Genomic DNA, 49,634 nt, shown 5'->3' with positions numbered 1-49,634 from the left:
ACAAAAAAAGCCAGCTTAACGCTGGCTTAAAATTCGTGGTGGTGGGGGGAGGATTTGAACCTCCGAAGGCGTACGCCGACAGATTTACAGTCTGTTCCCTTTGGCCACTCGGGAACCCCACCTGTACTGGAGCTGGCGATGGGACTTGAACCCGCAACCTGCTGATTACAAATCAGCTGCTCTACCAATTGAGCTACGCCAGCAACGAGAAGAGTGTTTATATATCCCCCAAAGTTTTAGCAAGCAAAAAATGCAGAAAATATAAATTTTTTATGTTCGCGGGCTGATAGCATGAGAAAAAGTAGCTGAAGAGATTTTTTTATTGACTCATGCGTTAGAAAAAACGCCTGCTTGATATGATGGGGCTGATGAATGTTCTGAGTGAAGTGAGTCGGGAATTTCGCCTGTTCATATAGCGTAAAACAGACGTTGCGGTGGTGGATGAATATTTGACTTTGTAGTTCCTGATGAGCAGGCACAAAAAAAGCCAGCTTAACGCTGGCTTAAAATTCGTGGTGGTGGGGGGAGGATTTGAACCTCCGAAGGCGTACGCCGACAGATTTACAGTCTGTTCCCTTTGGCCACTCGGGAACCCCACCTGTACTGGAGCTGGCGATGGGACTTGAACCCGCAACCTGCTGATTACAAATCAGCTGCTCTACCAATTGAGCTACGCCAGCAACGAGAAGAGTGTTTATATATCCCCTAAGGTTTTGGCAAGTAAAAAATGAAAAAAACATAAATTTTTTATGTTGATGGCTGATTCTGTGGGGAGAATGGCATTTTGTTTCTGAAAATGAAGTGTCTCTAGGTTGAAAAAGTGAGTTTTCATGTTTTGGGGTGCGAAAGGCAGAAAGGAATATCACTGAAAAAAGGAAGGGCAGCAGAGTTTTTTCCAGAGGTAGGATAGACAGTACAAAAAAAGCCAGCTTAACGCTGGCTTAAAATTCGTGGTGGTGGGGGGAGGATTTGAACCTCCGAAGGCATATGCCGACAGATTTACAGTCTGTTCCCTTTGGCCACTCGGGAACCCCACCTGTTTGTATTGTTGCTGTGGGAAGCAATCCCTGACAGCGGAGATGGGTTCTACGGACATGTACCGCCTTTGGCAAGAAAAAAATATTTTTAGTTTTAGGTGAATACAAGTGCGTACACCAGCAGAGTGGATTGGGCGTGTGTAGTTTCGTTCATGAAGCGTTGGGTCACAGCAATTTGATGAGATCTACAGCGAAGCTGACAAAGGACATGAAAAGAATAGCTGAGTAAAAACGGGCACTGATGGACCAGATAGGAGCACCTTCATAGTTATTAGCGCTGCGCCACAGTGCTACACACATTAAGCCGGTATACAGCAGAGCAATAAGCAACCATAGTATACGGCTCGGATCAGTAGTAGTTTCAGATTGAATCGCAAATTTTGTGACACAAATACTTACTACAGTGCCAATGATCATCCCGAAAAACCAAAAGGTAATATATAGTGGCAGTTCGCCACGCCAAAGTTTTCCAAGTATCCCCATATGACCCTCTGTTGTTGTGTGAATTCAGCTAAGTATAAATTGCTCATGGGGAAGTGCATTTATTTTATTCACAAGAATGTAACGCCATAGCCATGCAGTTAGGAAGTATGAGTGAGTGGGGAGGGTGATTGGACGAAAGTAGGCCTCAGATCAAACAGCCCCATGCAAAGCCCGTGTTTTAACGCGGTCATATAAGGTTCTGGGCGAGCCTGCCTCCGTGCCAAAACTTTCATTCTTTGCTGCGTAAGCTGCAGCACAGGCATTTCAAGGTACACTTCACCGTTGAACTGTAAGTCCACATGTACATCGTCCAGCATAAGAGGGGGAAAGAGGTTGTTAAGCCAGTTGATTGCCATTCGTTTTTCACGCTCGGGAGGAGTTATAATGGAAAATTCTGCCTGAGAAATTTGGTTCCCATCTGTGATAACTGTGGCGTTTGTTTCCATGAGTAGTGAAGTTGCAGCAGTACTCTCATGCGTAATTTGCAGAGATGGCAGATCGCGTGAGCAAAGTCTTTTTACAGATTCAGCAGCATCGGTTTCTTCTTCGTGCCGTTGGATAATGTGTAGCGAATGCGGAGTACCAAGAAGCGGCATCTGTTTTAGAATGCTTAACGCAGAAAGGGCTGGAGAGCTGTTTATTAGCAGAATTCCGCTAGCCCCTGTGAATATGTATGCCAGAGCCAAAGAGCGGATATAGAGTCCATCTACATCCATTCTAGCAGTCTCAGAGGGAAGGAAACCGGCACCGTCTTGTGTAATTTCATAATACATAGGTTTTCTCCGCGAAGTGAGTGCTTGCAGGAAGAAGACACTGTCAACACATTGCAAAGCTTGTGTATACCAGCGTTACCAAGTTTTTTAGCAACTATTCTTACTAAAACGCTACGACAAAGCTCGACTCTCAGCAATTGATTATTCGAAAAGTGTCGAGTGAGTTGTATTTTTTTACAAGTTAACATAATCACATAGGGCGAGCAAAATCGCAGGCAACACATCTGGTACTATTGGCTTTTGATCGTTATTTCCAAAACGCATAAGAGAGCGTTAGACTCTGAGGTCATTAAAGTAAAAAGCTCCCGCTTTCACAATGAAAGCGGGAGCTTTTGTCAGTTTTAGAAATAGTTGTAACGACTGTTACTACATGAGGTTTTTACCTGCCATAAATGCGGCGTAGTTACCTGCCCACATTTTAGCTGGTGTTACATTTTTAAGTGCGCTTAACCAGCACTCCTCTGGCAGTGTGTTGAATGGTGCCAGTGTGCTGAGTACACCAAGCATTACAACGTTTGCACTTCGGCCGGTAGTGTCACCAAGTTCAATTGCCTGCTTAAGGATGTCGAGCTTAATAACGTTGTAACCTTCAAGCAGTTCGCTGATGGTTTCATCGCTCGGGTACTGTTCAGGATCAAAGCCTTGCGGAATTATTGCGGTATCAGCAAAAAGGATTGTTCCGCCTTCTTTAAGCATGCCAAGGAAGCCTGGACGCAGAAGTTCGCTTTTTTCCATAACGATCAAAGCATCTGCTGTACCTGGAATGATTTGCGGGCTGCGAACGTTACCACATGCAAAGGTGGAGATAACTGGGCCGCCCATTTGAGCCATGCCGTGTGTTTCGCCTTTAACAATGTTTTTATCGCCATAGCCTGCAGCAAATGCGAGCTGCGCAAGAACCTTACCGAAGAAGAGGTTCCCCTGACCACCAACACCGCGGATAGCAAGTGACAAGCGTTCAGGTCTGTCCTGTTCAGACAGTTGTGGAATGGTAATATCCTGTGGAGGTTCAGGAAGTGTGACGGAAGATTTTTCTGTGGTCACATCGCTTGGGTCAACAATAGAAATTGCGCCTTTTGGACACATCTGCATACAAGCCGGACTTTGTGAAACACAGCCGGAACAGATGTTATTCCAGACAGGCTGGCCGTTTTCGTCAAGGCTTACACCGGAACAGATGTTACATGCGCCACAGCTGATACATTTTTCGTAGTCAACAGCAAGCTTTTGTCCGAAGTCTGATTTTGGAACTTTACGGATACATGTACCCTGCACAACCAAAGTGGTGAATTTACCTTCTTCAGCATCAGCAAGTGCTTTACGCAGGCTGGTGCGAATATCTTTGTAGTTGTAGGCGTCTACTTCAACTACATCTGTTCCCTGTGCGCGAAGTGCGTCTGTCATTACAAAGCGGTTTTTATCACCCGCAAGGTTGACTGGGGAACTTGGGCTAGGCTGTCCTCCGGTCATTGCTGTCCATTCGTTGTCGAGAACAACTTTTACGCCCGCAACGTGCCTGAATACAGTATTGCGTGTGGCGTCCATACCACTGTGGCATTCAGTTCCGTCACCAATAAGGCTAATGCATTTATTTGCAGATTCCGGTTTGGAAAGAACGTAACCTGCGCGTTTTGCTTCGCTGGCTCCCATGGCAAGACCGGTATCAAGAGCGTTCATAAAGTAGAGCAGAGTGTTACAGCCGATATCTCCGAAAATGGCTTCGAGCTGGCCGCTCTTTTTCATACGCGATGCAACCTGAGCAAACAGACGGTACGGGCAGCCTGCACAGATCATTGGAGGACGTGGAACCGGTTGTGCTGCTACTGCTTTGGAGGAGATATCTTCACCAAGAAATGCTGCAATGCTTGCTGGTGTCCATTCTGTCACTTTGCTGAAGTCAGGCTTGCCGATCACTTTCAGGCCAGCAGCTGCACATTCATCCTGAAGGTAGCGGTAGCCGTCATCCAGAACATAAACGTCACCTTCAATGGAAGCACAGAAGTCTTTAATTTTCTGCATAGGAAGCGGGTTGGTGAATCCAAGAGAAAGTACGTCAATATCATTGTCGTAGAGATCCTTGTATTCTTCCATGTATAACGCGTTCACACCATATGTGATAACACCGCGTTTCCCGTTACCTTTGAGGTGACGATTAAGCGGGCTTTCTTCAATGTATTTGGTGAGGGCAGGCATGCGCTCGTCCATTACACGGTCGTAGTTGATACGTGCAAGGTTTGGGAGCGCGTTAAGCTGCTTCATCGGTGCTACTTCAGCAATGTCGCGTGTTGCGGTTTCGCCAAGAGTGATAAGGCCTTCGCTGTGACACAGAACACCGCTAGGCTGGATAATGACCGCAGTATTGAACTTGCGAGCCAGATCAGCAGCAATGCGGGAAGATTCGTACAGTTCCTGATGATTACGAGGCTCAAATACCGGAACGAATGAGCTTTTATATAAAAGATGCGGATCAATTACGTGCTGTGTAGAGCTTGGAGTAAAGTCGGTGGCTACATAAAGAACAAGCCCGCCGCGTGGTACAGAGAATGTTGCAAGGCTGGTAAAAACGTCTCCTGCCTGAAACAGGCCGGGAATTTTCATGGTAACAACACAGTCACGACCAGCAAGAGTATGACCGTGACCAACCGCAAGCGCAACAGATTCGCTAACGGACCAGCCTACATTGATCATATCCTGAACTTGCGACAACCCTTTGTCGATTACTTCAGAGCTTGGCGTTCCCGGGTAGCCGTCTACAGCATGGATGCCGTTGCGCACACAACCGGCTGCAAAGGCAATATTGCCTTGCAGAACTGTTTTATGTCCATGTTCCTCAGTACATAACTTCTTCATAGCATTCATGGTTTACTCGCTCGTAATTGAAATAAAATATTGTGCTGCGCGGCAGTTTTTCTTTGTAAAGCAGCAAGAAAATATACGCACGGCAGCAATGAAATTATCTGAGTGTTTTTATTAAACACAAGGGGCGTAAACTTACGTTTGATTAGTCATTACACAGGTATGTTTTTTATACAAGATTGCAGAGTATTAAAAGGTTGCTAGACGCAGTAAGTCAGCATGTAATGCTATGTTGCGGCAGCACTCTGTTATGGCTTGCTAAAAATGTGGAAGTTATTTGTATCGAAAATAACAAATTTGTCCAGTGCTGGTGACAGGGCAATTTTATGTTGCCCAACCCCATGTGGCGTCTCCTTGGGTGTGCAAAAAAAAGTAACATACTGAGATTGAAGAATTTAGTTCTGCTACGGTAATACCTCTTGTGTTCAGCTTTTTTTGCATACAGTAGTCTGATGATATTTTGTAGTCATTGGCATACAAAAAACGGTTTGGCGAGTAAGTTGGTGCTATCGGCTGTACCTGCTGCGTACAGCTTTTTGCATTACAGGGGTGAGACATGACTCAATGGCTTAAAAATATACATAAAATGTTTCAGAAAAGTGGTGCTGAAGTTCGCTCAGAGCCAGAACATTCTGATTTATTATATGCGGATGCGTCACTTGATGTCCTCAAGTCTCTGGCAGTCCGCCGCAACTCGTCATATAAGGATGATACCCGCGATATTTTCGCACGGATTTCTTTTAAATATGCAGGTGAGCCTGATACCGATCCGCTAAAAGTTCTTACGCTTGTACTCGGGCATGACGTACCTGAGGTTATGTACCTCATTAAAGCCAATATGATCGGGTACCTTGACGAATGGCGAAAGCATGACTGGAGCACATTGAAAGACCAGTACGGTGATAGCATGGGCGAGCAGGATCAGTTCGGAGTCAGCCGTGAAGAATTACGAAGTCATGCCGTTAATGCTGTGCAAAAACTGGTCAGCCAGTACCTGATTGATGCAGGCGCAATTACTTCCTGCACATGGGAACAGGCAGGTATGGCAGCATACCATGCTCCAATTTCAATTAGACTAAGCAGTTACAGACATGGTGATCTTTTTATGGGAGATGCCAGAACAGAACATATGAGTAAGGTTTTGTTTGAAGCCTGCTGGCATCGACTATTCGGTGGCGTCTGTTGTGTTCAGGCAGATACAGCAGTGTATACAAAGCACTGGTCATACGATGCGGCAAAGTCACTTGAAAGACAGTCAGCCAGAGAAGCGGCAGAAACTCAATTGGCGTTATTACGACTGCATACGCAGACCCCATCCGCGATGACGTATATTCGTGAGAAACTGGTGGCAGATGGTACGCTCAGCTACATGTTGCAACAGGCAGATTCCTTTGTAAGTGCAAATGGCTTGCTTGTGTCTGAGCAAAAGAAACGCATGGAGCTCCTGACAGCTTCGGATGAAGAGACTTACGCAATGGCAAAACAGAAAGCACTGCAGCCGGTAGTGGCGCACATTGTAGAAGAGATGGACTTGCTTGCATCTGAAATAGACTGGTTGAATTCTCAGTTGTCTGGCGTTGCGCAAAATTCACGAAAGGCTGAGGCATTGCATGGCAGAAGAGATCATTTAATGACGCAGCACTTGCTTAAAGCAGGTCTGTTAGCAGTTTGTTATGATAAAGCATTTTTTTCAGGTTCAGCCATGACTGTTTCACAACCTGACGAGGGATTGTTCAGTAAGATAGTTGAAAAAACGCATTCAACTGTTTTTGATTGCAACATTACTGCGATTGCGTCGGGTATAACAGAAAGTGCCCGACAGGTTGCTGTGGTTGAACATTATATCATGTGGAAGAACCTTGTTGCTGAAGAACCTGCACCATTACGGGCACTCGTACAATCTCTACCGTATGCGCAGCGGTTGATCTATGAGGCTTCCTACCTGCAACAGATTGCGCAGTCTGCAGTGCCATCTGTTGCCGAAGATATATTAGAGGAAGCGTTAGCCGTGCCAGCCGGGGCTGGTATACCGGAAGAACTGCGGGCTAACGCAAAGAATGCTTGTTCGTTGGTTGCAGATGGTTCTGTATTGATGCTTGCTTTGAAGGGAATAGCAGAATGCATTACCTATGAAGAATTTTTGGAATCAGTAAGACTTCTTCAATATGCGGTCACTGACGCGATTGCAGGATTCACTCTTCCCTATGAGCTGTATCAATTACTGGCAAAAGTTGGAGATCTGGAACATGCAGTTAGACAAAAGGATATTTTGTCCTTTGAAGACGCGCAAAAGCAACTGGAAACACAGCTTGTCGGAGCTGACCTTACCCTTTCTGGAGAAACAAGGTTGGCTTTTGAAGAGGAACTAAAGCTTTTCTATAGGCCGTTGCGCTCCACAAGTGATTTTCGCTTGCTGACAGAAAAGATATTAATGCCGGAGACTGCTCTGGTTGCCATGTATCTGCAGTGGATTGGTGACGATGTTCAGTCACAGGGAGTAAATATTGAAGAAGGACAGAGGCAAGGTCTCGCCAAGCTGATGGTATCTCTTTTCACTATGCCGGAATTATCAGAGCAGTGGCTTATTCAGTCTGGAAGAAAAATTGGGATTTCTACAGATGAAGAAGCAATCTCGTTGCTGGAGCATATGGAAATGTTTTTTGCAGAGATTGCTGAGCAGGCAGTGCAGATGCTTGAAGAGAAGATGGAGTCACTACAGTTAGAACATGCACAAAAAGTTGAACTTTCTCTTGTGGATATGTTACAAAAGTATCTTCCTGTAACAGGTGACGGTAAGCAGGAAAGTATTGCTGATTGGCCGAAGTAATGGAGAGTCGGGGGAGTTAACGTAATCCATAGAGGGTTCTATGCGATATTTAGTTTGTGCATTTCTGGCAGGTTTCATTGTCTTTTGTACCTTGCAAAGCAGTAAGGCAGAAGTCAAAAAGTATAAATGCGTTGCTGTGAAAAGTGAAAATGTGCAGGAACCTGATTTGCGGCGAATGCGTGCGACCGTAGTTGTTTCTGAAGCACATTTATTGTCGAAAAAAGACTTGGTTGATACGGCTAAGGCTGCGGCATTAGAATTGTTTGAGAAAAGCAAAATGCAGGTAATTGTCGTTAAGCTTTATCCATCAAAAGAGTACGCGGAGTATTTCCCGCAGATGCTTGATATGACGTATGCACCGGAGGCAATTGGCTGGGACGGGAAACCTGCTGCAACCTGGGTTGCATATATTGCTGAAAAAATGCCGTCTGAAGAAGAAATGTTTCGAATCCGTACTTGGATAGTTGAGCAGGCAAAAAACAAGCAGACAATTCTTGATCGAAAGCAGGCATTGGCAAAAAAAATGAAAATCCCTGTAGACGATGTGTATTTTCCAATTTTCAATCTAGTTCCATGCCTTATGGAAAATGAGAGTTAGGGCCGTCATTTCACGTAAAGATGATGCGAGGGTGCAACGGATTGTGTTGCACCCTCGCATCTTTTTATAGGGTTGTTGACTGGTTGCATATGCCGATAAAGAGTGAATTCTTACGTTATTGAATAGTTTCGGGTAGTTTACTTTTGTGTGCTTCGGGCTGAAAACACTTGAAAAACGGTGTGATTCTTGCAATTTTACAGGCAGGAGAATGTTATGACACACACAGATACCACTACTGAAACTGAAGGGCTGCAGCAGATTTCTCAATTGCAGCAACGTGCTGTTGAGTTTGCTGAATCCGGTATGATGGAGGAGGCACTGGAAGCTGCAATGATTTGCATTGGCTTACAGGAAGAAGTTGCGCCCGATAACATGCTTCTGAGAGCAAAGCTTATCCAGAATGCGAGCCGCATTTTATTATACGCTGGTGACCTGGAGCAGGCAGAGGCCATTGCCAACGAAGGTATTGGCATTTTACAGACTGCAGAAGGTACAACCGCTGATGACATGGCGCATGCCTTTTTAAATCTGTCTTCAATTCTTTATGCAAAGAAAGATCTGGAGAACGCATCGCTGGTACTTATGGAAGCCATATCTATATGGACAACTGAAAAAGGACATAACAGTCCGGAAGTTGCAGATTGTCTTGGTAACTTGGGTCGTTTGCGTGAAGAGCAGGGAAAACCTGAAGAAGCAATCGAGCTGCATCAGCAGGCAATTGATATCAAAAAGCAAGTGTTCGGCGATCACGAGCAGACAGCATTTTCTGTTATGAATAAAGGGCTTGCTTTGATGCTTACAGGCCAATTCGCAGAGGCGAAAGAAGCTCTGGAAGAAGCGCTGGCTTGTTGCAAGCGCATTGGACAGGAAGATTCTGAAATGGCAAAAGCTTGTGAGCAGAATCTCAGTATCTGCATTGATAAAATGTAATTGTCCGTTTTTTTTGTAAAGCAGACAGCCCGTTCGCCATATGGTGAGCGGGCTTTTTTTTATCTAAGGAGTTAATAAAAAAATAAAAAAAGTGTATGGCTCAATATACAAACAGTTTTTGATAACCAGCAACATTGTAGAGTTGTGCATATGAAAGGGTACTCTGGAAAGTGGCTTGTTCTTATAGGTGCATGTTTGCTTTTAAGCATAACAGTAACCGGTTGTTTCAAAGTAGGAGCAGATTATGAAAAGCCAAATCTTACAGAATTTACAGGTACAGAATGGAAAGTATGTGCTCCTTTGCTTCAGAATGATAATGTTGCTGTCCGCTGGTGGACACAGTTTGATGATGCTGAATTGAACAGGTTGGTGCAGGCACTGCTCAGACAAAATATTTCTCTCAAAATTGCGCGGGAGCGTATTGTTGAAAGTAGAGCTCAGCGAGGGGTTACACGTGCTGACCTGCTTCCAAGAGCATATCTTGGCGGCTATGGCTTACGGACACGGGCAGCTGATGACGCAAAAGGGTTACTTGGAGTTCCGGGGGGAAACCAGACGAACTTGTTTGCTGCCGCAGCACTGGCTGGATGGGAGCTTGATCTTTGGGGGCGTGTGCAGCGTCTGGTGGAAGCAGCAGATAATACCATTGAGGCAAATCGTGCAGCATATGGAGATACAGCGGTATCTCTAGTCGCAGAGCTTGCATTAAGCTATGTGGATGCATGTGCCCTTGAATCGCGCATCCGGTTAACAGAACGTAAAATGGCTTTGCAAGAACAGCGGGTTGCTCTTACTGAATCACGGTTCCATGCAGGAACCGGAACGCTTCAGGAGTTGCTGTTGGCACAAGCTGCCGTACGTGAAAGCAGAGCGCAGCAGCATACATTTTTTCAGGCAAAAAATTTTGCAGAAAACAGCATTGCTACATTGCTTGGAGTTCCACCGAGTAAGTTTGCTTTCAACCAAGGGTGTCAGCTTCAGGTACCTATGGTTGCGGGGCTGACTGTGCCGGCAAGCTTACTTTCGCGTAGACCTGATATCCGAAAAGCAGAGCAGGAGTATGCAGCATCGGTTGCTCTTATCGGTGCAGCCAAGGCAGAGCGGTTTCCAAAGATTGCATTAGGCGGTGTGCTGAGTTTTCAGACTTCTGATGTGGAAAAGTTATTTCATGCAGATACCCTTGTGTATGCCTTTGGCGGTGGGGTGTTACTTCCTGTTTTCACCGGAGGGCGTATTGACGCCCAGATTGCTGTGCAGGAGTCGATATCTGAGCAGCGAAAATATCAATTACAGCAAACAGTTGTAGAAGCTGTTGCCGAAGTGGAAAACAGTGCGGTGGGCGTGGCTCAACGCAATAAACAAGTTCAGGAGCTATCTTGCGCGTTGCAGCAAGTGGTTAAAACGGTGGAGTTGACTGAACAATTGTTTAGAGGCGGACTAGTCGGAAAGGACTCCGTTATACAAAGTGATCTAGAACAACTTGATATCAATGACGCTCTCGTTGTTGCCCGCCAGCAGGAACTTGGTGAAGTCATTCATTTATACAGAGCACTTGGTGGCGGTTGGGATATAGCTGACAGTTCGGTAGCGCAGTTGTCTGGTAAAGCACAAACGACGACAGCAAAGGAGCGGGTAAATGAGTAAACGAAAATTATTGCTGATTATTCTTATTGTCTGTGTTGCTCTCATATTTTGGTGGTATTTTGCTCCATCTCGTTTGTCAGTAGATGCGGATGACGTTGTTTTATATGGCCAGATTGATCTTCGAACTGTTCAGCTCACGTTTAGTGAGCAGGAATATATTGAAGAGATGTTTGTGGATGAAGGAGATGTTGTGCAAAGCGGGCAGGTGCTTGCTGTATTGAAAAAAGATCGTCTTACCGCACAATTGAATGAAGCTGTGGCACGAGTAAATGCGCAACAGGAAGTTGTGCAGCGGCTTACCACCGGTTTACGTCCTCAGGAAGTTCTTCAGGCTCGGGCACGCGTTCGGGCAGCACAAGTGCGTCTGGAGAATGCCACTAAGCTGGCGCGTAGGGTACAGACAACTACCCCCTCCGGTGCGAGTACAAAGCAAAACCTTGATGATGCGTTGGCAGATGTAGCGCTTGCTAAGGCAGAGCTTGATGTTGAGCAAAATTCATTAAGTTTGGCAGAAGAAGGCTACCGCAAGGAAGATATCGCAGAGGCAAAGGCTACGTTGGATAGCCTGAAAGCCTCTGTGGAGTTATTGCAGGTACGGGTTGGTGAGCTTGAGCTTACGGCACCTGTGGATGGCATAATTCAAAATAGAATTGCAGAGCTTGGTGAGCTGGCATCGCCAGCGCGGGCTGCGTTTACACTGGCAATGACCGAGCCTAAATGGGTGCGAGCCTATTTGCCAGAACCTGAACTGGGCAGAGTCGGTGAAGGCATGACTGCCTCAGTTTACTCAGATTCATTTGCGGAACCCTTTGAAGGTTGGGTCGGGTTTATTTCTCCGCAAGCCGAGTTTACCCCCAAACGTGTTGAAACTACAGATTTACGGACGCAGCTTGTCTACGAAGTCCGTGTATGGGTAGATGATCCGGAAAATTTATTGAAACTGGGAATGCCGGTTACGGTGTCTGTTGATACTAAAGTAAACAAGACAATTAACTCAGATCTTGATGTTTCCGAAGGGACAACAGGGCAGTTGGAAGGAACTCCTGAAAAGGGCGGCAGGAGCCAATAGAGTATGGTGGACTCTGTCGGGCAAGCAGAACCGTCACAGCTATTGCTGAGAGCAGACGAATTACGGGTTGTATTTAAGCCTAAAAGCAAAAATCCTGTTGTGGCTTTGTCTGGCCTGACGTTTGGTGTCTCTGCTGGAAAAGTAACAGGGCTCGTCGGGTTGGACGGAGCTGGAAAAACAACCTGCTTACGCCTTGCTGCAGGGCTTCTTATCCCTCAGGCGGGTAGCTTGCATGTCTTTGGGGACGACATTGTGCGTGATGCTGACCAAATACGTCCGCGGATCGGGTATATGCCTCAACAGTTCGGGTTATATGAAGATTTAACTGTTCAGGAAAATCTGGATTTATATGCAGATTTGCATGGTGTTCCTATGCGGGAACGTTCCTCCCAATTTGCACGGCTGCTGGACATGACGGATCTGGGTAAGTTTACAGACAGACGTTCTGGGCAACTTTCTGGTGGTATGAAGCAAAAGCTCGGCCTTGCTTGCTGTCTGGTTAAGGTTCCAGAGCTTCTTATTCTGGATGAACCAACTGTTGGTGTTGATCCCGTGTCTCGACGTGATATCTGGCGGATAGTGTATCAGCTGGTGGACGAAACAGGATTAGGTGTTTTGTTGTCCACTGCTTATCTGGATGAAGCTGAGCGTTGCGATGATATTATTGTCATGCATAAAGGAAGCAAACTGGCAGAAGGGGCGCCAAAAAGCTTTTATCCGCAGGTTGATGGCAGGGTCTTTTCAATTGCTCCGCAGGGCACACAAACAGCCCGAATGTTGCATGGTGATTTGCTCAAGCGTGATGATGTAATTGATGCCTCAATTCTGTCCGGTATGGTGCGCGTCGTCCTGACTGCTGATAGCCCTTTGTTGCAGCAGAGCAATAGCGAAAACGAGGGCAGTGGGATTCGCCTGACTCCTGTGGCACCTCGTTTCGAGGATGTTTTTGTCGACATGTTGCTTCAGGGGGATGATGGAATAGAAAGGGTTACGCTAAATTCATCCTCAGACCAGAGTGCAGTAGAATATCAGCCCAGCAATGAGGCATCTGTTATTACCGTATCTGGCCTTGTTAAGAAATTTGGAACGTTTACAGCTGTACACGATATTTCTTTTTCTGTGCAACGCGGAGAGATATTTGGTTTGCTTGGTGCAAATGGCGCAGGAAAGACCACTACGTTTCGAATGCTTTGCGGGCTTCTCAATGCCTCGGGCGGGGACATCTTTGTTGCGGGTAATAATATGCGCAAAACCCCTTCAAAGGCGCGTTCCAGAATAGGATACATGGCACAGAAATTTTCTTTGTATCAGCAGTTATCCGTTTTGCAGAATTTGCGATTCTACGGAAACGCATATGGATTACGAAAAGACAGGCTAGAGGAGCGACTGAACTGGGCGTTACGAGAATTTGAAATGGAAGACAGAAAGGCCGTTGTAACACAAAGCCTTCCAGCTGGTTACAAACAGCGTTTGGCTATGGCTGCTGCCATGTTGCATGAGCCGGAGATTCTTTTTCTTGATGAACCCACCTCTGGTGCTGACCCACTTGCCAGACGAGAATTCTGGGCACGGATAAGTAAGTTTGCCCGTGAAGGCGTTACTATCATTGTGACGACTCACTTTATGGAAGAAGCGGAGTATTGCGATCATATGCTGATTATGGCGCAGGGACAGGAGCTTGCAGCAGGGACTCCAGCACAAATACGGGCGCAGGCGGTAAGTGCAGAACTCCCTGACCCGACAATTGAGGATGCATTCATTACGCTGGCAGGCAAACAGTAAGACAAGGACGAGGAATGGCAGGGTTTTCTTATATGCGGCTCCGCGGCTTTCTCCGCAAGGAGGTGCTGCAGATTATGCGTGACCCAAGCAGTTTACTGCTAGGGCTTGTCATGCCGGTAATTCTGCTACTCCTTTTTGGCTATGGGGTTTCGCTTGAGCCGAGAAATGTTCCTGTTGCACTTGTTGTTAATGATACAGGTCCTGCTGCAAGGGAACTGCAGGGACGTTTTGCATTGTCGCGTTATTTTTTACCTGTCACACTTAAAACAATACCTGAAGCTGTTGCTCAAATGCAGGCAGGAAAAGTGGATGGTATCCTGCATGTCCGTTCTGATTTCTCTACCTTGTTAGAAACGGGACGGGAGGCACCTATTCAGCTTATTCTTAACGGAATAGATTCCAATAGAGCACGAATTGTAGAAGGATATATTCAGAATACCATAGGTCTGTGGGCGGAACGGGCTGCACTTGTATCGGGAAAGCCTTATTCACCAGTGATGGTGGTCGAGCCGCGTATCTGGTTTAATGCGGCTGCGAATAGCACATATTCTCTTGTTCCCGGGTTGCTTACGCTTATCATGACGTTGATTGGCACGTTGCTTACTGCCCTTGTTATCGCGCGGGAATGGGAAAGGGGGACAATGGAGGCTTTGCTCAGTACCCCCGTCAGAAGCAATGAGATTTTACTCGGAAAACTCCTCCCGTACTATGTCTTGGGGATGATCGGCATGTTTTTCTCCATAGTACTTGGTGTGTTTCTGTTTCAAGTTCCGCTTCGTGGGTCGTTATTTGTACTTATTTGTTTAGGCAGCCTTTTTCTAATGGCTTCATTGGGACTAGGATTATTCATATCTGCTGCGGCCCGTGTTCAGTTTGTAGCGGCAATGGCTTCGGTACTTGCCGGATTTCTCCCTGCCTTTTTCCTTTCCGGTCTCATGTTTGATTTAAAAAGTACTCCCATGGCGATTCAGGTGGTGAGCAAGATCATTCCCGCAAAGTACTTTGTCACCATTAGCCAGACTCTTTTTCTTGCAGGCACAGTCTGGTCGGTACTGCTTCCAGCGTCTCTGGTATTACTGCTCATGAGCATTGTGTTGCTTGGCGTTGCCCGAAAGAAACTTGGGCGGAGGCTTCCTCAATGAGTTCAGTGCTTTTTCGAGTTATTACACTTATCAAAAAAGAATTCTTGATGATATTGCTTGATCCTAAAAGCAGGATTGTTCTTATTATCCCGCCTATTATTCAATTTTTCGTATTTAGTTATTCCGCCACATTTGATTTGCAGAATGTAGAATTTGCTTTGCTTGATGAGTCCAGAACAGAGTTGTCCCGATCTCTTGTTAGTCATTTTAGCGGGTCAAAGCATTTTGAATTAGTACGTGTTCTTGATTCAAGCGTGCAGGCGGCAGAATTGATTAATACAGAGCAGGTACGGTTGGTGATACATATTCCCAGAGATTTTGCAGATAAGATTGCAGAAAGGGAACCTGCAACGGTGCAGGTTGTAGCTGATGGACGTAATTCCAACGTGGCGTCCATTGCACTGGGATATGTTGAGGAAATTGTCCAGCAGTTTGGGGAATCATTGCACAGGGGGAATCTTGTTGAATCAAGTCAGGTCGCACTGATTCAGCGTTCATGGTTTAATAGAAATATGGAAACACGATGGTTTATTGTTTCGGCTTTAGGAGGGATTATCAGCATGGTCATTGTGATGATTTTATCCTCCCTTTCTGTTGCACGGGAACGTGAATTCGGAACATTTGACCAGTTGCTTGTGTCGCCATTTCAACCTGCTGAGATTTTAATTGGCAAAGCGCTTCCTTGCGTTTTCTTTGGTTTTTTAGATGCAGTGCTACTTTCCATCGCCGCTGTGTACTGGTTCGGCGTGCCTTTTCGTGGAACAGTTGCAGCGCTGGTACTCGTGTTGCTGGCGTTTATGATAGCAATTGTAGGAGTGGGACTGTTTGTTTCGGCTATTTCGGTAACAATGCAGCAGGGACTTCTTGGAGCATTTGTTTTTATTATGCCTGCGGTGTTGTTGGGAGGTTTTACAACGCCCATCAGCAATATGCCTATGTGGTTACAGCGTGCAACTGTAATCAATCCCTTAAAGTATGTTGTGCAAGGATTGCGGGATGTCTTTCTGACTGGCACAGATTCATTTGCTATGTGGCACCATGTTTGGCCACTACTGCTTATTTCTGTTGTGACAATGCCGGCTGCTGCCGTTATGTTTCGTTACCGGACACAGTAGTTTGATGGCAAAAAATAAAGCCAGATAACAAAGTGCGCTATCTGGCTCCAAAATTTTTTGTTTATTTTGCAGGCGCTTGGGATGAGGTGCCAAGCCAAATGGCTGTGAGAGCGAGGATGCTGCCTGCAAGCTCCATCATTCCGGCAGGTCGCGCGAAAAAGAGAATATCCCAAATGAATGACAGGGCAGGCATAATTAGAATGGTAAGGCCAGCTTGTGATGTTGGAATCCCCGGTAATCCACGGGAAATAAGTAGCCAGCCAGTAGCTTGGCTGACAAGCCCGTATAGGAAAAGCCACATTCCATCAGTTGCCGTCGGGATCGCAATGGAGGTGGAGTTCCAGATAAAAAACAGCCCCATGCTTGCAGCAGATGCAAGAGATACAAGCGCAACAACCGCAATTGGTGAAACTGATGGACTTTGCATTTGGATGTAGCGCACCATAAGAGTATATAATGCAAGCCAAAGTGCGGCAGAAAGCCCAAGTCCTATTCCTGAAAATTCACTTGTAAGGAAGCTGTCTACTGTAATGCCGATAAGCATGCAGAGTCCTGCCAATGCCAGCGGAACTGCAAAAACAAATCGCAGCGACAGGCGTTCCTTAAAGAAAATCCATCCTGCGATTGCGAGGAAGAACACCTGAAAGTTAATCAGGATGGTGCCAACACCAGGGCCTAAAATATTAATGGAACGATGCCAGGCTGTTAAGTCAAGTGTGAGAAACAGTCCGCCGGCGCAGAGAAGTACACTATGCTTTTTTAATAAGCTCATTAGTGCGCTACGGTGGTGCAGCACAGCAATAATAAGCAGACAAGTGCCACCAATGAATGTCCGGTAAAATGCCGATACATCAGGACTTGTTGATGCCAGTTTTGCAAAGACTGCCGAAAAACTAATACAGATAGCCCCTGCCACAACGTTAAGCAGGGAAGAAGTGCGAGAGTTCGCCATATGTATCTCAATATTATGTAAAAAATAAGGCTACGGGCATGCTGTGTGCTTGGGATGAATAATGCGTTAATAGTTAACGCAATATGCAAAAAGGAGTAATTCTTTTGTAATGCTACGCAGCATGCTGTAAGGAAAAATTACAGTCACTATTAACTATCAAAAAATGTTTGTTAGTTAAAAATGCGCAGTAGCAGGAATGTGTATTGAATACAATCAAAAGAACGTGGCAGGCAGAAATAGAAAAGAAACTGTGCGGATAAAAAGGAGTTTTTGGAATAAAGCAAGCGCGTTGGTTTAATAACTAACCATTACAGAGTTTTCCTTGACCTTTTCCTAAAATTGGGAGTAGAACTCCCATCTCAAACGCGCCTGTAGCTCAGCTGGATAGAGCAGCCGCCTCCTAAGCGGCAGGCCACAGGTTCGACTCCTGTCAGGCGCACCATAGATTTCAAAGGGTTACGAATTCGAAAGAATTTGTAACCCTTTTTTTGTCAACGTATTGTCAACATGGGGGACGGATGTTGACAATCATTATAAAAAACTAAAAGGTTTGGTGAAATAAAGCAACGTTAGGAGAAATAAATGGATTTTCCGATTGGCCTCCATGCAGAAGTTCTCGAAGTGGTAGTCCCGTCTGATTACCTCTCACTGATAATTAATGGTTTTTTTGCTGTAGGTGGTGTTTTTGTAGGTACTTGGTTGGCAGAGAAAACACGTCGAAAAATTGAAGTTAAAAATGAAATTAATTTCCTGATGCGTGAGTTGAGGTATGCATCAGCAGTTATTGCAGTGCAAGAAAACAGTGTGTTGCGATGGACATGGCAACTTTGTAATATAGTTGATAGCCAACTTCATGCAGCGGGTTATCTTCCTTATGATGAGATTTTGAAAGGAAAGGCATTGCGTCCGATTGTAATTGAGTATTACGACACTCATAGTATATACCAGTTAGCAACAGTTTCACCCTCCTTACCAATAAAATTTTTTTCGTGCATAGATAGTATTCATTCTATTAATGAAGCACCTAAGGGTGGTGAAATGCTTAGATCTCTTTTTGTTAATCATAAGAATGATTTGTTGTGTGCTCAATCTTGTTTGCTAGAGTTAGGTGCACTTCGAAAGGAGCTCGCAGCAAAAGGTAATAAGGAGATAACGCGAAGACTTAGTGGGTTGTCGTGGGTAAAAAGGCAAGATGACTACTGCATGGCTAAGTATAGAAAGTCAGAGTTCTATGACGAAGTGTTGTCCAGTATTGAACGCTGTGTTGCTGCAATCGACATTGCAATAGAAAAAACTCCCTAACAGGGAGCTTCTTCGTTACATATCAACCGTCCGAACCTCACACGATTCGAAATATTTCTTCAGTGTACTTGGCCTATAGAAGACTCCGCGGGGGAATTTTACATAGCGGGGGCCTTGCTTGCGGCAGCGCCAAGCGTTGAGGGTGGCTGCGGGGATTCCTGTAAGGTCGCTTACCTCTTGGGTGGTTAAAAGCATCTTGTCTGTTTCGATCACTCTGATCGGGTAATGCTGTGCGCCACGTGGTGCTGGTTCGATCATCTCTTCTTTCATATTAGCTCCAAATATAGCAGGCTGTAGAGCCTAGTGTTAGCGATACAATAAACATTTTCCAATCGCGGGTGGTGGCTTCGTAAAAAGCACCGAGAAGGGTGATTATGCTGCAAGCTGCTCCGATAACAGGGCAGAAGGATAGTGCCGCGATGAGGAGTAATGACTTGTCCTGTGCGGTGATGGTGTTCATCACTAGTAACGATCTGGATACGAGTAGTTATCTTCGTCAAAGTCACCACGGACAAGCTTGATACGGCAGGCATAAAGCTGGAACACAAGCTTTTCAAAGTCATGGACTTGAGCGTCATGCCCGCTGAATTTCTTCTTGTATTTTTCTTCATCCCCAAATCTCACGGAGTGCACTTTGTCTTGATGCACACGAAGTACTATCTCATCACGCCAAGAGTCTTCATGTGGTTTAAATGTAATATTGTAGAATTCCCCGTCGTCTGCCCAGCTATAGTGTGAATCCTCAAGTTTAATCTGTGGGTATCCCCAATCTTCCTCTTGAGCTTCTTCGCTGTATTGTTCAACAAAAGCCTCGGCGAGTTCGTGCAAGGTGATTTCTTTAGCAGGAACCTCAAGCAGGTCATCAACCAAGTTGTCTGCCATGCGCTTGGATTCTTCTGTGAACAGTCCCCCCAATTTTTCTTTAAGAATGTTGGAAACAACGTGGTTGTATTCAACAATATTGAGAGTGGCTTCAATATTTTCGGGTAATGCTTTTTCAATGGCACTTTTTATTGCTTTTCGAGCCTTACCACTATAGCGAAATTCTTCTTCAACAACCTTCGCAATGCAGCTTTCAATATTATTTTCGAAAAGCTCTTTAATTTTGCCGGACTTTTCGTATTCAACGAAAACTTCGTTCATCACTTCTTGTAATTTTTCCATGGTTAAATCCTTGTGTTCGCTGTTGCGTTAGCAGGTTGGTAAGTCGCGCGCAGGTGTAAATAGAAGACAATCGCGGACAGAGTTATCTGGATAGAGCAGTTTGCACTCTGGGCTGCGATAGCCTTCTTTTGTGCAGCGGTCGCAAAAGTCACAAAGTGGCGTTACTGCATCGCCAGTAATTTCGCTGTAATCTGGATTGCGTTCGCATCTATCCTCATGCTCTGCGCAATCGTCTTCGTAATCGAATTCTCTGAAGCAGTGTTCGCACTCCCAGACCGTTGTTGTTTGCTCAATTGGCATGGTCTTCTTTCCTCTCAGCCAGCTTTGTTCTCTTAACAATCTTTGAAACCGGAATTTCTTTTCCGGAAAAGCCGTAGCCGTTGGCTTTGACTACGTGCTTGCCGTCTATAATTTCGCTTTCTTCGCAGGTGATGGCGCGAATCTGCTTGGTTGGCTGCTGGATGATTATCCATGTGTTTTTGGGGATAACCTCCGTAGGCAGTGGGCGTTGGCGTATCTGCATCAGAACCCCAGCACTGGATCAGGTTGCCGGAACATGTCGCGGGCAAAGCGATCTGGTGGAATGGCTCCGGTTTCCCACGGGTCAGACTCCAGCGCATACTTTGTTGGGTGGCAGCCAAGCTCTTTTCTGTGCTGAACCAAACAAGCGTGGCTGCAAATTCTGTTGCTGACACCAAGCGTAAATTCTTTTTCACACACAATGCAGGTACGCTTTGCTGTCTTTTTATCTGCGCTGTTGTTGCGTGCATGGACGGCTGCTGCAGCACATGAGCGGGAGCAATATGTTTGCTCTGACCGCTTAACGAACACTTTGTCGCACCACGGGCAGTTGACGGTGTTGGCTATGCGCTTTGCTTCCTTTTTTGCTGCGTACGCACATTTTTTTGAGCAGAATTTACCATTACCGGATTCTAGACGGGATACATGCTGGTAGAACTCAGTCCCGCAGCGTTCGCATGGCACCATTTTGCCTTTGCGTGGTGGCTTGCGAGGTTTGGCCTTTTTCTTTTTGCTGATAGCCGCAGCACAGCATTTTTTGCAGAGTTTGTTCCCTTTTTTTGACCGGACAAAGTGCTCTGTTTTGCAGGAAGGGCAGATGACTACAGGCATAACCGCTCCTAGTTGCTTTGCGGCAAGCAGGTGTTGCACCAGACATGCCCGTTGCGGGTGGTGTAGCTGTCGCCTTGGCAGATCGGCCGACCGCATGTGTCGCAGCAGTCTGTTACCGGTTTGCCGTTCACCTTTGCCACTTTGAGATGGCGTGGGGCGTATGCAAGGTTTTTGCTGAACTGCGCTGGCAGTTCGTCCACTTTGCAAATTCCGCTCGATGTTGTGAGCGTGAGACTAAACATAGCTTCTCTCCCATTGGCAGGGCGGGGCCGAAGGATAAACCCCGCACCTGCCCGCATCCTTTGCTGGTTGGAAATTACATTGCACCAGTAAGAAACTCGCCAAGGCTTAGCACTGCTGAAAGAAACAGAAGCAGTACGCCCGCCATGCAAAGACGGTTGATAAAGCCGATACTCGGCAGTTGCTTTTCTCTGTAGCTGGTCATGGTCGTTCACCTTGCTAGCGAGTTTGTATTTTCGCGCCCCGTAGGGCGGCTCCGTACATGGAACCGCCGAGCTCACCCTCCAAACAATGGAGACTATGAATCGGCTGCACAGCGCAGCCCTGCGGTTCGCGAAACTAAATCCTTTCCAGAAAGCCGACTTTGCGAACTCTCCAGATTGGCACCCAAGAGATTGCGGACTAACAACGGTGATAATCTCGCGTTGTGTTTGGCTTTTTCTTGCGGCGTGAAGAAAGTGTGACATGAGGCAGATTTTTTCGTCAAGAAAAAAATGACACAAGGCAGATTCTTGATAAAAAAATATATATAGGGCAGGGGAATAAAGTAGATATAAATAATAGTAAGGGGAAGTTATGCAGTTTTTAGGAAAGTTGTGGCGAGGGGAATATCCGCTATGGATAAGCTTTTGGTGCTTTGGCTGCGCTGTTGGCTATATCCTTTTTGCAGTGTTCATTTTTTCTTTGTCAGCCAGTATTAAGAGGATGGGGGCAGAAAGTTTAGGAGCCGCAGAATTAGTTTTTCTTTGCAGTTTTATTGTATTTCCCGCTTACATGGTTGTTGCCTTGAGGGGGATATGGAAAAGTGCAGAACAGTATGAAGGAGTTCCTTTTTGGAAGGGAGCAGCAAAATTAGCGGTGATTATGGCGTGCATTAAATTCGTACGATTTACGTATGAAGGGTTGGCTAGCTTGGGGCTTGTTTAGGCAGGTCGACAATGAGGCTAGTTAATGACGAGTACGGAAGTCTGCTGTGGAAGTGGAAATGTTTTTGGCGTGAGATCGCCAAAGAAAAACTGACATGCGACGGCTCTTGATAAAAAAAAATATATAGGGCAGGTGGGTGATGCGAATATAAATAATAGTAAGGAGCAGTTATGCGGTTTTTAGGAAAGCTGTGGCGAGGGGAATATCCACTTCATATTACTTTTTGGTGTGTTGGGTTAGGCGGTTTTTTTCTTACGGTGATCGTAATACCAATTCTTTTGCGGAATATCTCAGCAGAGCCTTCACCTTTGACTTTTGTTACAGGTGCGTTTTTTATTTATTTTTGGGCGATTATCTGGGGCGTTGCAACTTGGAAGAGTGCGACTAAATACACAGGAAGTACATTTTGGAAATATTGTGCCAAGGGTACTCTTTTGTTTTTTGTTCTAGGTTTTTTCGTAAAACTTTTTTCTAATATTTAAGGAAAGTAACATGGGGTGGTTAAAACAACTTTGGCGAGGCCAATATCCGTTGTGGAAGGCCTTTTGGGTGTTCAATGTGCTATTTATTCTGCTATTTATTATCGCCTTAGATAGAACTATTTGTGCCGACTCCTTGGACACTCACACCAAAGCAGGTATGTTACTGCTGCTTCAGTTTGTTCGTATACCATATTCTATCGTGGCTGTTGTAGGGCTGAAAAGAAGTACTGATAATTATATGGGGCATGCTTTTTGGAAAAATTTGTCCTATTTGATCCTGATATTTATTGGAATATACATGTTTTCTAGCTTTTTATTAGCGTTTCAGTGATTAGGTGAGTTGTGTTTGTAGAGTTTTGATGGTGAGCTGTGGATTGGTAGCTGTGGGAGTTTCTGCTTCTGCTGCAGGACATTAAAAACCCCGCCAGAGGCGGGGTAATGTTTATTAATCTTCCTGTGATGGAAATTGAATATTGTCAAAGTTAAGAGAAGGAATATCGATAGGGGGGAAGCCTGATTTCAAGAGTAATGATGTTGCGGTTTCTCTCAAGTACGGTAGCATCATTTCGGGGGCGTCTTTTTGCCCAATCTCTTCTATTCGTTTTTGATCATCTTTTTCTATAAAAAATAGTCCCGCATATTCAATTCGGAAAGAAAAAGGGGCTGCCTCGTCATCTGTTGTCTTAAGACCCAAAATTACGGTTAAATATTTTTTGTCATCAGAGATGTGGTATTCACGACGAACGGCAATAGAAATATCGCCTGATTGCTTATCTGAAAGAGCATTACCATAAAATTCAACATGTACTAAATTTATATTGTGTACTTTCATAAGCTATCTTTTTGACTGCATGTTAAGTGACTTTCTTGGTATTGGTACGTAGTGGCTTTCTTCTGCATTTCTAGCTTTGTGATGCCTCTCTATTTGCTGAGCAATCTCCGCACGGAGCTTACCTTCTTTATAGCCAAGTTCTTTTCCCATTGATTTAGAACTGCTAAGTGCTACTCTAAGTAGTTGTATAAAATTGTTTGTACCCTCATCAAGTTGCTCGTCGCTTTCAACCGTTTTTATGACATATTTAACTTTTAATGTTTTTAAGTAGCTTTCATGTGGTTGAGGTTTAGAGGGAGTTGTGAGAATAGATGCTTTTGATAACGCTTTTTCTATTTTAAGCTTGTACGTGTCGTAGTCAGCTAATGCATCTACAGCTTTTGGGTATTTTAGGTAGGTACGTAACAAGTTATCAATTTGTGTACCCTGTTTGACTGTGCTGGTTTCCCATCGGGCGAAAGATTTTTCAGCAACACCTAGTAAGTCAGCAAATTCTTTTTGATTTAACCCATACTGCTTTCTGCATTGGATAATTTCTGCGGCAGAAAGTAATCCATCAACTTGTCTTTGAAATTCGATTATTTTACGTGAAGATTCTGCGTTGGCTTTAGCATCAACAAACTCTTCGCCACACTCATCACACACGAATGATTCATATGTTGCAAGGTGAATCGTCTCGTCTTGATATGAATAATCTCTTCCTAACTTAGGGGTAACCCTTCCAGCTTCGCAGAAAGGGCATATGGCATCACTGATAGTCATGGATTGCTCCTTAGTGTTTAGTCTGAATTAGGCTTTGATGAGGTAATAATAAGTAACTCACCGGAGGAAGTAATTTTAAATTTAACATATAGGCTCTGGCCTTCAAAATAGGTCTTATATGCGTCTTGCCAACGTTTATCAGGGGTGTCTGGGTAGTATGAGCTTATATGAAAATCGGTTGGTTGCAATTGAAGAATAATTTCAGGAATAACCATTTGGGTCAGTCCTGCACCTTCAATATCTCGAATTGCATTTATTGAAATTTTTACATCGTTTGATGTTACCAGTTTTTTTACCGTCGATAGCAGGTATTCTGGTTTTCGTTTGGTATTGCGATCTCTGTTGCCCAAAACTTTGCTCTCAGGTATCACTATGATACTTTTTTTGCGTGAGTCAAACTATTTTGTATTACATTTTGCTGTAAAAAATATGCCATCTGATGTGTTATTGTTTGAATATTCTCGGTAAAACTATGCGTAGATAGTGGTTTTTTTTGGAACAATACTGCACCCGTGGCTTTTGAGAGCCGCCCCCGCGAATGACCCTTACGCTGATCTAGTTGCTGCAGCGCTAGCAGTAGTGTCTTTTTCTTCCTCTTCAATGAGCTTTTCTGCTCGATTCAAGACGATAGTGTCCTTCACTCCGATTGCTTTACAGAGTTGATGAAATAGCTCGAGTGAAGGTTGTGTGTCTCCTGCCAGAGCCGCGTTTACCTCTACTGCTGGCAAGCCTGTTTGCTTTGCAATGTCGGTAACGGTGGTATCATCATCCTGGGCGAATCCTTCGAGCACCTTGGCTACGGCTTTGCTGAACTGTGTTGCCGGCACCGCTGCGGCTTCTGGTTTCAGCTCACCTTTAGCGAGAAGGTTGTTGTACGGAATGCCCAGAGCGTCTGCATAGCGAAGCATTGCACCAAATGTGGTGCGTTCTCCACCTCGTTCCTCGCTTAACCAGCGAGAAACAGTATCTCTATTGACACCCATCGTTTTAGCAATTTCGTGCTGTCGCTGTCCGCCAGCTTTTAATTTTCTGACTTCAGCAAGAATTACATTCCACGCATGAGCGTTTTCTGGATCATATTTAGCCATGCGTGTTTTTTTATCTTTTTTAGCAATGTCTTGTGCCACCTTTTTCACTTCCACATTTTTGGGGGTTGCATAACTAAAATGCCTCGTGTCACAGTTGTGGGTATGAAAAATAAAATTGAAGAATATCGACACGATCACGCGTGCACCGTTGCGGATATTGCCCGTATGTGCGGGTTGCATCATTCAGCCGTTCTTCGTCATTGCAATGGACAAAGGAAGATCGGCGGGGAGGCCGCGCTCCGGTATTATGCAAAGTTGGGTATTCCCATTGAAGAACTGAGGCCGGAGTTATTCGCACAGGTGCGACCGATAGGGGTACCTGACTTTAGCAATGTGAGTCAAAAAGGGTAGGCGAAAGTTTTTATAGAACTGTCTACCTTGCAAGGGAGTTTTGGACATGCCCAAGAACAATTTGCAGCCGTGGGAACTGATGATTGATGCCAAGTCAGTTCTTGGAATGGGGCTGCTGAAGAAGATTTTTCAGGTGGGGGAAAAGCAGTTGTACCGGCAAATGCGTAATCCTGATTTGGAAGGAGATAACGCACGGCCTGTGATCGACAGGGTGCGCGTGCTGCTTCAGAACCTGCACGAGGTGGGCGGCACAGATACCGCCCAAGCGATTTTGCAGTTTATGGCGCTACCAGCCGGTTTTACCTGCGTGCCTGTGGAACAGGCAAAGCCAACGTGTGATGACGTGCGCGCTGAGTGTCTGGAAGATTACCCCACGCTTGTGCAGCTGCACGAGGCCATACGCGACGGGCAGGACATGCGCGCCGTTAGGGCGTTACTGGATAAGCATGTGGACGAGGTGCGGCAGACGGTGACGTTGTACGAGCAGGAGCAGGGAGAATAAGATGGCTATGACTTTATCTGAACTGGTGAAAGAGGTTGAAACTGCCGCTGCAAAGGCAGAATGGGTCAGCATTCACGGTGCAGTAAACGGGTATGATCGTATTGCCTGCTTTCATGTGACCGCTCACCTTGATGAGAATGGAAAGCTTTGCAGCGCTCAAGGGACTAACCCCGCAGCGACAGTTGTTTTTGATGTGATGAAGCTTGTTGAAGAAGTTAGACGCTGATGCCTAACCGGCTTGCAAGCTTTCGCACTAGTTCGTTTGTATCACGCTGATAATTGAAAATAGCATTAATGCGGCAGAGATGGCCTGCTTCGTTAAATTTGCATTCCGTCAACCTGCACTCATGGTCACCTAATCGGCCAGAGGGGTTGGTGGAAGCGTCGATAAACGTGTTCTTTGATGCGATCTCTTTTGCAAATGGACAAGTTTTAGTCATGAGGGTCTCCTTTTAAGTTATATCTTTTATGTGTGAGAATTTAACTGGTTAGCATAAAAGGAGACTTTCTAAAAATGTTTGTAACTTCTGTGAGTAGTGCAAAGTAATGACAAGTAATGAAAGGTAGTAAGGATGAATTATGAGCCTTGATGCAACAACATGGGCTTGGAAACAAGAGCTAAAGTCGACTGATAAAATAGTACTGCTTTCTATGGCAGACAGGGCAGGGGAAGATCACACCTGCTATCCCTCTGTCTCACGACTGGCCAAGGATGCTGGGCTAAATCGTAAAACAGTTTTGGCGGTTTTAAAGCGTCTTCGTGAGAAAGGCTTGATCGAAAAAACAGGTCGATCTGTTGGCTATAACAAATCTGTTCCCGAATACGTTTTGATCGGGGTGCGTGGCCGTGAGGAAGAAACACTAGTCCCAAAAAGTAACCAAGCCCAAAATAGGGACATGTACCAGACCCAAAAGGTAACCATGTCCAAAAGTGGGCATAGCCCAAAAAGTACTCCTCACCAGTCCCAAAAGTGGGACGGGCACCAGTACCAAAAGTGGGACACAGAATCTCCCATAGAACCTCCCAATGAATCTCCCAGTATTTATTGTCCAGAGTTCGAGGAACAATCGACGCCGCTAATTCAGCAGACGCTTATTTGTACTTTGCCGCTGAATGATGGTTCTGCATTCGAGGTGACACAGGAGTTTGTGGCAGAGCTTGCGCCGCTGTACCCGAACGTGGATGTGTCACAAGCATTAAGAGCCATGAAGGGCTGGCTTATCGGGAACCAGACGCGCAGGAAGACGCGCAGGGGCATTAAGGCGTTTATTACCAGCTGGCTTTCGCGTGAGCAGGATAAGCCACGGGCGGCAGCTGTGCCGCAGCACGGGCAGGTTCCGCAGCCGAGGTCATACCGCGAGTGTGTGGACTTGGAGCAGCGGCAGGAAGTTGAGTATTTGAATCAACTGCGGGAGGAATTGAATGCGACAGGTACCAACGGCGCTGATTCGCTTGGAGCTGGGCAGGCTCAACCTGCGCTTGCATCCGGCGAGTCGGTATCGCGTAACCGAGCTTGAGGAGCTGGCAGCCATGCTGCAGGAAGACATTTTGCCCCACAAAGTGACGGAGGCGGAGTTTATTGCGGTTATCCGGAGCTGGCGGGTGAAGAATAATTTTATTCCCACCGGCAAGGATGTGCTGGAACAGCTGACGTTGCTGCGCTCCGAGGTGGATGCAACGCAGCAAAAGGCGCTTGCAGCTGCGCCGGAGCCGGTAAGCAAAGAGTACTGCAAGACTGCCTTGGATAACATTGCCAGCATCTTAGACAGGGTCAACGCCACAAGTCCGGCAAAGCATATGCCGCGTCAGCATGGCAGCAGGGTGTAAATTTTCGCCGCCCTCGCCGGAGTCCATTGGCTGCATCAGCTGGGAGCAGGCGCGGGAATGGAAAGAGAAGTTTCCGCACTTGAGGCCGTGCAAGCTGGTCGGGTGGCAATGGCGGTATGTCAGAGATTGTGCGGGGTGTGAAAATTCAACAGAGCAAAGGAGATATGATGAGTAATTTTATTCCAGAACATTTTGCAATCGAAGAGCTTATTCCGCCGATTCCTCTGCTGCCAAAACCTATGCAGCAGGTGTATGCGAGTAACCCGCAGAAGTTGTTTCGCTGCTTTGACCAGCTAGCGCTTGTTACGCTCGATCTGCTGCGCAAGCGTTACGGCTCCTGCATGGTGAATAACTGGAAGGCGTTTAGCGAAGCCGATGCGCTTGATCTTAGCAAGGCGCATATCTTTCGTTTCGCCGGGTATCGACCTTGGGAGTGCGAGGAAGGTGCTACGCTTTCTGAACACAGGTTGTTCCGCGCTTTTGACTGCAAGTTTACTCACGTGACACCCACTGAGATATGGGCCGACATGCAAGCAAAAACAAATGCGCCGGAGTTTGAACACATCCAGCGCATAGAAGCTTTCGACGGCATGAGTTGGTTCCACTTCGATAGAGGCCAGCACGAGCGGTACGGTGAAGCCGTGTGGGTGGTTGGTGTGAAGGGGAATAGAGCGGGGTTAGGGGAGTATATCAGATGACAAGATAACTAGTTTACAGAATTCCTTAATTGTCACGAAGAATGCCACCATTCCAAATAATCCAGGCACTATTCTTGAAAATGCTCTGTGAAGACAGTGAAGGCATTTAGATAGATAAAATGCCAAAAAAGCCAATGGGAGAAATGTATAATATATAAATTTTTCGAATTTGTTCTGTAAGCTAGAAATATCTTTCTTCATAATTTGAAAGAAAGACCGGTTCGTTTTGTCAAATGGAGTTTTGTCTGCTTGTAAAAGTATCCATGAATAGGTTCCCAAATAAAAGAAAAAGAAAGCTAGCATTGTATACATGTTTACTATCGTAAATATGTAGAGTGCCTTCTCAGGAAGTACCGTAAATAAATATTGAGTAACAATAGATGAAGCGCTTTGTGCTTCTTTTACTGAAGAAAAGTCTACAGGTGAAAGAGAGTAAAGCTTTAATAGGATTGCAACGATTGCATATCTAATCGCAATTTTTCCTCGTTCATCAAGGTTTCCGCCATCCGATGTGTAATCAGTAAGGTTGTTAAAAATGTTAAGCATATAAGACGATTAAAGCTTTTGATGTTAAATGTAAACTCTCTAGATAAAAGTAGGTTGTTAGCGCGTTGAAGCTTTATGAGCTTAACAGACTCAGCAAACATAAATCTCATGCAGCTAGACCGTGCTAGACGCGTTTTAAACGGGTGCTGCGTTTTCTACAAAGGTGCTGAATTGTTTCACGGAGTGGTTTTTATTTCCGAACAAACGTCAGATTGTGGATTGAATTAAATTACAAAGAGTTAAGCTTCTATTTCCGAACGCTGAGTTTTTGAGTGGATGAGGACAAGGGCGGTTGAGAGCGGAATTTTTCGGGCAGGATTTCAGCAGCGCGTTAGGTTGCTGAGTTTAACATTTTTCATGAGGTGCAAATGAAGGGGTGCAGGCCGCTTTCTGTTGAAGAAGTGCAGCAGGTTGCAAGTAGCTTTACCGGGTACGATGCGCAGCGGGACAGGACGTTGTTTATTCTTGGTGTGATGAGCGGTTTTAGGATTTCTGAGCTGCTTTCTCTGCGGGTGCGTGATGTGGTGCAGAACAAGCGTGTACGGGCAGAGGTGGAAGTGCTGCGCCGGAACATGAAAGGCAAGCATGAGAGCAGGCAGGTGTTTATGAATCCTCAAGCGCAAGAGGCTGTTCTTGCGTTGATCTACGTTATGCAGAAGCGCGGCGTGTGGAACCACGACAGCTATCTGTTCAAGTCTCGGCAAGGGAAGAATAGCCCGATTACACGGGTGAGGGCGTACCAGATTCTATCCCGTGCGTTCGGCATGTGCGGGTTATCCGGCAAGCTGGGAACGCACTCCATGCGTAAGACCTTTGGCAACAACGTGTATGAGCATATGCTTGATCTTGTCGCACAGGGCGTTGGTGTGGATGCCTACCGCGAGACTGCCAAGGCGCTCGGGCACAAGAGCGTGGGGAGTACCGAGAGTTATCTTGCGTTCCGGAACGAGCATCTACGTGGTGCGGTGCGCAGTTTCAGCATAGGAGAGAGAGCATGAGTGTAAGTGTAACGCTGACCGTAAAGGATGTTTCTGCCGCTCTTGGGGTACGCGTTGAGGTTGTGCGTAAGCTTATCCGCAAGGGAGAGCTGCGCGCCAGTAACATCGGATCAGCAGCAAAGCCCATGTACCGAATCCGGCAGGCGGCTCTGGAAAAATTTTTAGATGAACGCGAAGTACTAGGCACGGAGGGGTAGCGAGATGACAGTTGTGGCACCGAAGGTTTTGAAGAGTCTTGAACAGATATGTAAAGAGTTTGGCCGAAGTCGTCGGACTGTTAAGAAATGGCATGAACAAGGTGCGCCGATCTACAAGGACGGGCGCACCTACGGGGCTGAAGTGAATGCGTTGACGGTGTGGCTGGTAAGGCAGGGGAGATAGGTAATGAGCTTTGCGGCTGTTAGTAGGATATGAAAAAAATAGTTAGACTTTCAGGTGCTGGTGAGTTTTGAGCAAATGGTGTAAGAGTCAATTTAGAATATATGCATTGCTATATTGTTATATAATAACAGGCGATTGCTTGTTCCTTCGAGGTCGGGATAAAAGTTGTGAGTAGGATGCGGGGAGTATTATGAGTAAGTTGAAAAAGAAAGTTGCTGTAAAAGTCTTTTCGATAAAAGCATATGGTTCATTCTTTGATGATTTTATTGCCGTCCATGATTCTAGCAAAAGCCTAGATAAGCCAACAAGGCTAATAAATATACGTGATAAGAAATATTTGATCAAAATGCAGGATAGCTTTGGATTGGAAGGAAATGAGTGTTATTTTTTATCTGTGGTTAGGGAGAGAAATACTTGGCAAACGCGAGGGTTAAATGATGGGGCGATCACTGGTATTTCTTTGAACCAAGGAATTATTGGAGATCCATTTTATTTCGTATTAGTTCCAGATAGAAAAGTCATACTTGGTTTTACAACTTGCCCAGGTGATAGTCTAAAATCGACTGCAGTAACAGTACTGCAGCAATTTAGTTCAGAACGGACATCTAAAATTGTAGTCGAGCAAGTTTCGCGCGAGACAGAATATGAGAAACTTAAAGAAGTTCAAATTTTTAAAGAGATAAAAGTTACAGTAGATCTTGCTAAATTATTTGAGCAGCCTAATAGAGTCCCAATGCTGTTGGAAGGAATTAGCCAAACTCGTTTTTTAAAAAGATCGAAGTTGGCGCTTACTATCTCCGACCTAGAAGAATATGATCAAGCCGAAACCTGTAACTACCTAGATGAATTGATAGAAAATGAAGGGTGCAGCGCCCTTGCTGTGCAAGCTGTTGATAGAGAGGAGCAGCATGTTAGCATAAACTTGGGGACTGTTTATGCTGTTTTTAATTCTGAATTGCTGCTTCGCAAGAATTTTATTGATGAAAAAAGGGCAAAGGAAGTTCTTCTCAATGCCCTTAGTTATTTTTCTACTTCTATGAAAATAGTTTAACCAATTCTTTTTGGGTTACTGCGTGAAGCTGTTCAAGTTTGTTTGACTCGAACAGCTTTTTTAATTCTTCAAAAGAACTAATACGAATCCTATCAGGAAGAATATTGTGAATTTCGATTGCTGCTTCGCGTGCTAGACCCATATTAACTAAGTTAATGATTCGTTCACTGCAGCCTCCGATTTCTATAAAAGTATGAAGCTTTACAGATATAGTATCAGATTTCATTTTGGATAGTACTTCAGTCAAAATTAGATGATAGCATCGCAACGCTGCTGCGAATTTAAAGCGTATATCTGTATTTACAGTCTTGATAACGTCTCGAACACTTTTGTTGCAGGAAGGAATTCTTTCTTTTCCACTGTCATATACAATTTGGTCGTTTATGATTGTTCTCAGTGGTTTTCCTTGAATCCATTTTTTAGCTAAGCTGGAAATAAACTCAGAACTTGAGTGAGTGGGGAAGAAAATACCTTGATCCTTTAAGGTGTTGCAGATTGTGAGAAGTCTTGGGTACAAGTCTGCTGACATAGGGTGAGGCAGTACCCAATCATCAATGTTTCTTTGGCTACTCAGAAATTGATAAAGTCTGTTCTGCTGGATGTAGCCAATAGTTGGATTTGCTTCTAAAGTAAATGTAGAGACTTTTAGGTTTTCGTAAGCAGCTTTGATGCTCGCAACTAAGCTTGCTTGTTTGTTAGCTGGAAGTGATAGCTCTGGTGCATTAAGCGTGGTTGATAGAGTTTCATTGCCGTACTCACGAACTAATTTATTAGCAATAGTGTAGAGAGTATATTGTCCCTCTTCTTGGGAATCGAATGTTCCTGTTAATGCATTGATTACATTCTCGATATCTTCATTTAACACATTGAAGAAAATTGGAATTTTTTCTTCTTTCTTAATATCATCAAAATAATCTTTGAATGTCCATTCTGTTTGATCGATAAGAAAAATATTACCAGATAGATGTTCTAGCATTCTTCCTGCGCGACCTGTGATGTTGTCTAGACGAACATCTTCCAATCTATCTGGTGCGCTATAAGGTACAATCTGCATTGGATTTATGAGGAATAGGTTTTTTGCTGGTAGATTAACCCCCTCCGCCAATGTGCTAGTACATGCGATAAATTTTACTTCCCCTTCTCTAGCTAAATCTTCAATCATCCTCCTGATCACTCCCGGCAATGGGCCATAGTGAAAGGCGACACCTCTTCTTAAGTTATCTGCTAACGAAAAGTCTTCATGTAAGAATTTTTCGACATAGTCCGCTGCTTCAAATAATCTAGTTGAATTAACTTCTTCTGGAATATTTTTTGCGATATCACGTGCAACATCTTCACATTCGTTGGTTTTGTTGCGGTATACGATGTTGCTTTCGCCTTGCCCTAATCTATAGGCAAGATCTGCAAGCTTACTTCCAGTAAAATTCTTTGGAATAACACACAAAGAGTCAGAGCCGAGTTTTGATAGCTCGATGTTTCTTCCTTTCAGCTTTGTGGAGATAAAAACTTTTGCAACAGGGGAGTGTGCTACAATTTGTCTTGAAAAATTAACATCAGAGAATACTGATTCAAATGCGTTCTGATATTGTTCAGAAGGCATACTGATGATTATTTGTGGAGAGCTGTCTTCAAGGACGTGTTGGAGTGTTAAGTGAAGGAGAACCCCTCGGCTCTTATCTGAGATGTTATGTGCTTCATCAATAAATAGGTAATCGAAAGAAATTGCTTGACCTTGGAGTAACTCAAATAAGCGTTCTTGAGTCATAACAAATATCGTTTTATCATTAAAAGTACCGTCCTTAGGGACAGTACAGATTTCGATGTTGTTTTCGTACCCTTTGCTTTTGGCAATTTCATAAAGGTTATTTGCGACTTCTGAGATAAGGGCACGTGTCGGTACCACAATAGCTGCAAAAGCTTCATAAGCTGAAGCTACTTCCTCTACGATGTATTGTAAGATGATGTGAGTTTTCCCTGTGGAGGTTGGGGCAACTGTGATCACATCTTCATCATTTTTGAGATCTTCCCAAAGGTTTCTTTGATAGTCAGTTAGAGGATGGGAAACAGCTTCGATTGTGTTTAAAGTTTGTCGTAACTCATTTTGCGTTTTTGAAAAGACACTGAGTTTAAATTTGACTTGTTGGAATTTATTTTCAAGGAGCTTAAGGTTGGGGAAATCACCCGAATCTGAATAAACTTGCTTTGCAATTGGGATAAGTTCCGCCGTGTCTTCGCCTGCTACAAATAGTAGCATTGATAAGAGATTAGCACCTTCATTCACGTGAGCTTGGTTATCGGATTGATAAAAGTACTGCGAAGAAGTGGACAGCTTTTGTTGAGTGTCGATAGGTAATTCGAAAGGCTCACCAGCTGTTTTTTTGATATATGCATCGAAAAGAACATTGACTGCTTTCGCATACTCTGGGGTTTCAATGATGTTCTGTGAGAGTGCAGTATATAATGTTGGCATTAAGCAATCTCCATATAGTCAACAAACCCAAGTACGAGTTCTTTAATTGAGGAAAAAGGTAGAATTAATAAGGCTGTTTTGTGGGGAGATACACCTACTCTTTGTGCAGAATTGTAAAAACTATCGAGGTGCGATTTAGCAACAATTTTATAGCGATTGATGTAGTTATTGTTATTTGCAAAAAGTTTTGGATCTTCAAAGCCGATAAAGCATGGAGTATAGAGCATATCTGGAGAAAAAACAGCGTCTCTTGTGAAAGGGTTTAACAACTTGATAAGTTCGTGTTGCCCTTGCGGAGTCATTTCAGGGAAATCCATGTAACTTTCAATTAGATCAAAATCTTGACCGTATTGATCAAAAGAAGTTTGAATTGATTTCAATGCCTTTGTTTTTGCAGAATTAAAGTTTTTGTAGAGCTTTGATTCTCCAAGATAAAGCCTTAGATTTCCATCAATATATTGCGCATGAACTGCGTCTGCCCCAAAAACAGGCATGCGTGGCGATGTTTTAAGCGAAATTTTACTCAATATCTTAGGCGCAGTGAGGTATACATCAAGGATGGTAAACAGTAATAACTCACCTAGTTCTCCATGGGCTGTTTTTTTGCTTAGTTTCCGAATGGATTTATTTAGCAGTGCCTCAACAGCATCATCCGGTGCAAATGCAAGCTTCTTTTGTATTTCTGAATATGACAATGCGAAGTTCGTTAAAAGACCATTTTTGATTATCTCGAAAAGAAGTGCTGTATCACATACACCGTTGCTACAAGGTAAGTAGACTACACAGCATTCTACATCGACATCATCAATCGTATGTCTGATGTTGAGGCGCTGTAGTGTTGCTTTAATTTCAGCAGCGTTTTCCAGTTGAGTTTTTAGTTTCGTCATAACCCACCCAGCATGTAATAAAGTATTTTTTGAAGTAAGTTGTTGCTTACAACTCTTTATCCTTTATGTAAACGCCAATAGTTTTTATTTAAAGATGTTATTTTCGTTTGGTGGTGTCTTCAGACTTATGTCAACTATGCTCCCGCCTCCCCAAACCTTCCCCACCCTTCCCTGACTGAACCACCTTAAAAACCCATGTTATACTCCCGCTAATCATTCGGGGTGATTGTCCGTGCGATTGTCGGGCGGTTGGAACTGTTGTTTTTGGGTCTTTTCTGGCTTCTTTGGTGCTCAACACCGGACAATCCCCACGAATAAAATCTTTATCGATTTTACTATGTGGGGTGTTGGCATGGACTGGAAAGACATAGGCGCTGTTGTAGCCAAAAGTGCACCGATTTTGGGTGCTGCGTTAGGTGGGCCGGTTGGGGCGATTGCCGGTGCTGCCGGTACTCTTGTTGCCTCTTTCCTTGGGTGTGAGGATTCTCCGCAGGCGGTTGAGCAGGCTATCAAGCAGAATCCTGAAACGCTCTTGAAGTTGAAAGAGCTTGAGGCACAGCAGCAGGCGCAGTTGATCGGGTGGCAGAAAGCACAGCTCGATGCTGAGTTACGTAATGTTCAGGATGCAAGAGCGCGTGAGATTGCGCTTGCTAAGGCCGGTCACGGTGGCGCTTGGGTTACCGGCATTGTTTCTCTTGTGGTTATCTGCGGTTTTTTCTGGATGCTGCGCGAAGTAGTATCTGCTCCGCAGGTGAGCGAGCCAGCCTTGTTGTTGCTTGGCTCCCTTGGCACTGCCTTTGGTGCAGTTGTTAACTACTACCTTGGCTCTTCTTTAGGCTCTTTTCGTAAAGACGAAGCACAGCGACCAAAGTTGTAGCGGGTAGCCTGTATGAAGAAGTGCCCGCCTTCCTCTTTTTGTCTGGATAAGACAATCAACATCCCTACGATTCTTACTATCCTCAAAAGCTTGGCTATGGTTGGAGTCTGTGCCTTTGCGTTTTACGAACGTATCGTAGACGTGGAGGCACAGGCCAACACCAACGCTAAGGCTATCCGTGCCATACAAACGGACATGGGCGCTGTGAACAGGCTTGAACAGGGCGTGCGCAGCGTGCAGCGTTCCATTGAGCAGCAGACCAAAGCGGACGATTACCAGAACCGAAGAATCGACGATATTTACAAGCTGCTTACCTCCATGAAGGCAGGCAAGTAGCCATGGCGGGCCGTAAATCTTCCTACAGAAAAAGCTACGCAAAGCAGGCGCGTGAGGCTTGTGCCATGGGTAACTTTACCCTTGCACAGCTTGCGCGTCTGTTTGGTGTAAGCAAGACCACCATATGGGATTGGCGGCAGAAGCATGAAGAGTTCGATGCGGCTTGCGCTGGCGGGGATGATGATTTTGCGCTGGAAACTGCGCGTAGCTCTTTGCTGAAGCTGACAAAGGGGTTCAGCTATACGGAAGTGACGAAAGAGGCAGTTCTTAACAGAGTAACAAAGACAACAGAGATGCGCGAAACCAAGCGCGTCCGTAAGATGGTTGTGCCGAACATAAACGCCATCAAAACCGTGTTCGACCGGGCAGAGCGTGAACAGGCGCAGCAGGGCAGCGGTGAACTTTCTGACCTTATCGCTGATCTGGACGGTAACACCAGAACCCTTACACCGGCAGAGCGTGGCCTTGTTCCCGACGGGGAGGAGGCAGAATGCCAAGCGTAGTCTACGACGACATGAAAATGAAGCTGGCTAATCGTTTCTGGCGGCTGAACAACCTGTACAAGATCATCGACAAAAACGGGGACAGCGTGCGCTTTACGCTGAATCCGGAACAGACACATTTCATCAGCCACATGCACACGCGCAACGTAATTTTAAAAGCGCGGCAGCTTGGCTTTACCACTTTTTCGTGCGTGTTCGGACTTGATCTGTGCCTGTTCAATTCCAACACCCGTGTCGGCATCATCGCGCAGACCATGGATGATGTGAAAAAGATTTATCGCGACAAGGTTCTCTACGCGTTCAAGAATCTTCCTCCCTCCTTGCTAACGGTTCCGGGGTTGCATCCGCAGGCCGAAAACGCACAGGAATTGTTGATGTGTAACAACTCTTCCATTGCTGTTGGCCTGTCTTTCCGTTCGGGCACGTTGCATTTTCTGCACGTGTCCGAGCTTGGGAAGATTGCCGCCCGTTTTCCGCAGCGCGCAAAGGAAGTGAAAACTGGTGCGCTGCCTACCGTACCGACTGACGGTATCGTTGTGTTTGAGTCCACAGCAGAAGGGGACTCCGGCCTGTTTTTTGATACCTGCGATGAGGCGCAGCGCAAAGCCCGCCTTGGTGAAGAGCTGACCAACCTAGATTTTAAATTCCATTTTTTCCCGTGGCATCAGCGGGCGGACTATGTGCTGCCTGCCGGTTCCGTGCGTCTGACTCCTGAGCAGGAAAAGTACTTTGTTGAGATGGAGGGCAAGCTCGGCTTCAAATTTTCCCCAGAGCAGAAGGCTTGGTACTCCGTGATGGAGAACAACCTTAAGGAAGACATGAAGCGCGAGTACCCGACCACGCCGGAAGAGGCTTTCGCGCAGACCGTGGAAGGTGCCTACTACGGTACTCACATGGCGCAGGCAGAAGCGCAGGGGCGTGTGTGCGATGTTCCGTTTGACCCGCTGTTGCAGGTGCATACCTCGTGGGACTTGGGCATGAGCGACACTACCCCGATCTGGTTCTTCCAGCACTCTCCTGCAGGACAGCGCAGATACATAAATTACTACGAGGCCAGCGGCGAAGGTTTGGAGCACTACGCAGGGATTTTGGAGAAGTTCGCCAAACAGTTTGGCTATCGCTACGGCGTGCACATCGCGCCGCACGATATCCGCGTACGTGAGCTTGGAACCGGTAAAAGCCGCTTGGAAAAGGCCAAGGAGCTTGGAATCAAGTTTGAGATTTGCCCGTCCATCTCTGTGCAGGACGGCATTGACGCTGTGCGCACGCTGTTGCCTTCCTGCTGGTTTGACAAGGTGAAATGTACGCAGGGGCTTAAAGCACTGCGGCACTACCGCAAAAAGTGGAACGAAGATCGCGGGTGCTTTGAAAGTCAGCCGCTGCACGATTGGGCATCCAACGGTGCGGACTCCATGCGTTACTCGGCTGTCGGGTTTAAGCCGCCAGTTCAGCGGGAAACGCCAACACACGCAACAACAACACGCGGCAGGAAAAGACGGAGGTAGATATGGGCGGTGGTGCAAAAAAAGTTTTGAAACGAGTCGTCGACCCCGGCGGTTTAATTTTTAAGGAAGAACCAAAGTCTGCCGCGGATGCTGGCTACAGCGCAGAGCGCCAGAAGGAAGAAAGAGCGATTGAAGAAAAGAAAGCAGAAGAGCGCAAGAAGTCTTCGTTCAACAAAGGGCGCAGCGGTACGTTGATGGGCGGTAGTGTGGGCAGCAGTGACAGCTTGAAGACGGCTCAGCTTACCGGCTCCGCTGAAACAAAGAAAAAGAACAAGTTTGGTGAGTAGCTATGCATCATCTTGTGAAAGAGCTGCAACAACGTCTTACCGTGCTGAAAAAGAGCCGCAGAGAAGCGGAAACTGCATGGCAGGAGCTTGCTGAGTTTTTGCAGCCGGAGAAAGCCCGTTTTTTCGGCAGTACAGCTGACAGGGACGAAGAGCGCGAACTTGTGTGGAGTTCAGTTCCTGAAGATGCGTTGCATCAGTTTGCTGCTGGCATTCACTCGTTACTGACAAACCCAGCACAGACGTGGATGCACACAGCGCTTGTGGGAACTGGCACAGAAGATTTGCCCAAAGAGGTGCGCGAGTGGGCTTCTAACATCGCACAAATCATCATGGATGCCTGCAAGCATGAGGAAAGCGGCTTCGATGCCACCATGAACGAGTGCTATCTCGACTACGGCTGTTTCGGGCAGATGGGCTTGTTCATCGATGATCCGGAAGATGATTCTGCGATTCCGTTTACATCCCTTTCTCCGCATGAGTGTTTTATCTCGGAGAATCGGTACGGAACAGTAGATACGCTTTTCCGTCGGCTGGAACTGACGGTGCGCCAAGTGCAGGAGCGCTGGGGTAGGCGTAAGTGTGGTTTGTACTCAGATATTTGGCAGAAGCGTACGTTTTCCGATGCGGTACAACGCAAGATAGACCAGAAGCAGCTGGAAGAAACCGTGTACGTGTGGCAGGCGATTTACCCTCGTAAACAGGGTGAGTGGTCAGACGAAGCGACGATTCCGAGTAAATTTAAATATGCCTCTGTGTTCTGGGAAGAAGAGACAAACCAGCTTCTTTCTGAAGGCGGATACAGGGAGCAGCCGTTTATGTTTGCGCGCTTCTCCAAGTTCTCCGGCTCTGCCCCGTGGGGGCGTGGTGCTGGGCATACAGCGTTGCCGCATATCCGCCTGCTGCACAGTCAGGAAGAATCCAAGAACGCAGCTGTAGAGATTCAGTGCGACCCGCCGCTGGCTGTTGACAGCAACATGTTCAAGGGCGGTGTGAATACAGATTCCGGCGCAACAAATTACTACGATGGAAACGGCGTTACAGGTGAGCGCAGCAGCGGCATACATCCGCTGCCTTCCACAGCTGACGTAAGCGGTGTGCATGTGCTTACCAAGGAACGCGCAGAAGAAATACGCACCATCTTTTTTAACGATCAGTTGCAAATGGTGGGTGGGCCGAACATGACGGCCTACGAGGTAGCCATACGCGATTCTAAAAAAATGATGTTGCTCCTGCCTATGTGGGGGCGGCTTGCAACGGAGTTCCTTCCAGTTTTTGTGGAACGCATGAACGGCATACTCGAGCGGCGCGGGGATATTCCTGAACAACCAAAAATTCTCAAGCAGATGCTTGAAGAGCGTGTGATCTCCCGCTTGAAGGTTGCCTATGTTTCTCCCATCACCATGGCACAAAAGGCATCAGAGGCGCAGACTTTCCAGCGGGCGTTTGAGTACCTAGCCCCTGTTATCAACGCGAATCCGTCTGTGCTCGACAACTTTAATCTGGATGAAATTGCTCGGGATACGCAAGACCTGTTCGGGTATCCGGCAAAGTATCTCAAAGATACGCAGCAGCGGGATGCAGAGCGCCAGCAGCGTGCAAAGCAGGCGCAAGAAGCTGCTCAGCTGGAAGCAGACAAGAGCATGGTGGAAACAGCAGACAAGATGGGCAGCGTGGCAGGAAAGGCAGACGACATTTCACAGGCATTGGAGCAGCTGGGAGGTGCCCAATGATGAAGCGAAAAAAACAAGAAGATTCGCATCCGGTTTCCATCGAGATGAAGCAGGCAATCAAGCGCGTTTTCGACACAGAAGACGGTACAACCCTGCTTGCGTTTTTACAGCAGCAGGCGCGGTTTGATGCACCAACATACGCCATGGGCAAAAAGCACGAAGACATGGTTCACCACGGGGCGCGTAAAGCCTTGGTGCGTGAGGTTTTGGATATTTTGAAAGGGTAGTTTTTGTGATGCCTCCGGCGGGCAGGCTCTGCCTTGCATCCGCGAGGGGGAATCCCCCTCGACCCGTTAACGTGCAAGGGATGGGCTAACCGCAGGCAAGGAACGTTATGCAGGAAAGGAGATTGATATGTTGAAATTATTTGGAGCGATGACACCGAGTTTAGGTTTTGCTCAGGAAGGAGCAGGCGGTGGTGAAGCTGGCGGCGCTGCTGAAGGTGCTCAAGGTGGCGAATCCGGTGGTGGAGAGTCTGGAGGCGCAGCAGATGCCGAAGGTGGTGCCGCTGGAGAGCAAGGCGGTGGGGCTGCAGGTGATGAAGGTTCAGGGCAAGGCGGTAGCCAAGAAGGCGCGCAAGGCGGCGAACAGGGCGCGGATACACCGGATTTCTCTACACCGGAAAAGTATCTCGAATTTGTCCGCCAGAACGGAGCGTTTGAAAAGGCAGATGAATACAAAATCCCTACCCAGTTTGAAGGCATAGAAACGCCTGCAGGCTGGGACGTGTCCGGTGATGCAACCTTGTTTGCGGAAATGGCAGCGAAGCACGGTCTGTTGCCGCATCAGGCGGAAGGTATTTTCCGAGACTACGTAAGCAACGTTACGGAAATCACCAAAGCTACAGAGCAGGCCGACCTTGAAGCACAAAAGCCGGAAACAGTGCTGAAGGAAGTGTACGGGGACAAAGCACAGGAAGCGCTGCCCATGCTTGAGCGCGGCTTAAAGGCGCTTGGTATCGATGCCTCCAAGGGGTTGCGCGTAACGCACGCCATGAAGGCCATCACAGAGCTTGGCAGACTTACCGGCGAAGACGGCAGTTTTCACGGTGCCGGAGCAGGTGGCGGGGAAGATGAAGAGATGAGCACGGAAGAGTGGCTGAAACAGGCCATGAAGTAGCCCGTATGGGTACAGCTTTTTTATAACAGCGCAGATACGGAGGTATCGCATGGGTAAAGACTTTTTAATGGGGACACTCAAAGAGTTGAGTAACGAGCACTGCAAAAAGCAGCCTCATCAGGTGGACACGATTACGGAAGAAGCTCCGATTTTGGGTATCTTGCCGTTGGCTCCTTCTTCTCATGAGCTTTGGCATAACCACGAAGAGCTGTCCGGTGTGCAGGGTGCTGGCTGGGTTCCCATGAACGCGCCGCTGCCTGCCATGAGTGTGTCAGCCGATATCAAAAAGACCGATTTGGCTATTCTTGGTGGTGAAATTGAAGTGCCGCAGGATCGTGCTAAGGCCTTCGGCGGTAAGGAAAAATATTTCGCTAAAAAACTTCCCAAGACGCAACGCGAGTCTGGCATGTCAGCGGAAACAGCCATTATCTACAACAACTTTTTGCCGTATGCGCATGAGCATAACAAGGTGGTAGATGCTGGTGCTTCTGGTGATGGATACAGCATGATTGCTGTGACGTTTACGCAGGATGAATTGTGCGGATTGTATTCTCCGGCAGGGTTTAAAATGGGTGCAATCATGGATGTTGAACCGATTAACAACGGTGGACTGTACAAGGATAAAGATGGGGTTCTTGTCTATGGCATAGCGCTAAAAGCCTACATGGGACTGCTGCTTGCAAATCCGAAAAAAATTGCTGCAATCCGCAATATCGACAAAGAACACAAGCCAACCGCTGACATGATCGACAATATGCTTGCAGATTGTCGAGCGTCTAACTCTTCAAACACGTACATTTTCTGCCATCCAAAATGCCAGACGCTGCTTAACGAGCATAAAGGCAAAAGCATGCAGACAACAACGGATACCAAGAACATCAACCGTACTTTTACCCACTGGAACGGTGTTGAGATTCAGACCTCATTCAACTTCATGGACGGCACCGAACAGCACGTTGACCTGTAGGCAGCGATCTACGGCGTTACTGCGAGAAAGCCAAACGCTCATGTAGGACTGACTACATTTCGCCCTTGGCTTTCTCTTGTGCCTTGTATCTCACCGCCTACAGGTCAACGTTTGCGGGTGGTGAGGGTTTAAAAAAACATTGCAAGCAAGGGGTTTTCTCATGCGAATGTTTGATAACAGACTCCCGCAGTATGGGGAGTATTTGGGAGAGGCTGTCACGTTGCCGAACTCTGGGACTACAGCGCTTACAGGTGGGCCTGCAAAGTTGTCCGGTTCTGTTGGTGGCACGGGCGTAACTGTGCGCTGTAAAACTGCTGTGACCATTCCGTCTACAAAGGTGCTGCATTTGGTGGTGAAAGATTGTGACACAGCAGATGGTACGTACAAGGAAATGTGCCGTGTCACGTTTCAGGCGGGCGCATATGTCGCTGGTAAGCACCTTGGTGAAGCTGTGCTGCCTTCTCAGGCAAAGCGCTTTATCAAGTGTGACCTTGTGTCTGACGGTGCGTGTGTCGGCAAGGTGGATGTGTACCCGTACGCAACCCGCTAGGAGCGTGTGCCGTGCCCTTATTTACAGCAAAAAAACGCTGCTTTTATGGCGGCGAAATCTACGAAAAAGGTGCAGTTGAGAAGTTCTCTGAATCTGTCTCTGCTGCATCTTGGGAAGCGATGGACGAAGAAGGCAAAGAGCTGCTTGTACATCCGAAACAACCTGAAGTGAAAGAAGATAACCAGCTGGTTTCCGGTGAAGAATTAGCAGAACTTCAAGGAGTACATGAAGTTTTGCTTACAGACTTTACAGAGCAAGGAAAGCGGCTGAAAGCCGTAGAGCTTGAACGCGATACCGCGCTCGAATCCGCTGTATCGTTGAAACAGGAAAACGAAGCCCTTGCAAAGTCTGCTGAGGTCGCAACAGCGCTTCAGGCACAGGTTGCTAATCTGAAAAAACTTGTTGCGGATAACGAAAACAAGTCTGTCCTCGAAGAGGCGATTCAGAACTTGTAAGTTCTTTGCGCCGTAGGCTGCGGCTTGAAACCGACTTGTCGCAGTCGTCCTCATAAAGTTTTGGAAAGGGGTCTGGGGAAAAACCTTTGCAAAGGTTTTCCCCAGCCGCCGGAGGCACACCATGTCTAAAACACTCACCATCATCAACAGAGCGCTTGGCGAAGTTAACGCGCCTGCCATCTCGGAGCTTAGCGACGGAACGGTGTATGCGGAAGTTGCCAGCCGTTCTTGGCAGCCTGCACGGGATGCTGTGTTGCGTGCGCACCCGTGGCCTTGCTGCCTGCGCCGTGCAAAGCTGAACCGCAGCCCGGATAAGCCTGCGTGGGAGTACGCGTATGCCCATGTGCTTCCGGTTGACTATGCGGTGCTTGTGAGCGTGTACCCTGAAACGTCGTACGCCATTGAAAGCGGGGTGATTCTTTCTGACCAGAAGGACGTTTCTATCAAGTACGTTTCCACGGATACCAAGCTTTATGATGCGGCGTTGGAGGATGCGATTGTGTACGAGCTGGCTTCTCGTTTGGCTATGCCGCTGACGTCTAAAAAGTCGCTGTCAGAAAAGTTGGAGCAGAAAGCGTTGGTGTGTTTGAGGCGCGCTATTCATACCACCACACGGGAAACAACCCCGAAGGATATTCGCACGAACAAATGGAAATCTGCCAAGCTCGGATACCGCAGATCACGGTAAAGGAACGTCATGCCGGAACATAGACAGATACAAACAAATTTTACGAGCGGCGAGTGGTCTCCGCGCCTTGCCGGACATGTTGACCTTCAGAAGCGAGCGAACGCCTGTGAAGAGCTGGAAAACCTGATTGTGTGGCCTCATGGCGGCGCAACTCGCAGGATGGGGACACGCTTTAGGGGCTTTGCCAAAGAGGGAAACAATTCGCCACGCCTGAAGGATTTTTCTTTTAACGACATTCAGACGTATGTGCTTGAGTTCGGCGCAGGATATGTGCGTTTTTGGCGTGATGGCGGGCAGCTTATGAACGGCGGTTCCCCGCGTGAACTGACCTTGCCGTACACAGCGCAGGAAGTGCACGAGCTGCAATTTTCACAGTCTGCGGATGTGCTGTTTATCTGCCACCCGAACCATCAGCCGCGCAAGCTGCAACGCACGGGACCGGACGTGTTTAGCGTTGCTGTATGTTCGTTTAGTTCGCAGCCATCTGAGTGGAGCGGAGGAAACTGGCCGGCACGTATCAGCTTGTTTCAGCAGCGCACATGGTGGAGCGGCTGCCCGAACAATCCGCAGAAGCTGTGGTTCTCTAAGACAGGTAACTTTTTACACATGGGCGGCGATGCAAAACAGGATGACTCTGGCGGTGGGTTTGCTTTGGATTCTGACCAAGTGAACCAGATTCGCGGCATGGTTCCTGCCCGTTCGCTTGTGGTGTTGACCAGTGGCGGAGAGTGGACGCTCTCCGGATCACAAAAAGGCGGGGTGACGCCTACCGATGTTCAGGCGGTTCGACATAGCAACGTTGGGTGCGCTGCACATGTTCCGCCGATGCTTATCGGGGCATCCACCCTGTTTGTTTCCCGTGATCGTAAAAAGCTGCGTGAGTTTATCTACAGCTATGAGCAGGACGGCTTTGTGCCACTTGAGGCATCGTTGCTTTCTGAACATCTGCTACGCCCGCGTGTAAAGCAGCTTGCATGGCAGCAAGACCCTGATTCAATCATCTGGTGTGTGTTGGAAGACGGTACACTGGCAGCCATGACCTACCTGCGCGACCAGAAGGTGTATGCGTGGCACCGGCACACTACACAGGGGCGCGTACTTTCTGTGTGCGCTAACAGCGCAGAAGATTACACCGAGATTTGGCTTGCTGTGAGACGAAACGGAAGGGTGTGCATAGAACAGATGGCTAGCCCGTGGCAGGGCGATAACTTGGACGATGCAGATTGTTTTTATGTGGACTGCGGGCTTTCATACCAGGGTAGCAAGCTTTCGAGTGTTTCCGGCCTTGAGCATCTTAACGGCATGACCGTGCAGGTGTTGGCAGACGGCGGTGTGCAAAAGGAAAAGGTGGTGCAGAACGGCTCCATCACGCTTGATTCTCCAGCAGATACCATCGTTGTAGGGCTTGGCTACACATACCGCGTAACACCGTTGCAGCCGGAAGGCGGACACCCGCAAGGAACAGGGCAAGGGGTGATAAAGCGCCTTGTGAAAGTAACGCTACGCGTTCTGCACTCCGTGGGCATGCGCTACAAGGTGGGTGATGATGCGGAGCGCGATACGTTTTTGCGTAGCGTCAACAACGCTATGCACAAGCCGGTCACACCGTTTACAGGGGATTTAGAGTTACCTTCCGTGGCTACGGGTTGGAGCAACAACCCTAAAGTGTCTGTGTTTGGCAGCGATCCGCTGCCGTTCTCGCTGCTGGCGTTAATCCGTGAAATTGAAGTGACGGTGTAGCTATGCCGATGATTCGACCTTTTAAGCCGGAAGACTTGCTGAACATAACCATGCGTGACTCTGACCAGCCGGACTTTGCAGGCGTAAACCTGCAAGCGCATGGGCAGTACTTTTCTGCCATGTCAGATGAAGCCGTGACTGTGCTGCAGGACGGTGAAATTTTGTTCTGTTCCGGTGGGGTCCGGTTGGGGAAAACGTGCGGTGTCTATCTTGTTGTTTCTTCTGCCGGGGAGCGTTACCCGCTGCTGTTGGTGAAGGTACTAAAAAAGCTGATTTCCAACGGGCGAGCAAGAGGGATGGTGCGTTTTGAAACGCTCATGAACATGCAGAATGAACGGGCGTTGCGATTTATTGAATTTTTGGGCTTTGAGCGTGAAGGGGTGTGCAGGGCAACAGGTGAGAACCTGCTGGACAGGTATCTGTATGCCTTCATCGCTCCGGCAGAGGAGGCGTAGCGTATGGCGATGGTAGCGGCAGCTGTGGGTACAGCGTTAAGCGTTGTGGGGAGCAAGCAGGCAGCAGATCAGCAACAGCAGCTTGCAGATGATGAGAGCAAACAGGCCAGAGCCGTTGGCGCGTACAACGCTTCTGTAAAGCGCGAAGAGGGGCGCAGGCTGGTTGGGGCGCAACGTGCTTCCTACGCGGCAAGCGGTGTTGTTGTGGACACGGACAGCACTGCTGCAAATGTGATGGAGCAGACAGACGTAGAAACCAACATGGACGCGGTTGCTGCATACTACCAAGGCAACTCTAAAGCGGCACTCATTGAAAACCGCGGATATGCCCGTAGCACATCGACCATGTTTAACGGCATGGCAAGCGCTGGCTCCAGTGCATATTCACTGCTGCGGTAGGGGGAACGATGGTTAAAATACCCGGTACATCCTACAGCCGATCACAGATTTCCTACTCACCTACAGCCACGTTGGAGGATGTTTCTGTGCAGGGGCAGAACGTAGCCACGCTGGGGCGTATGGTGGCGGATATCGCACAAAAAGAACAGGTTCGGCAAGATAACGAATCGTTCCTTGAAGCCAAGACTAAGTACGACAACTGGAATCTGGAGTTTGATACGCAGGCCGCGCAACGTGTGGGCTCAGATGCCGGAGGTCTTACGCAGGATTACCAAAAGGCTGAGAGCCAGCAGGTGCAGACGCTGGGAGCAGGGCTTTCAAAACGCGCCCTCAACGCTCTTCAGCAGTACACCACAGGGCAACGCGCTCAACGAGTAAAAGCGCACGCAGGGTTTGAGCATCAGCAACGCATTGTGGTGGCACAAGACAAGTATGGCGCCACCATGAAGACCTTTCAGCAGAAAATGCAGGCCGCTCCTGAAAACATAGCCGCGCATGATGCAGAGGCACGGCAAATTTTTGATCTGGCTGTTTCCTCCGGTGCGCTGCGTTCCTCACAGAAAGAAGCGTACATGGCAGACTATGCTGGCATGAAGCAGAACGCATGGAAGGCGTTGTATGAACGTGCGCCAGAGCAGGCGTTAAAGCGGTTTGCAGAGTTTGGCATAACCGACAGCACAAAGGCTGTGTACGCGGAGAAGTTCAAAGACACAGAGACGACAAAACAGAGCATAACCCTTGCCAACGAGCTTTCAGGTAACGGCAAGAGCCTGAAGGAGAATCTGGACTACGTGCATACAACGTACGCAGATAATCCGCTTTTGCATGACAAGCTTGTGGCGCGTTTGAAAATGCGCGGTGCAGAGGAAACGGCTTCTGTTGTTGCAGCTAAGAAAGCGCAGAAAGAAGAACTTGTTGCGCAGGTTCGGGCTGTTGAGGTTGACCCTGAAAACAGGGGCGCAGCTTCTGAAGAGCTTGCGTCGATCATCGAAGGCGCTCCACCGGAACTGAAAAAGGAGCTGACCGCGCAGGCGAGCGAAATCTTGAATCCTTCCGGCCTGACTGACTTGGAAAAACTCGCGCAGGTTGAACAGGCTGTACTGAAAAAGGATATCCGTTCTGTTGAGGAGCTGCAAACGCACTACGCGGGCATTTCCCGCAACCATCAACGCAAGCTGGAGGAAACGTTGCGCAAGGTGGGTAAGGGTGAGGTTCCAAAACTTACCGTGGATAAAGTGAACCGTGTGCTTGCAGAGCTTGGCTACAACAAGAAGATGAACAACCCCAAACAAATGAAGGAGTACAACGCGCTTCATGCTGCATACACGGCCTTTTATGAGCAACGGAATCCGCAGAACCTTAAAGAAGAGATGGCAACAAATTTAGCCTTTAAAAAGCAGATGGAGCAGGAAGGGGTTATCCCGGGTGGAAGCTGGTACGGAGGCGATAAAGGCGTGACTCGCGCAGAAGCAATTGCAGCCGGAAATCTAGCTGAATTCATGCCGGAAGTGGATGAAGCAAACCGCGGCAAACTTCAGGTGACAACACGAGCGCTCGGTGTGGATATGAAAAATACCAAGCTGCTCCGTGAACACAACAAGGCATGGCTACCTGTGTATGAACGCATGGACGAGGCAGATTTGAAAAAAGTAATTTCTGTGATGCTTCGTGAGAAAATAGCTGTGTCTCCAGCTTCAGCACAGCAAGTGTACAAGCTGTTGACCGAGAAAAAGGGGTAGCCATGGGTTTGTTAAATAATCTTGATGTGAGCCAGATTGATAGTTCTGTTTTTGAAGGGCTCCCGCGTGTTGATGAGGAGCAGGAACAGGCGCCTGTATCTACAGGTGGAAGCCGTTTAGCTGACGCGGATGTTTCGCAGGTGGACAGTTCTCTTTTTGAAGGGTTGCCGCGCAGTGCAGCTCCGATGTTGGAGTATGCTGTTACCCGTAATCCGGACACGGTTGCAGACGCGCAGAAGATTGCCAAGCGCACAGGTATGGATGCCGATTTTGTTGAGCAAAACTATGATCAGCTTTCTGCGCAGGACAGAGCGGAACGCCAGCAACGTTTGATGGAAACTATGGATGCTGGCGGAACCATGTATTTTATGCGTGACCCTGTAAATGCAGGCATGGCCCATGACGATCTTGAGAATTTAATCAGAATAGAACAGGAATCAAATCCCTTTCGAGCGCTTGGTAAGACAGCAGGCCGCGCAGTGCCTAAAGTTTTTCAGTTCTACAACCAAAGCATGGCGTATTTATCTGGAACTTTGGACTCTGTTGAACATGGAATAGGTGATGCGCTTGGAACTGGACACACTGGAATTTTTAAACGCAGCGAACAGTTTCACCTTGCTCAGTCCAAGTACATAAACGATGAGGTCTTAAACTCAGAACTGCTTGCGTTACCGGAGCATGTCACCAAGTCGTTGTGGGATAATCCGCAGCTTCTTGTGAATCCAGAGTACCTTGTTACGCAGGTTGGCGAAGCAGCATCAAGCATGTTGCCGATGGTAGCAGCGTATACTGTTTCTGGAGGTAGCCTTGCGGTTCCTTCCGTGGTTGGCGGGTTACAGGAAGCTGCAAGTTTGTACGAAGACTTGGTGCGTGACGGTGTGGATCAGGCGGACGCTGCGACCGCTGCTACAAGTTTTGGTGTGGTTGTGGGCTTGCTGAACAAGGTAGGTCTGGAAGAGCTTACCCGCAAAATTCCTACAAAAACCATCATGCAGAACCTTGCGCGGCGTGGTGCTGCCGGTGCAGCAGAAGGTTTTACGGAGTATCTTGAAGAGCCGTTTCAGGCCGCGTTTTCTGCCCTTGCTAAAGGTAAGGACATGGACGGGGTTGTAAGTGATGTGATTGCCAGCTTGAAGAACGTTGATGTTGCTGTTGGCGCGATAATACTTGGTTCATCCGGTGGGGTTTCCAAGGTTGCAGAGCGTGTGGAGGACAAAAGGCAAGCTGGTCTGTTGGCTACACAAAATGGCGTGCAGCTTTCTGCCCTTTCAGATGCGGTTGCAAAAAGCAAGCTTGCTGAGCGTTCTCCTGAAGCTCTTGGCGAGTTCATTAACAGTGTGTTCCCTACTGAAGCCAGTGAGCAGTTTGTTGATGCCCAGCAGTTTGCGACCCTCTTTCAAGAAGGGATTGAGGAAGGGCAGGACGTAGGCACTGTT

At 47.0% G+C, this 49,634-nt stretch carries 55 protein-coding genes, 6 tRNA genes and 1 pseudogene; 39 read left to right on the top strand and 23 right to left on the bottom strand.

All coding sequences use genetic code 11. The features are described from left to right. Positions 1 to 36: 36 nt before the first annotated feature. From SP90_RS13725 to SP90_RS13690, 8 genes are all read right to left on the bottom strand, one after another. Positions 37 to 122 (bottom strand) — tRNA-Tyr (locus tag SP90_RS13725). A gap of 5 nt (positions 123 to 127) precedes the next feature. Next, a tRNA-Thr gene (locus SP90_RS13720) sits at positions 128 to 203 on the bottom strand. 310 nt (positions 204 to 513) lie between these two features. Then, positions 514 to 599, bottom strand: a tRNA-Tyr gene (locus tag SP90_RS13715). A 5-nt stretch (positions 600 to 604) separates the two neighbouring features. Beyond that, positions 605 to 680 (bottom strand) — tRNA-Thr (locus SP90_RS13710). 271 nt (positions 681 to 951) lie between these two features. Further along, positions 952 to 1,037: transfer RNA gene (locus tag SP90_RS13705), tRNA-Tyr, on the bottom strand. A gap of 165 nt (positions 1,038 to 1,202) precedes the next feature. Next, positions 1,203 to 1,520, bottom strand: a complete 318-nt coding sequence (locus SP90_RS13700; RefSeq protein ID WP_066857439.1) for a hypothetical protein — start codon at positions 1,518 to 1,520, stop codon at positions 1,203 to 1,205. 98 nt (positions 1,521 to 1,618) lie between these two features. Then, the gene (locus SP90_RS13695) at positions 1,619 to 2,293 is read right to left on the bottom strand and encodes a DEAD/DEAH box helicase family protein (protein ID WP_066857436.1); all 675 of its coding nucleotides are present in this window, start codon (positions 2,291 to 2,293) and stop codon (positions 1,619 to 1,621) included. Between the two features lie 366 nt (positions 2,294 to 2,659). After that, positions 2,660 to 5,152, bottom strand: coding sequence for a 2-oxoacid:acceptor oxidoreductase family protein (locus SP90_RS13690; protein ID WP_066857433.1), 2,493 nt, complete (start codon positions 5,150 to 5,152; stop codon positions 2,660 to 2,662). A gap of 553 nt (positions 5,153 to 5,705) precedes the next feature. Between SP90_RS13690 and SP90_RS13685 the strand changes: the two genes are divergently transcribed. From SP90_RS13685 to SP90_RS13650, 8 genes are all read left to right on the top strand, one after another. After that, positions 5,706 to 7,976 carry a hypothetical protein gene (locus SP90_RS13685; protein WP_066857429.1) on the top strand — a complete coding sequence of 757 codons (2,271 nt, stop codon included), beginning with the start codon at positions 5,706 to 5,708 and terminating at the stop codon, positions 7,974 to 7,976. Positions 7,977 to 8,016: 40 nt separating this feature from the next. Next, positions 8,017 to 8,574, top strand: coding sequence for a DUF4875 domain-containing protein (locus tag SP90_RS13680; RefSeq protein WP_066857426.1), 558 nt, complete (start codon positions 8,017 to 8,019; stop codon positions 8,572 to 8,574). A 213-nt stretch (positions 8,575 to 8,787) separates the two neighbouring features. Then, complete coding sequence (locus tag SP90_RS13675; RefSeq protein WP_066857423.1) at positions 8,788 to 9,504, top strand: tetratricopeptide repeat protein; 717 nt, start codon at positions 8,788 to 8,790, stop codon at positions 9,502 to 9,504. A gap of 150 nt (positions 9,505 to 9,654) precedes the next feature. After that, on the top strand, positions 9,655 to 11,148 hold the full coding sequence (locus tag SP90_RS13670; RefSeq protein ID WP_066857420.1) for an efflux transporter outer membrane subunit: 1,494 nt from the start codon (positions 9,655 to 9,657) through the stop codon (positions 11,146 to 11,148). Then, the gene (locus SP90_RS13665) at positions 11,141 to 12,217 is read left to right on the top strand and encodes an efflux RND transporter periplasmic adaptor subunit (RefSeq protein ID WP_066857417.1); all 1,077 of its coding nucleotides are present in this window, start codon (positions 11,141 to 11,143) and stop codon (positions 12,215 to 12,217) included. The genes SP90_RS13670 and SP90_RS13665 overlap by 8 nt, the downstream gene beginning before the upstream one ends. Positions 12,218 to 12,220: 3 nt before the next feature. After that, entirely contained in the window at positions 12,221 to 13,999 is a 1,779-nt protein-coding gene (locus SP90_RS13660) for an ATP-binding cassette domain-containing protein (RefSeq protein ID WP_066857414.1), read from the top strand. Between the two features lie 14 nt (positions 14,000 to 14,013). Beyond that, positions 14,014 to 15,141, top strand: coding sequence for an ABC transporter permease (locus SP90_RS13655; protein ID WP_066857411.1), 1,128 nt, complete (start codon positions 14,014 to 14,016; stop codon positions 15,139 to 15,141). Next, the gene (locus SP90_RS13650; RefSeq protein WP_082936460.1) at positions 15,138 to 16,256 is read left to right on the top strand and encodes an ABC transporter permease; all 1,119 of its coding nucleotides are present in this window, start codon (positions 15,138 to 15,140) and stop codon (positions 16,254 to 16,256) included. Before SP90_RS13655 ends, SP90_RS13650 begins: the two co-directional genes overlap by 4 nt. Before the next feature lie 61 nt (positions 16,257 to 16,317). Here SP90_RS13650 and SP90_RS13645 read toward each other — a convergent pair whose 3' ends face one another. After that, positions 16,318 to 17,208 carry a DMT family transporter gene (locus SP90_RS13645; protein ID WP_066857408.1) on the bottom strand — a complete coding sequence of 297 codons (891 nt, stop codon included), beginning with the start codon at positions 17,206 to 17,208 and terminating at the stop codon, positions 16,318 to 16,320. A 365-nt stretch (positions 17,209 to 17,573) separates the two neighbouring features. On the opposite strand from SP90_RS13645, the gene SP90_RS13640 reads away from it, so the two are divergent. Then, positions 17,574 to 17,650, top strand: a tRNA-Arg gene (locus SP90_RS13640). A 140-nt stretch (positions 17,651 to 17,790) separates the two neighbouring features. Beyond that, positions 17,791 to 18,510: a hypothetical protein gene (locus SP90_RS13635; protein WP_066857405.1), complete on the top strand. Its 720-nt coding sequence runs from the start codon at positions 17,791 to 17,793 to the stop codon at positions 18,508 to 18,510. A 15-nt stretch (positions 18,511 to 18,525) separates the two neighbouring features. Here the strand turns inward: SP90_RS13635 and SP90_RS13630 are convergent, their stop codons facing one another. The 7 genes from SP90_RS13630 to SP90_RS16885 form a co-directional block, all read right to left on the bottom strand. Further along, entirely contained in the window at positions 18,526 to 18,780 is a 255-nt protein-coding gene (locus SP90_RS13630; RefSeq protein WP_082936459.1) for a helix-turn-helix transcriptional regulator, read from the bottom strand. A gap of 192 nt (positions 18,781 to 18,972) precedes the next feature. Continuing rightward, positions 18,973 to 19,674, bottom strand: a complete 702-nt coding sequence (locus tag SP90_RS13625) for a hypothetical protein (RefSeq protein WP_066857402.1) — start codon at positions 19,672 to 19,674, stop codon at positions 18,973 to 18,975. Positions 19,675 to 19,701: 27 nt separating this feature from the next. Next, complete coding sequence (locus tag SP90_RS13620) at positions 19,702 to 19,974, bottom strand: hypothetical protein (RefSeq protein WP_066857399.1); 273 nt, start codon at positions 19,972 to 19,974, stop codon at positions 19,702 to 19,704. Further along, on the bottom strand, positions 19,964 to 20,197 hold the full coding sequence (locus SP90_RS13615) for a hypothetical protein (RefSeq protein WP_066857396.1): 234 nt from the start codon (positions 20,195 to 20,197) through the stop codon (positions 19,964 to 19,966). Before SP90_RS13615 ends, SP90_RS13620 begins: the two co-directional genes overlap by 11 nt. Further along, positions 20,197 to 20,805: a hypothetical protein gene (locus tag SP90_RS13610; RefSeq protein WP_066857393.1), complete on the bottom strand. Its 609-nt coding sequence runs from the start codon at positions 20,803 to 20,805 to the stop codon at positions 20,197 to 20,199. Before SP90_RS13610 ends, SP90_RS13615 begins: the two co-directional genes overlap by 1 nt. A gap of 8 nt (positions 20,806 to 20,813) precedes the next feature. Then, entirely contained in the window at positions 20,814 to 21,047 is a 234-nt protein-coding gene (locus tag SP90_RS13605) for a hypothetical protein (RefSeq protein WP_066857391.1), read from the bottom strand. A 74-nt stretch (positions 21,048 to 21,121) separates the two neighbouring features. Next, positions 21,122 to 21,250, bottom strand: a complete 129-nt coding sequence (locus tag SP90_RS16885; RefSeq protein ID WP_269449362.1) for a hypothetical protein — start codon at positions 21,248 to 21,250, stop codon at positions 21,122 to 21,124. A 371-nt stretch (positions 21,251 to 21,621) separates the two neighbouring features. Here SP90_RS16885 and SP90_RS13600 point away from each other — a divergent pair, with 371 nt between their 5' ends. The 3 genes from SP90_RS13600 to SP90_RS13590 all read left to right on the top strand — a co-directional run bounded on the left by SP90_RS13600 (position 21,622) and on the right by SP90_RS13590 (position 22,785). Then, positions 21,622 to 21,972, top strand: coding sequence for a hypothetical protein (locus SP90_RS13600; protein WP_066857389.1), 351 nt, complete (start codon positions 21,622 to 21,624; stop codon positions 21,970 to 21,972). A gap of 170 nt (positions 21,973 to 22,142) precedes the next feature. Further along, positions 22,143 to 22,454, top strand: coding sequence for a hypothetical protein (locus SP90_RS13595; RefSeq protein WP_066857386.1), 312 nt, complete (start codon positions 22,143 to 22,145; stop codon positions 22,452 to 22,454). A 10-nt stretch (positions 22,455 to 22,464) separates the two neighbouring features. Continuing rightward, positions 22,465 to 22,785: a hypothetical protein gene (locus SP90_RS13590; RefSeq protein WP_066857382.1), complete on the top strand. Its 321-nt coding sequence runs from the start codon at positions 22,465 to 22,467 to the stop codon at positions 22,783 to 22,785. 114 nt (positions 22,786 to 22,899) lie between these two features. Here SP90_RS13590 and SP90_RS13585 read toward each other — a convergent pair whose 3' ends face one another. From SP90_RS13585 to SP90_RS13570, 4 genes are all read right to left on the bottom strand, one after another. Further along, positions 22,900 to 23,286 (bottom strand): protein-export chaperone SecB, encoded by a 387-nt coding sequence (locus tag SP90_RS13585; protein WP_066857378.1) that lies wholly within the window; start codon positions 23,284 to 23,286, stop codon positions 22,900 to 22,902. A gap of 3 nt (positions 23,287 to 23,289) precedes the next feature. Next, on the bottom strand, positions 23,290 to 24,048 hold the full coding sequence (locus tag SP90_RS13580) for a type II toxin-antitoxin system MqsA family antitoxin (protein ID WP_066857374.1): 759 nt from the start codon (positions 24,046 to 24,048) through the stop codon (positions 23,290 to 23,292). A 17-nt stretch (positions 24,049 to 24,065) separates the two neighbouring features. Further along, a complete protein-coding gene (locus SP90_RS13575; protein WP_066857371.1) occupies positions 24,066 to 24,398 on the bottom strand; it encodes a type II toxin-antitoxin system MqsR family toxin in 333 nt (110 codons plus the stop codon). A 195-nt stretch (positions 24,399 to 24,593) separates the two neighbouring features. Further along, a complete protein-coding gene (locus SP90_RS13570; protein ID WP_157471314.1) occupies positions 24,594 to 25,319 on the bottom strand; it encodes a helix-turn-helix domain-containing protein in 726 nt (241 codons plus the stop codon). Positions 25,320 to 25,533: 214 nt separating this feature from the next. On the opposite strand from SP90_RS13570, the gene SP90_RS13560 reads away from it, so the two are divergent. After that, a complete protein-coding gene (locus SP90_RS13560) occupies positions 25,534 to 25,989 on the top strand; it encodes a hypothetical protein (RefSeq protein WP_066857363.1) in 456 nt (151 codons plus the stop codon). A 1-nt stretch (position 25,990) separates the two neighbouring features. Next, positions 25,991 to 26,215, top strand: a complete 225-nt coding sequence (locus tag SP90_RS13555; RefSeq protein ID WP_066857361.1) for a hypothetical protein — start codon at positions 25,991 to 25,993, stop codon at positions 26,213 to 26,215. Here the strand turns inward: SP90_RS13555 and SP90_RS13550 are convergent. After that, positions 26,205 to 26,429: a hypothetical protein gene (locus SP90_RS13550; RefSeq protein ID WP_066857358.1), complete on the bottom strand. Its 225-nt coding sequence runs from the start codon at positions 26,427 to 26,429 to the stop codon at positions 26,205 to 26,207. The genes SP90_RS13555 and SP90_RS13550 overlap by 11 nt on opposite strands. Positions 26,430 to 26,568: 139 nt before the next feature. Between SP90_RS13550 and SP90_RS16975 the strand changes: the two are divergent. From SP90_RS16975 to SP90_RS13510, 7 genes and pseudogenes are all read left to right on the top strand, one after another. Continuing rightward, positions 26,569 to 26,754, top strand: a pseudogene (locus SP90_RS16975) (helix-turn-helix domain-containing protein); the annotation flags it as partial. Positions 26,755 to 26,760: 6 nt separating this feature from the next. Further along, positions 26,761 to 27,507 (top strand): hypothetical protein, encoded by a 747-nt coding sequence (locus SP90_RS13545; protein ID WP_231895572.1) that lies wholly within the window; start codon positions 26,761 to 26,763, stop codon positions 27,505 to 27,507. Between the two features lie 13 nt (positions 27,508 to 27,520). Beyond that, a complete protein-coding gene (locus SP90_RS13540; protein ID WP_066857353.1) occupies positions 27,521 to 27,817 on the top strand; it encodes a hypothetical protein in 297 nt (98 codons plus the stop codon). Positions 27,818 to 27,984: 167 nt separating this feature from the next. Then, complete coding sequence (locus SP90_RS13535; RefSeq protein WP_066857350.1) at positions 27,985 to 28,515, top strand: hypothetical protein; 531 nt, start codon at positions 27,985 to 27,987, stop codon at positions 28,513 to 28,515. Between the two features lie 914 nt (positions 28,516 to 29,429). Next, on the top strand, positions 29,430 to 30,059 hold the full coding sequence (locus SP90_RS13525) for a tyrosine-type recombinase/integrase (RefSeq protein WP_066857346.1): 630 nt from the start codon (positions 29,430 to 29,432) through the stop codon (positions 30,057 to 30,059). Next, on the top strand, positions 30,056 to 30,256 hold the full coding sequence (locus SP90_RS13520; protein ID WP_066857344.1) for a helix-turn-helix domain-containing protein: 201 nt from the start codon (positions 30,056 to 30,058) through the stop codon (positions 30,254 to 30,256). The genes SP90_RS13525 and SP90_RS13520 overlap by 4 nt, the downstream gene beginning before the upstream one ends. A 374-nt stretch (positions 30,257 to 30,630) precedes the next feature. After that, positions 30,631 to 31,491, top strand: coding sequence for a hypothetical protein (locus SP90_RS13510; protein ID WP_066857335.1), 861 nt, complete (start codon positions 30,631 to 30,633; stop codon positions 31,489 to 31,491). Here SP90_RS13510 and SP90_RS13505 read toward each other — a convergent pair. Together SP90_RS13505 and SP90_RS13500 are read right to left on the bottom strand one after the other, a co-directional pair. After that, complete coding sequence (locus SP90_RS13505) at positions 31,475 to 33,961, bottom strand: DEAD/DEAH box helicase (protein ID WP_066857332.1); 2,487 nt, start codon at positions 33,959 to 33,961, stop codon at positions 31,475 to 31,477. The two genes, SP90_RS13510 and SP90_RS13505, sit on opposite strands and share 17 nt — an antisense overlap. After that, entirely contained in the window at positions 33,961 to 34,848 is an 888-nt protein-coding gene (locus SP90_RS13500) for a HamA C-terminal domain-containing protein (RefSeq protein ID WP_066857329.1), read from the bottom strand. Before SP90_RS13500 ends, SP90_RS13505 begins: the two co-directional genes overlap by 1 nt. A gap of 352 nt (positions 34,849 to 35,200) precedes the next feature. On the opposite strand from SP90_RS13500, the gene SP90_RS13495 reads away from it, so the two are divergent. The 17 genes from SP90_RS13495 to SP90_RS13415 form a co-directional block, all read left to right on the top strand. Further along, a complete protein-coding gene (locus SP90_RS13495; protein ID WP_066857326.1) occupies positions 35,201 to 35,725 on the top strand; it encodes a hypothetical protein in 525 nt (174 codons plus the stop codon). A 12-nt stretch (positions 35,726 to 35,737) separates the two neighbouring features. Continuing rightward, positions 35,738 to 36,061 (top strand): hypothetical protein, encoded by a 324-nt coding sequence (locus tag SP90_RS13490; protein WP_066857324.1) that lies wholly within the window; start codon positions 35,738 to 35,740, stop codon positions 36,059 to 36,061. Between the two features lie 2 nt (positions 36,062 to 36,063). Then, entirely contained in the window at positions 36,064 to 36,564 is a 501-nt protein-coding gene (locus SP90_RS13485) for a helix-turn-helix domain-containing protein (protein ID WP_066857322.1), read from the top strand. Next, the gene (locus SP90_RS13480; protein ID WP_066857320.1) at positions 36,552 to 38,069 is read left to right on the top strand and encodes a hypothetical protein; all 1,518 of its coding nucleotides are present in this window, start codon (positions 36,552 to 36,554) and stop codon (positions 38,067 to 38,069) included. Before SP90_RS13485 ends, SP90_RS13480 begins: the two co-directional genes overlap by 13 nt. A gap of 2 nt (positions 38,070 to 38,071) precedes the next feature. Next, positions 38,072 to 38,356 carry a hypothetical protein gene (locus SP90_RS13475; RefSeq protein WP_066857317.1) on the top strand — a complete coding sequence of 95 codons (285 nt, stop codon included), beginning with the start codon at positions 38,072 to 38,074 and terminating at the stop codon, positions 38,354 to 38,356. Between the two features lie 2 nt (positions 38,357 to 38,358). Continuing rightward, entirely contained in the window at positions 38,359 to 40,086 is a 1,728-nt protein-coding gene (locus SP90_RS13470; RefSeq protein ID WP_066857314.1) for a portal protein, read from the top strand. After that, the gene (locus SP90_RS13465; protein ID WP_066857311.1) at positions 40,083 to 40,313 is read left to right on the top strand and encodes a Bbp19 family protein; all 231 of its coding nucleotides are present in this window, start codon (positions 40,083 to 40,085) and stop codon (positions 40,311 to 40,313) included. Before SP90_RS13470 ends, SP90_RS13465 begins: the two co-directional genes overlap by 4 nt. Before the next feature lie 127 nt (positions 40,314 to 40,440). Beyond that, positions 40,441 to 41,205, top strand: a complete 765-nt coding sequence (locus SP90_RS13460) for a hypothetical protein (RefSeq protein ID WP_066857308.1) — start codon at positions 40,441 to 40,443, stop codon at positions 41,203 to 41,205. Between the two features lie 49 nt (positions 41,206 to 41,254). Then, the gene (locus tag SP90_RS13455; RefSeq protein ID WP_066857306.1) at positions 41,255 to 42,172 is read left to right on the top strand and encodes a major capsid protein; all 918 of its coding nucleotides are present in this window, start codon (positions 41,255 to 41,257) and stop codon (positions 42,170 to 42,172) included. Between the two features lie 160 nt (positions 42,173 to 42,332). Next, entirely contained in the window at positions 42,333 to 42,722 is a 390-nt protein-coding gene (locus SP90_RS13450; RefSeq protein ID WP_066857303.1) for a hypothetical protein, read from the top strand. Positions 42,723 to 42,733: 11 nt separating this feature from the next. Continuing rightward, positions 42,734 to 43,177 (top strand): hypothetical protein, encoded by a 444-nt coding sequence (locus tag SP90_RS13445; RefSeq protein ID WP_066857300.1) that lies wholly within the window; start codon positions 42,734 to 42,736, stop codon positions 43,175 to 43,177. Positions 43,178 to 43,298: 121 nt separating this feature from the next. After that, a complete protein-coding gene (locus SP90_RS13440; RefSeq protein ID WP_066857297.1) occupies positions 43,299 to 43,865 on the top strand; it encodes a hypothetical protein in 567 nt (188 codons plus the stop codon). 9 nt (positions 43,866 to 43,874) lie between these two features. Further along, positions 43,875 to 45,605, top strand: coding sequence for a hypothetical protein (locus tag SP90_RS13435; RefSeq protein ID WP_066857294.1), 1,731 nt, complete (start codon positions 43,875 to 43,877; stop codon positions 45,603 to 45,605). A gap of 2 nt (positions 45,606 to 45,607) precedes the next feature. Beyond that, complete coding sequence (locus tag SP90_RS13430; protein WP_066857291.1) at positions 45,608 to 46,060, top strand: hypothetical protein; 453 nt, start codon at positions 45,608 to 45,610, stop codon at positions 46,058 to 46,060. Between the two features lie 3 nt (positions 46,061 to 46,063). Next, positions 46,064 to 46,459, top strand: a complete 396-nt coding sequence (locus tag SP90_RS13425) for a hypothetical protein (protein WP_066857289.1) — start codon at positions 46,064 to 46,066, stop codon at positions 46,457 to 46,459. A gap of 8 nt (positions 46,460 to 46,467) precedes the next feature. Continuing rightward, entirely contained in the window at positions 46,468 to 48,198 is a 1,731-nt protein-coding gene (locus tag SP90_RS13420; RefSeq protein WP_066857287.1) for a hypothetical protein, read from the top strand. Positions 48,199 to 48,200: 2 nt separating this feature from the next. Then, on the top strand, positions 48,201 to 49,634 hold a 1,434-nt coding region (locus SP90_RS13415; RefSeq protein ID WP_157471310.1), incomplete at its 3' end, for a hypothetical protein.

The sequence above is a fragment of the Halodesulfovibrio spirochaetisodalis genome (genome assembly GCF_001672295.1).
GTDB lineage: Bacteria > Desulfobacterota > Desulfovibrionia > Desulfovibrionales > Desulfovibrionaceae > Halodesulfovibrio > Halodesulfovibrio spirochaetisodalis.
Note: the sequence above shows the minus strand (reverse complement) of the source record. Positions and strands in the feature narration are given on the sequence as shown.

Excerpts from the sequence above, each read along its gene's own strand:
- SP90_RS13695 (WP_066857436.1), bottom strand. The coding sequence starts at position 2,293 with ATGTATTATGAAATTACACAAGACGGTGCCGGTTTCCTTCCCTCTGAG.
- SP90_RS13435 (WP_066857294.1), top strand. The coding sequence starts at position 43,875 with ATGCCGGAACATAGACAGATACAAACAAATTTTACGAGCGGCGAGTGG.
- SP90_RS13505 (WP_066857332.1), bottom strand. The coding sequence starts at position 33,961 with ATGCCAACATTATATACTGCACTCTCACAGAACATCATTGAAACCCCA.
- SP90_RS13605 (WP_066857391.1), bottom strand. The coding sequence starts at position 21,047 with ATGTTTAGTCTCACGCTCACAACATCGAGCGGAATTTGCAAAGTGGAC.
- SP90_RS13655 (WP_066857411.1), top strand. The coding sequence starts at position 14,014 with ATGGCAGGGTTTTCTTATATGCGGCTCCGCGGCTTTCTCCGCAAGGAG.
- SP90_RS13585 (WP_066857378.1), bottom strand. The coding sequence starts at position 23,286 with ATGAAAGTACACAATATAAATTTAGTACATGTTGAATTTTATGGTAAT.
- SP90_RS13500 (WP_066857329.1), bottom strand. The coding sequence starts at position 34,848 with ATGACGAAACTAAAAACTCAACTGGAAAACGCTGCTGAAATTAAAGCA.
- SP90_RS13425 (WP_066857289.1), top strand. The coding sequence starts at position 46,064 with ATGGCGATGGTAGCGGCAGCTGTGGGTACAGCGTTAAGCGTTGTGGGG.
- SP90_RS13590 (WP_066857382.1), top strand. The coding sequence starts at position 22,465 with ATGGGGTGGTTAAAACAACTTTGGCGAGGCCAATATCCGTTGTGGAAG.
- SP90_RS13440 (WP_066857297.1), top strand. The coding sequence starts at position 43,299 with ATGTCTAAAACACTCACCATCATCAACAGAGCGCTTGGCGAAGTTAAC.
- SP90_RS13550 (WP_066857358.1), bottom strand. The coding sequence starts at position 26,429 with ATGACTAAAACTTGTCCATTTGCAAAAGAGATCGCATCAAAGAACACG.
- SP90_RS13685 (WP_066857429.1), top strand. The coding sequence starts at position 5,706 with ATGACTCAATGGCTTAAAAATATACATAAAATGTTTCAGAAAAGTGGT.
- SP90_RS13630 (WP_082936459.1), bottom strand. The coding sequence starts at position 18,780 with ATGAAAGAAGAGATGATCGAACCAGCACCACGTGGCGCACAGCATTAC.
- SP90_RS13455 (WP_066857306.1), top strand. The coding sequence starts at position 41,255 with ATGGGTAAAGACTTTTTAATGGGGACACTCAAAGAGTTGAGTAACGAG.
- SP90_RS13620 (WP_066857399.1), bottom strand. The coding sequence starts at position 19,974 with ATGCCAATTGAGCAAACAACAACGGTCTGGGAGTGCGAACACTGCTTC.
- SP90_RS13520 (WP_066857344.1), top strand. The coding sequence starts at position 30,056 with ATGAGTGTAAGTGTAACGCTGACCGTAAAGGATGTTTCTGCCGCTCTT.
- SP90_RS13570 (WP_157471314.1), bottom strand. The coding sequence starts at position 25,319 with ATGATGCAACCCGCACATACGGGCAATATCCGCAACGGTGCACGCGTG.
- SP90_RS13480 (WP_066857320.1), top strand. The coding sequence starts at position 36,552 with ATGCCAAGCGTAGTCTACGACGACATGAAAATGAAGCTGGCTAATCGT.
- SP90_RS13690 (WP_066857433.1), bottom strand. The coding sequence starts at position 5,152 with ATGAATGCTATGAAGAAGTTATGTACTGAGGAACATGGACATAAAACA.
- SP90_RS13535 (WP_066857350.1), top strand. The coding sequence starts at position 27,985 with ATGAGTAATTTTATTCCAGAACATTTTGCAATCGAAGAGCTTATTCCG.
- SP90_RS13470 (WP_066857314.1), top strand. The coding sequence starts at position 38,359 with ATGCATCATCTTGTGAAAGAGCTGCAACAACGTCTTACCGTGCTGAAA.
- SP90_RS13525 (WP_066857346.1), top strand. The coding sequence starts at position 29,430 with ATGAAGGGGTGCAGGCCGCTTTCTGTTGAAGAAGTGCAGCAGGTTGCA.
- SP90_RS13430 (WP_066857291.1), top strand. The coding sequence starts at position 45,608 with ATGCCGATGATTCGACCTTTTAAGCCGGAAGACTTGCTGAACATAACC.
- SP90_RS13680 (WP_066857426.1), top strand. The coding sequence starts at position 8,017 with ATGCGATATTTAGTTTGTGCATTTCTGGCAGGTTTCATTGTCTTTTGT.
- SP90_RS13420 (WP_066857287.1), top strand. The coding sequence starts at position 46,468 with ATGGTTAAAATACCCGGTACATCCTACAGCCGATCACAGATTTCCTAC.
- SP90_RS13555 (WP_066857361.1), top strand. The coding sequence starts at position 25,991 with ATGGCTATGACTTTATCTGAACTGGTGAAAGAGGTTGAAACTGCCGCT.
- SP90_RS13650 (WP_082936460.1), top strand. The coding sequence starts at position 15,138 with ATGAGTTCAGTGCTTTTTCGAGTTATTACACTTATCAAAAAAGAATTC.
- SP90_RS13495 (WP_066857326.1), top strand. The coding sequence starts at position 35,201 with ATGGACTGGAAAGACATAGGCGCTGTTGTAGCCAAAAGTGCACCGATT.
- SP90_RS13560 (WP_066857363.1), top strand. The coding sequence starts at position 25,534 with ATGCCCAAGAACAATTTGCAGCCGTGGGAACTGATGATTGATGCCAAG.
- SP90_RS16885 (WP_269449362.1), bottom strand. The coding sequence starts at position 21,250 with ATGACCAGCTACAGAGAAAAGCAACTGCCGAGTATCGGCTTTATCAAC.
- SP90_RS13670 (WP_066857420.1), top strand. The coding sequence starts at position 9,655 with ATGAAAGGGTACTCTGGAAAGTGGCTTGTTCTTATAGGTGCATGTTTG.
- SP90_RS13475 (WP_066857317.1), top strand. The coding sequence starts at position 38,072 with ATGGGCGGTGGTGCAAAAAAAGTTTTGAAACGAGTCGTCGACCCCGGC.
- SP90_RS13540 (WP_066857353.1), top strand. The coding sequence starts at position 27,521 with ATGCTGCAGGAAGACATTTTGCCCCACAAAGTGACGGAGGCGGAGTTT.
- SP90_RS13660 (WP_066857414.1), top strand. The coding sequence starts at position 12,221 with ATGGTGGACTCTGTCGGGCAAGCAGAACCGTCACAGCTATTGCTGAGA.
- SP90_RS13595 (WP_066857386.1), top strand. The coding sequence starts at position 22,143 with ATGCGGTTTTTAGGAAAGCTGTGGCGAGGGGAATATCCACTTCATATT.
- SP90_RS13600 (WP_066857389.1), top strand. The coding sequence starts at position 21,622 with ATGCAGTTTTTAGGAAAGTTGTGGCGAGGGGAATATCCGCTATGGATA.
- SP90_RS13465 (WP_066857311.1), top strand. The coding sequence starts at position 40,083 with ATGATGAAGCGAAAAAAACAAGAAGATTCGCATCCGGTTTCCATCGAG.
- SP90_RS13700 (WP_066857439.1), bottom strand. The coding sequence starts at position 1,520 with ATGGGGATACTTGGAAAACTTTGGCGTGGCGAACTGCCACTATATATT.
- SP90_RS13450 (WP_066857303.1), top strand. The coding sequence starts at position 42,333 with ATGCGAATGTTTGATAACAGACTCCCGCAGTATGGGGAGTATTTGGGA.
- SP90_RS13610 (WP_066857393.1), bottom strand. The coding sequence starts at position 20,805 with ATGCCTGTAGTCATCTGCCCTTCCTGCAAAACAGAGCACTTTGTCCGG.
- SP90_RS13510 (WP_066857335.1), top strand. The coding sequence starts at position 30,631 with ATGAGTAAGTTGAAAAAGAAAGTTGCTGTAAAAGTCTTTTCGATAAAA.
- SP90_RS13490 (WP_066857324.1), top strand. The coding sequence starts at position 35,738 with ATGAAGAAGTGCCCGCCTTCCTCTTTTTGTCTGGATAAGACAATCAAC.
- SP90_RS13485 (WP_066857322.1), top strand. The coding sequence starts at position 36,064 with ATGGCGGGCCGTAAATCTTCCTACAGAAAAAGCTACGCAAAGCAGGCG.
- SP90_RS13635 (WP_066857405.1), top strand. The coding sequence starts at position 17,791 with ATGGATTTTCCGATTGGCCTCCATGCAGAAGTTCTCGAAGTGGTAGTC.
- SP90_RS13645 (WP_066857408.1), bottom strand. The coding sequence starts at position 17,208 with ATGGCGAACTCTCGCACTTCTTCCCTGCTTAACGTTGTGGCAGGGGCT.
- SP90_RS13580 (WP_066857374.1), bottom strand. The coding sequence starts at position 24,048 with ATGACTATCAGTGATGCCATATGCCCTTTCTGCGAAGCTGGAAGGGTT.
- SP90_RS13675 (WP_066857423.1), top strand. The coding sequence starts at position 8,788 with ATGACACACACAGATACCACTACTGAAACTGAAGGGCTGCAGCAGATT.
- SP90_RS13460 (WP_066857308.1), top strand. The coding sequence starts at position 40,441 with ATGTTGAAATTATTTGGAGCGATGACACCGAGTTTAGGTTTTGCTCAG.
- SP90_RS13625 (WP_066857402.1), bottom strand. The coding sequence starts at position 19,674 with ATGGAAAAATTACAAGAAGTGATGAACGAAGTTTTCGTTGAATACGAA.
- SP90_RS13615 (WP_066857396.1), bottom strand. The coding sequence starts at position 20,197 with ATGCAGATACGCCAACGCCCACTGCCTACGGAGGTTATCCCCAAAAAC.
- SP90_RS13665 (WP_066857417.1), top strand. The coding sequence starts at position 11,141 with ATGAGTAAACGAAAATTATTGCTGATTATTCTTATTGTCTGTGTTGCT.